56 protein-coding genes (2 of these 56 cut by a window edge) are annotated in these 57,671 nt (G+C 33.6%); 4 read left to right on the plus strand and 52 right to left on the minus strand.

Features of this window, described 5'->3' with window-relative positions:
- The 6 genes from arsA to RBU59_RS01555 all read right to left on the minus strand — a co-directional run.
- On the minus strand, positions 1 to 1,038 hold the 5' portion of the coding sequence (gene arsA / locus RBU59_RS01530) for an arsenical pump-driving ATPase (RefSeq protein ID WP_308146125.1). 699 nt of this gene lie to the left of the window's left edge; the window shows 1,038 of its 1,737 coding nt (coding positions 1–1,038); the start codon lies at positions 1,036 to 1,038; its stop codon lies off the left edge, out of view.
- Between the two features lie 78 nt (positions 1,039 to 1,116).
- On the minus strand, positions 1,117 to 1,506 hold the full coding sequence (arsD, locus tag RBU59_RS01535) for an arsenite efflux transporter metallochaperone ArsD (protein ID WP_308146126.1): 390 nt from the start codon (positions 1,504 to 1,506) through the stop codon (positions 1,117 to 1,119).
- Between the two features lie 468 nt (positions 1,507 to 1,974).
- Positions 1,975 to 2,472 carry a GNAT family N-acetyltransferase gene (locus RBU59_RS01540; protein ID WP_308146127.1) on the minus strand — a complete coding sequence of 166 codons (498 nt, stop codon included), beginning with the start codon at positions 2,470 to 2,472 and terminating at the stop codon, positions 1,975 to 1,977.
- 85 nt (positions 2,473 to 2,557) lie between these two features.
- Positions 2,558 to 2,992 carry a MarR family winged helix-turn-helix transcriptional regulator gene (locus tag RBU59_RS01545; protein WP_308146128.1) on the minus strand — a complete coding sequence of 145 codons (435 nt, stop codon included), beginning with the start codon at positions 2,990 to 2,992 and terminating at the stop codon, positions 2,558 to 2,560.
- 124 nt (positions 2,993 to 3,116) lie between these two features.
- Positions 3,117 to 3,947, minus strand: a complete 831-nt coding sequence (locus RBU59_RS01550; RefSeq protein WP_308146129.1) for a hypothetical protein — start codon at positions 3,945 to 3,947, stop codon at positions 3,117 to 3,119.
- 222 nt (positions 3,948 to 4,169) lie between these two features.
- Positions 4,170 to 5,606 (minus strand): MDR family MFS transporter, encoded by a 1,437-nt coding sequence (locus RBU59_RS01555; protein ID WP_308146130.1) that lies wholly within the window; start codon positions 5,604 to 5,606, stop codon positions 4,170 to 4,172.
- Positions 5,607 to 6,610: 1,004 nt separating this feature from the next.
- On the opposite strand from RBU59_RS01555, the gene RBU59_RS01560 reads away from it, so the two are divergent.
- Positions 6,611 to 7,345, plus strand: coding sequence for a sulfite exporter TauE/SafE family protein (locus RBU59_RS01560; RefSeq protein ID WP_308146131.1), 735 nt, complete (start codon positions 6,611 to 6,613; stop codon positions 7,343 to 7,345).
- A 9-nt stretch (positions 7,346 to 7,354) separates the two neighbouring features.
- On the opposite strand, the gene RBU59_RS01565 is transcribed toward RBU59_RS01560, so the two are convergent.
- Together RBU59_RS01565 and RBU59_RS01570 are read right to left on the minus strand one after the other, a co-directional pair.
- A complete protein-coding gene (locus RBU59_RS01565) occupies positions 7,355 to 7,618 on the minus strand; it encodes a hypothetical protein (protein WP_308146132.1) in 264 nt (87 codons plus the stop codon).
- A 34-nt stretch (positions 7,619 to 7,652) separates the two neighbouring features.
- Positions 7,653 to 8,456, minus strand: a complete 804-nt coding sequence (locus RBU59_RS01570; RefSeq protein ID WP_308146133.1) for an AraC family transcriptional regulator — start codon at positions 8,454 to 8,456, stop codon at positions 7,653 to 7,655.
- 141 nt (positions 8,457 to 8,597) lie between these two features.
- Between RBU59_RS01570 and RBU59_RS01575 the strand changes: the two genes are divergently transcribed.
- Complete coding sequence (locus RBU59_RS01575; protein WP_308146134.1) at positions 8,598 to 9,920, plus strand: alpha-glucosidase/alpha-galactosidase; 1,323 nt, start codon at positions 8,598 to 8,600, stop codon at positions 9,918 to 9,920.
- Between the two features lie 227 nt (positions 9,921 to 10,147).
- Here the strand turns inward: RBU59_RS01575 and abc-f are convergent, their stop codons facing one another.
- Together abc-f and RBU59_RS01585 are read right to left on the minus strand one after the other, a co-directional pair.
- Positions 10,148 to 11,713 carry a ribosomal protection-like ABC-F family protein gene (abc-f, locus tag RBU59_RS01580; protein ID WP_308146135.1) on the minus strand — a complete coding sequence of 522 codons (1,566 nt, stop codon included), beginning with the start codon at positions 11,711 to 11,713 and terminating at the stop codon, positions 10,148 to 10,150.
- A gap of 431 nt (positions 11,714 to 12,144) precedes the next feature.
- The gene (locus RBU59_RS01585) at positions 12,145 to 12,291 is read right to left on the minus strand and encodes a hypothetical protein (RefSeq protein WP_308146136.1); all 147 of its coding nucleotides are present in this window, start codon (positions 12,289 to 12,291) and stop codon (positions 12,145 to 12,147) included.
- A gap of 203 nt (positions 12,292 to 12,494) precedes the next feature.
- Here RBU59_RS01585 and RBU59_RS01590 point away from each other — a divergent pair, with 203 nt between their 5' ends.
- Positions 12,495 to 13,880: a metallophosphoesterase gene (locus RBU59_RS01590; protein WP_308146137.1), complete on the plus strand. Its 1,386-nt coding sequence runs from the start codon at positions 12,495 to 12,497 to the stop codon at positions 13,878 to 13,880.
- Between the two features lie 441 nt (positions 13,881 to 14,321).
- Here the strand turns inward: RBU59_RS01590 and RBU59_RS01595 are convergent, their stop codons facing one another.
- The 22 genes from RBU59_RS01595 to RBU59_RS01700 form a co-directional block, all read right to left on the minus strand.
- Complete coding sequence (locus tag RBU59_RS01595) at positions 14,322 to 14,963, minus strand: YczE/YyaS/YitT family protein (protein ID WP_308146138.1); 642 nt, start codon at positions 14,961 to 14,963, stop codon at positions 14,322 to 14,324.
- Positions 14,964 to 15,130: 167 nt separating this feature from the next.
- A complete protein-coding gene (locus tag RBU59_RS01600) occupies positions 15,131 to 16,021 on the minus strand; it encodes a DMT family transporter (protein ID WP_308146139.1) in 891 nt (296 codons plus the stop codon).
- A gap of 311 nt (positions 16,022 to 16,332) precedes the next feature.
- Positions 16,333 to 17,631 carry an MFS transporter gene (locus RBU59_RS01605; RefSeq protein WP_308146140.1) on the minus strand — a complete coding sequence of 433 codons (1,299 nt, stop codon included), beginning with the start codon at positions 17,629 to 17,631 and terminating at the stop codon, positions 16,333 to 16,335.
- A gap of 389 nt (positions 17,632 to 18,020) precedes the next feature.
- On the minus strand, positions 18,021 to 18,389 hold the full coding sequence (locus RBU59_RS01610; RefSeq protein WP_308146141.1) for a DUF1667 domain-containing protein: 369 nt from the start codon (positions 18,387 to 18,389) through the stop codon (positions 18,021 to 18,023).
- Between the two features lie 60 nt (positions 18,390 to 18,449).
- Positions 18,450 to 19,721: an NAD(P)/FAD-dependent oxidoreductase gene (locus RBU59_RS01615; protein WP_308148524.1), complete on the minus strand. Its 1,272-nt coding sequence runs from the start codon at positions 19,719 to 19,721 to the stop codon at positions 18,450 to 18,452.
- Positions 19,722 to 19,812: 91 nt separating this feature from the next.
- A complete protein-coding gene (locus RBU59_RS01620) occupies positions 19,813 to 21,258 on the minus strand; it encodes an NAD(P)/FAD-dependent oxidoreductase (RefSeq protein WP_308146142.1) in 1,446 nt (481 codons plus the stop codon).
- Positions 21,259 to 21,403: 145 nt separating this feature from the next.
- Positions 21,404 to 21,970, minus strand: coding sequence for a glycerol-3-phosphate responsive antiterminator (locus RBU59_RS01625; RefSeq protein WP_308146143.1), 567 nt, complete (start codon positions 21,968 to 21,970; stop codon positions 21,404 to 21,406).
- A 304-nt stretch (positions 21,971 to 22,274) separates the two neighbouring features.
- Positions 22,275 to 24,323 carry a DUF6449 domain-containing protein gene (locus RBU59_RS01630; RefSeq protein ID WP_308146144.1) on the minus strand — a complete coding sequence of 683 codons (2,049 nt, stop codon included), beginning with the start codon at positions 24,321 to 24,323 and terminating at the stop codon, positions 22,275 to 22,277.
- The gene (locus RBU59_RS01635) at positions 24,298 to 25,200 is read right to left on the minus strand and encodes an ABC transporter ATP-binding protein (RefSeq protein ID WP_308146145.1); all 903 of its coding nucleotides are present in this window, start codon (positions 25,198 to 25,200) and stop codon (positions 24,298 to 24,300) included. The genes RBU59_RS01630 and RBU59_RS01635 overlap by 26 nt, the downstream gene beginning before the upstream one ends.
- The gene (locus tag RBU59_RS01640) at positions 25,193 to 25,570 is read right to left on the minus strand and encodes a GntR family transcriptional regulator (RefSeq protein WP_308146146.1); all 378 of its coding nucleotides are present in this window, start codon (positions 25,568 to 25,570) and stop codon (positions 25,193 to 25,195) included. The genes RBU59_RS01635 and RBU59_RS01640 overlap by 8 nt, the downstream gene beginning before the upstream one ends.
- Before the next feature lie 295 nt (positions 25,571 to 25,865).
- Complete coding sequence (locus RBU59_RS01645; protein ID WP_308146147.1) at positions 25,866 to 27,302, minus strand: NADP-dependent glyceraldehyde-3-phosphate dehydrogenase; 1,437 nt, start codon at positions 27,300 to 27,302, stop codon at positions 25,866 to 25,868.
- Between the two features lie 517 nt (positions 27,303 to 27,819).
- Entirely contained in the window at positions 27,820 to 28,185 is a 366-nt protein-coding gene (locus RBU59_RS01650) for a BlaI/MecI/CopY family transcriptional regulator (protein ID WP_308146148.1), read from the minus strand.
- Positions 28,186 to 28,794: 609 nt separating this feature from the next.
- The gene (locus tag RBU59_RS01655) at positions 28,795 to 30,096 is read right to left on the minus strand and encodes an ATP-binding protein (RefSeq protein ID WP_308146149.1); all 1,302 of its coding nucleotides are present in this window, start codon (positions 30,094 to 30,096) and stop codon (positions 28,795 to 28,797) included.
- Positions 30,097 to 30,171: 75 nt separating this feature from the next.
- Positions 30,172 to 31,092: an RluA family pseudouridine synthase gene (locus RBU59_RS01660; RefSeq protein ID WP_308146150.1), complete on the minus strand. Its 921-nt coding sequence runs from the start codon at positions 31,090 to 31,092 to the stop codon at positions 30,172 to 30,174.
- Positions 31,085 to 31,588 (minus strand): signal peptidase II, encoded by a 504-nt coding sequence (gene lspA, locus RBU59_RS01665; protein ID WP_308146151.1) that lies wholly within the window; start codon positions 31,586 to 31,588, stop codon positions 31,085 to 31,087. The genes RBU59_RS01660 and lspA overlap by 8 nt, the downstream gene beginning before the upstream one ends.
- 25 nt (positions 31,589 to 31,613) lie before the next feature.
- Positions 31,614 to 32,702 carry a 3-dehydroquinate synthase gene (gene aroB / locus RBU59_RS01670; RefSeq protein WP_308146152.1) on the minus strand — a complete coding sequence of 363 codons (1,089 nt, stop codon included), beginning with the start codon at positions 32,700 to 32,702 and terminating at the stop codon, positions 31,614 to 31,616.
- A gap of 5 nt (positions 32,703 to 32,707) precedes the next feature.
- Positions 32,708 to 33,325 (minus strand): DivIVA domain-containing protein, encoded by a 618-nt coding sequence (locus RBU59_RS01675; RefSeq protein ID WP_308146153.1) that lies wholly within the window; start codon positions 33,323 to 33,325, stop codon positions 32,708 to 32,710.
- Positions 33,326 to 33,455: 130 nt separating this feature from the next.
- The gene (locus tag RBU59_RS01680; RefSeq protein WP_308146154.1) at positions 33,456 to 34,217 is read right to left on the minus strand and encodes a YlmH family RNA-binding protein; all 762 of its coding nucleotides are present in this window, start codon (positions 34,215 to 34,217) and stop codon (positions 33,456 to 33,458) included.
- A gap of 53 nt (positions 34,218 to 34,270) precedes the next feature.
- Positions 34,271 to 34,531, minus strand: coding sequence for a YggT family protein (locus RBU59_RS01685; protein ID WP_308146155.1), 261 nt, complete (start codon positions 34,529 to 34,531; stop codon positions 34,271 to 34,273).
- Between the two features lie 5 nt (positions 34,532 to 34,536).
- Positions 34,537 to 35,103 (minus strand): cell division protein SepF, encoded by a 567-nt coding sequence (locus RBU59_RS01690; protein ID WP_308146156.1) that lies wholly within the window; start codon positions 35,101 to 35,103, stop codon positions 34,537 to 34,539.
- A 62-nt stretch (positions 35,104 to 35,165) separates the two neighbouring features.
- Positions 35,166 to 35,858, minus strand: coding sequence for a YggS family pyridoxal phosphate-dependent enzyme (locus tag RBU59_RS01695; RefSeq protein WP_308146157.1), 693 nt, complete (start codon positions 35,856 to 35,858; stop codon positions 35,166 to 35,168).
- Positions 35,859 to 35,944: 86 nt separating this feature from the next.
- Positions 35,945 to 37,330: an HlyD family efflux transporter periplasmic adaptor subunit gene (locus RBU59_RS01700; RefSeq protein ID WP_308146158.1), complete on the minus strand. Its 1,386-nt coding sequence runs from the start codon at positions 37,328 to 37,330 to the stop codon at positions 35,945 to 35,947.
- 333 nt (positions 37,331 to 37,663) lie between these two features.
- On the opposite strand from RBU59_RS01700, the gene RBU59_RS01705 reads away from it, so the two are divergent.
- Positions 37,664 to 37,861, plus strand: coding sequence for a DUF378 domain-containing protein (locus RBU59_RS01705; RefSeq protein WP_308146159.1), 198 nt, complete (start codon positions 37,664 to 37,666; stop codon positions 37,859 to 37,861).
- Between the two features lie 330 nt (positions 37,862 to 38,191).
- Here the strand turns inward: RBU59_RS01705 and RBU59_RS01710 are convergent, their stop codons facing one another.
- The 20 genes from RBU59_RS01710 to mutL all read right to left on the minus strand — a co-directional run.
- Entirely contained in the window at positions 38,192 to 38,860 is a 669-nt protein-coding gene (locus RBU59_RS01710) for a P-II family nitrogen regulator (RefSeq protein WP_308146160.1), read from the minus strand.
- Positions 38,850 to 40,340: a DUF1538 domain-containing protein gene (locus tag RBU59_RS01715; protein WP_308146161.1), complete on the minus strand. Its 1,491-nt coding sequence runs from the start codon at positions 40,338 to 40,340 to the stop codon at positions 38,850 to 38,852. Before RBU59_RS01715 ends, RBU59_RS01710 begins: the two co-directional genes overlap by 11 nt.
- Before the next feature lie 69 nt (positions 40,341 to 40,409).
- Positions 40,410 to 40,652 carry a single-stranded DNA-binding protein gene (locus tag RBU59_RS01720; protein ID WP_308146162.1) on the minus strand — a complete coding sequence of 81 codons (243 nt, stop codon included), beginning with the start codon at positions 40,650 to 40,652 and terminating at the stop codon, positions 40,410 to 40,412.
- A gap of 306 nt (positions 40,653 to 40,958) precedes the next feature.
- Positions 40,959 to 41,378: a twitching motility protein PilT gene (locus RBU59_RS01725; protein WP_308146163.1), complete on the minus strand. Its 420-nt coding sequence runs from the start codon at positions 41,376 to 41,378 to the stop codon at positions 40,959 to 40,961.
- Between the two features lie 116 nt (positions 41,379 to 41,494).
- Positions 41,495 to 42,457 (minus strand): D-alanyl-D-alanine carboxypeptidase family protein, encoded by a 963-nt coding sequence (locus tag RBU59_RS01730; RefSeq protein WP_308146164.1) that lies wholly within the window; start codon positions 42,455 to 42,457, stop codon positions 41,495 to 41,497.
- Between the two features lie 35 nt (positions 42,458 to 42,492).
- Positions 42,493 to 42,891, minus strand: a complete 399-nt coding sequence (locus RBU59_RS01735; RefSeq protein ID WP_161839075.1) for a methylglyoxal synthase — start codon at positions 42,889 to 42,891, stop codon at positions 42,493 to 42,495.
- A 6-nt stretch (positions 42,892 to 42,897) separates the two neighbouring features.
- Positions 42,898 to 44,025, minus strand: coding sequence for an FtsW/RodA/SpoVE family cell cycle protein (locus RBU59_RS01740; protein ID WP_308146165.1), 1,128 nt, complete (start codon positions 44,023 to 44,025; stop codon positions 42,898 to 42,900).
- Positions 44,026 to 44,036: 11 nt separating this feature from the next.
- A complete protein-coding gene (minE, locus tag RBU59_RS01745; RefSeq protein WP_161840597.1) occupies positions 44,037 to 44,312 on the minus strand; it encodes a cell division topological specificity factor MinE in 276 nt (91 codons plus the stop codon).
- 18 nt (positions 44,313 to 44,330) lie between these two features.
- Entirely contained in the window at positions 44,331 to 45,122 is a 792-nt protein-coding gene (minD, locus tag RBU59_RS01750) for a septum site-determining protein MinD (protein WP_308146166.1), read from the minus strand.
- Positions 45,123 to 45,175: 53 nt separating this feature from the next.
- Positions 45,176 to 45,841 (minus strand): septum site-determining protein MinC, encoded by a 666-nt coding sequence (gene minC, locus RBU59_RS01755; protein ID WP_308146167.1) that lies wholly within the window; start codon positions 45,839 to 45,841, stop codon positions 45,176 to 45,178.
- 120 nt (positions 45,842 to 45,961) lie between these two features.
- Entirely contained in the window at positions 45,962 to 48,838 is a 2,877-nt protein-coding gene (locus RBU59_RS01760) for a penicillin-binding transpeptidase domain-containing protein (protein ID WP_308146168.1), read from the minus strand.
- Between the two features lie 4 nt (positions 48,839 to 48,842).
- Positions 48,843 to 49,349, minus strand: coding sequence for a rod shape-determining protein MreD (gene mreD, locus RBU59_RS01765; protein WP_308146169.1), 507 nt, complete (start codon positions 49,347 to 49,349; stop codon positions 48,843 to 48,845).
- Positions 49,350 to 49,378: 29 nt separating this feature from the next.
- On the minus strand, positions 49,379 to 50,251 hold the full coding sequence (gene mreC / locus RBU59_RS01770; RefSeq protein ID WP_308146170.1) for a rod shape-determining protein MreC: 873 nt from the start codon (positions 50,249 to 50,251) through the stop codon (positions 49,379 to 49,381).
- A gap of 156 nt (positions 50,252 to 50,407) precedes the next feature.
- Entirely contained in the window at positions 50,408 to 51,433 is a 1,026-nt protein-coding gene (locus RBU59_RS01775; protein WP_308146171.1) for a rod shape-determining protein, read from the minus strand.
- A 170-nt stretch (positions 51,434 to 51,603) separates the two neighbouring features.
- Positions 51,604 to 52,302, minus strand: coding sequence for a RadC family protein (gene radC, locus RBU59_RS01780; RefSeq protein WP_308146172.1), 699 nt, complete (start codon positions 52,300 to 52,302; stop codon positions 51,604 to 51,606).
- 49 nt (positions 52,303 to 52,351) lie between these two features.
- Positions 52,352 to 52,627: a DUF4321 domain-containing protein gene (locus tag RBU59_RS01785; RefSeq protein ID WP_308146173.1), complete on the minus strand. Its 276-nt coding sequence runs from the start codon at positions 52,625 to 52,627 to the stop codon at positions 52,352 to 52,354.
- A gap of 252 nt (positions 52,628 to 52,879) precedes the next feature.
- Positions 52,880 to 54,244 carry a methionine gamma-lyase family protein gene (locus RBU59_RS01790; RefSeq protein WP_308146174.1) on the minus strand — a complete coding sequence of 455 codons (1,365 nt, stop codon included), beginning with the start codon at positions 54,242 to 54,244 and terminating at the stop codon, positions 52,880 to 52,882.
- 90 nt (positions 54,245 to 54,334) lie between these two features.
- Positions 54,335 to 55,279, minus strand: coding sequence for a tRNA (adenosine(37)-N6)-dimethylallyltransferase MiaA (gene miaA / locus RBU59_RS01795; RefSeq protein ID WP_308146175.1), 945 nt, complete (start codon positions 55,277 to 55,279; stop codon positions 54,335 to 54,337).
- 3 nt (positions 55,280 to 55,282) lie between these two features.
- Entirely contained in the window at positions 55,283 to 55,525 is a 243-nt protein-coding gene (locus RBU59_RS01800; RefSeq protein WP_308146176.1) for a hypothetical protein, read from the minus strand.
- A gap of 145 nt (positions 55,526 to 55,670) precedes the next feature.
- Positions 55,671 to 57,671: the 3' portion of a DNA mismatch repair endonuclease MutL gene (mutL, locus tag RBU59_RS01805; protein WP_308146177.1), read on the minus strand. Its footprint extends 51 nt past the window's final position; the window shows 2,001 of its 2,052 coding nt (coding positions 52–2,052); its start codon lies beyond the right edge, outside the window — the gene reads right to left on this strand; the stop codon is at positions 55,671 to 55,673.

A 57,671-nucleotide genomic window follows, 5' to 3' on the forward strand; every position in this document is an offset into this window, starting at 1 on the left:
GGCAATGGATGCAGCTATGGTGGTTTTACCGACACCACCTTTTCCCATAGTAAATATTACTTTTTTATCCGAAGCACACAAATCCTCTATGATATCATTTAAATGAGGAAAAACCTCTGTATTAATGTTTTCTTCACGGAATTCAAAATTATCCTTTGTTAATAAAGCTCTGACATTTTCAACCCCTGTAATGTTATATGCTCTTAATGGAATGGTATAAGTACTTAATTTCTTTAATCCCTCAGGCATATCAGAAAGTGCATTTTGCTGTTTTTGATATAAACTCTCAGATATTTTGTCATCATATGTTGTAAGAACACCATTTATGATTAAAATCTGGTTGTTGATACCTATCTCTGCCAGTTCTTTTGATGCTCTCTCCGCTTCTGCCAAAGGAGTTTTCTCCGGTCTTGAAACCAGTATTAGCGTTGCACTTTTCTTATCTGCTAAGGTTTCTACAGCTTTTTTATATATTTCCTTTTTGCTTTCCAAACCTGATAATTGGCCAAGGCAGGATGCACCATGGGTATTTTGACTAATAAAATTACTCCAGGCAGAGGGAAGTTGAAGCATTCTTAACGTATGTCCCGTGGGTGCAGTATCAAAAATGATATAATCATAATCCCTTTCAACCTTTTCATCTGTAATAAATTTAGAAAATTCAGTAAATGCGGCAATTTCAACAGTACAGGAACCGGATAGTTGTTCTTCCATATTATTTATTACCACATCCGGGAGCTGACCGCGATATGGGGCTATAACACTTTCCCGATATTCCGCAGCTGCTTCGATAGGATCCAGATTAGCCACAACAAGGTTTGGAACATCTTTTATCATAATCCCTTTATTGTTCAGCTTTGTTTGGAAGACATCCTGTAAATTAGATGCAGGATCCGTACTGATCAGTATAACTTTTTTCCCGCTATCAGCTAAAGATATGGCAGTTGCACATGCTGTGGATGTTTTTCCTACTCCGCCCTTACCGGTAAAAAAAAGATACTTTGTCAGTTCTATTTTATTAAGATCGAATTGTTCCATATTTTATAAACTTCCTTTCCGTATTCACAATTCTGTTCCTCAGCTATGAAAACCATACAAACAAACCAAGTGAAACTATCAACAATCTCCTCCGGAACAGCCGCACCCCCGGGGTTTTTTAATTTTTGCATTTACTAAATTAGGTTTTACACCTAGATAAATTCTAGGAATGTTAAGCAATTTTACAAATTCGTCGTTGGTAGGGTATCTTCCTGTGATAACAATTTCATCATCTAATACGATAATCGGCAAACTATCTACACCTTTTTCCTTTAAACAATTATTCACTGACTTGTTATTTACAAATTCCTGTGGTGCATTCGTCAGGTTATACCTGTTAATAGTAATTCCATTCTTTTTCAGTGTATTCAGTACTGTTGAAATTCTCATAAGTTCCGGATCTACTCCAACGCCGCAAAGACCAGTGGGACAACACATTGCCGGTTCAAATATTTGCATTTTTTTCATACGATAACCTCCTGGGATTATTTTTCATAACTTTATTTTTACAGTTAACTTTTTAATTAATAAGTTCAAAACCTTTCAATATATATATAATGGATACTTTTAAATATAAGTATATTATATAAATTCACATCTTATAGACATTTTTCAATGATATAGACAATTATCTATACTATTATTATACGAAACATATAGATAGTTGTCAATATGTTGCTTTATTTATTTATATATGTTACTCTATTTTATAATAAAAAAACCCTTTAAACTTTCAAGTGTTTTAAAGGGTTATAATATAACTAAGCAAATTTATTAAATTATGATGCTTTGCAGTAAAGCTTACTTCTTCTGCTTCAGCATTCTAAATTGCAAAATACATCATACCTTAATAATCCATTGCTTTCTATTAAGGCGTATCCAATTGTAAGTACGCTAATTAATAAAAATAATATCGCCATGCAGATTCCTCCTTCTTTAGTTACCGATATGTTTACTTCTACGTTCCATAAGTATAACATCATGCCATTTACCGTTATTCATTTTTCCAAGGTTTTCTCTATAACCGATTTCTCTAAATCCGCATTTTTTATGTAAGTTCCTGCTAGAAATATTCTCTTTAATGATTCCTGATTGTAAAGTCCAATATCCCTCTTTTTCCGATTGTTCAATCAAGTAATTAAGAAGTGCAGTACCAACTCCCATACCTTTATATTCTTCTCCTATATAAACACTTACTTCGGCTACCCCTGCATAAACACAGCGGCTTGATACAGGAGATATAGCCACCCATCCTAATACATTATCCCCTGCGCGGGCAACAAAACGACATTTCGTACTATGCCCATGATTCCAATCTTCCCAAGTCGGAACATCATTTTGAAATGTAGCAATTTCCGTTTTTATTCCGGCCAGGTAGATCTCAGCAACCTGCTGCCAGTCTGTTTCTTTCATATTGTCTATTATAAAGTCCATAGGTTCTCCTCTCCTTTGTGCACATTTACTAGTACACCTGTAAAATATTTTACATATAACACCAAATTTCCACCGATCTTTAACTCTAATTATTATCTCTGACTGACTGAACTAATATCTGCAGACTATCCAAAACTTGATTCCTTTTATCTTCCGGAATGGTATTAAAAATGCCTGCGTAATAAGTAAACATATTATCTTCAATGTTTTTAAAAACTGCCGCTCCTTTATCCGTTAACTGAATTGATATATAACGCCTGTTTTCTGAATTGGTTTCCCTTTTTACTATTTCTGCATCTACTAAATTATTAATTGTCCTGCTCATGGTGCTTTTGTCCAACTCAAGTAACTCAGCCAGATCAATTAACGAGATTTTCTCTGCTCTTCCGATTTCTACAATAGCATGACATTGAGAAATCGTTACACCGCAGCACAAGGCATCACTTTTTTCCAAAATGCCTAAATTCCTTACCAGTATTCGCAAAAGTTCTCTCAAGGTTTCGCTTCCCTGGTTTGACATCTGTTCACCTCTTTTCTCTATATGAATGCATTATACCATACAACAGTTGTGTTGTGCAACTGTTGTTTTGGCATGTCTTAATCATTTTCAGTCATCTCCGGCACTTTTCAAATTCATCCAATTTCTATTCCAATAATTTTTTAATAACTTGAATATTATATTCAACCAATAAGAAAAAGAGGTCTTTTTTTGTATTAAAATCCAATCGATTAAAATCTTTTTTGATCTTTCTGGTAAAGTTTTTAGATAAATCTTCCCTCATACTTATTGTAATAAAAGCTTTTAATAAATCATTTGAAAAAGATCTGGAATCCTGATTCCTATTTAATACTTTCATAATACGCTGTACAGCTTCCCTATATTCAGGAGCTATATAGGTATTAATGATAGCATTCCTGTTAAAGGTATAGGTTATATTTAGTTTATTTTTAAAACAATATAAATCACTTATATTAATTAAATCAATAAATTTAAAATTGTCATTAATATAGTACAGATTATTCTGAAAGAATTTACTTGTTTTTAAAATAATTAATGGAAGGTTTATTCTCCCTAAATGAATTTTAATTACTTTCAAAACCAACTTGTCATTTATTTTTACCGTTTGTAACGTTAAATTCAATCCAAAACAAATAACATAACCTTTCATCGAAGTTTTAACAATAATATTATTATCAGTCAAATCAATAGACAAACCCTTAAGCAGAAAACCCTGAGGCAGCTTATTCTGTAGTTTTAAACTTACATCTTTGGCTATTAAACGATTTAATTCATTTTCTGTTATTGTCAAATTATTTACACCAAATAAATCAGGTTCTGATTCTATTAAAATCTTTTTAACTAAATTATATTCTTTATCGGCAGTACTGACATTTGATGGTTTTATTAGATATAGAACCAGGCTGATCAATATAACTATTATTACTAATACAATGAATTTTCTTCCTACCCTCATAATTAAGGTCACCTCAAGTAATTATTTATTAATTAATATCATTATCCTGCTTGTAACAGATATACAAAAATATTCTATTGGCCACAATATAATCTTATAAATTCCGGTATATCTCTTCTATTGTATGTCCGATTCGGGCTAAATAACTGCATGAATTTAAAAAAGCTTTTCTTGCAAACCATTAAGCCTGTAAATGGATTGGAAGAAAAGCTTTTTTTTAGTTTAAACTTCTGCTGATTTTTCTGGCAAAATAACTGATAATATTAAGGAGATACCGGTTAATACTATAAAGGTTATAAATAAAACAAACATTGAATTATTTAAAGAAAGCTTTATCCGGTCACTGCTGATTAATAAATTTTGCGCAGAGGATCCGTATAGATCGTTGGGGTTTATATCTTTTAAGCCTATTCTATTAAAATATCGAACTATATTAATATTAAATATATTTCCAAATACGCTAACACCGATTGTTTGGCCCAATGTCTTAAGCAGAGCATTCGCTCCTATTGCGGCTCCTCTCTTAGTATAATCCACTGACTCTTGAATTATAATCGTTAACACGGTAAAGGCACCACCAAATCCGAATCCTATTATAAAAACATATACTAATACCAGTGCTAGAGGTGAATTAATTCCTAAGGTAGAAAGCAGTATTATACCGACCAATAAAATAATCACGGATATTAAATTCACCTGTTTCCCGCCGTTTTTTACTATTCTGTTACCTAAGACAAAGGAAGCCAAAAGCCAGGAAAATGACATGGAAACTAAGGCCAATCCGGATACGGTAGCACTTAAACCCAGTATGTTCTGCAAGTAAATCGGGATATATACGTTAATACCTATTAAAACTGCTGCTATAAACAGGCTTATCATATTAACTATAACACTGTTCCAGTTAAAAATGTCAAAAGGAATTATGGGTTCATTTACTCTTCTTTCTATCAGATAAAAAAGCACCAACAATAGGATCGTTAATACAACAGAAATTCCGATTAATAATTTATTTATATCAGTTGCTAAAAAAATACTTAAAAATAAGATTAATGCTGCAGATAAAGTAAATACCCCTGCATAATCCAGATTGTGTTTCCTTTTTTCGAAATCTTCTTTCAGACTTCTATGCAATAATATAATGGATAAAATACCAAATGGAATATTGATGAAGAAAATCCAATGCCAGGAGAGCACATCAATTAAAGTGCCGCCTAAAAACGGACCAACCAGACTGGCTATCCCCCAAACTGTACCTAAAATTCCCTGAATCTTCGGTCTTTCCTCTATATTATATACATCTCCTACAATCGTATAAGATACGGTGAATACTGAACCTGCTCCAATGCCTTGAATTGCACGAAAACCAATCAACATAAACATTGACTGCGACAACCCGCATAAAAAACTTCCGATTAAAAATATAATGATACCAATAGAAAGTACGTTTTTCCTGCCATATAAATCAGATAGTTTACCGCATATAGGAGTTGATATTGCGGATGTTAATAAATAGGAGGAAAATACCAAACTAATAATCTCAAATCCGTGCAGTTCTTTGGCAATTGTAGGAATCGCAGTTGTCACCACTGTTCCCTCCACTGCTCCTAAGAACATTGCTAACATTAACGCTATCGCTATTTTTTTCTTTCTTAAATCCATACTTTGCTACTTCCTATCAGTTATTTTTTCCTAAGTTTCTTTAAACGTAGATTCTTATTCGTTTTTGCTCTAACAGAGAATCTTAGTAATTATAATGGAATATGTATTTTTTGTCCAGCTATAATATTTTGTTTCATATTTATTTTATAGGAAATAAATACAACCCTAAGCAATTCAAGAGCTTCCTTAACTTTCTGAGTATTATTCAAGTCTTATGTGTTAAATATTGGTAGATATTATTATATGTTAATAGTATAATCAAAACAAAACTAATATACGATATCGTAATGGAATGTTAATTATTTATATTTTAGGCAAAAACCTTGCATGAATGAAACGAAACGTGCAAGGATTTTTATATAATTATCTACTATACTGTTTTTGAGAGGAGGGATACGTTTGAACTGGTACGATCAAATAAACAAGGCATTAGACTATATTGAAAATCATTTAGACAGCAGCATTGATTTAGATAAAGCTGCTTCATAAAACATACAGAGTATTTCTATAGTGACTTCAATCCGAATAACCCTCGGAGGGAGAAATTTTATTATGTTAATGCGAGTCTAAAGTAAGAAATAAGCATTATCTGCAGAAATTTAATACATATTTTCTCAAATCAAGAATTAAGTTAAAAAGTATTCTATCATTATTTAATTAAGAACGGCTTCGGCTGTTCTTTTTTATTCTCATTTAAAGTCAGTTTTATTTTCGTCGATTCCAAACTTATAATCGTTAATATGATAAGAGTATAATATAATTTCATTAATTATAATTTTTTTAGCTTATTCAGATTGATGAAATTAATGGTAGTATTTATAACTTAATTGCTCTATAATAAAAATGTATACGCTTTAGTTTATACTGTATGAATTGTCTCGCAAAAGACATGCAAGCCATTAGAAAAATGATAACTGAAAGGAAAGCCGCATGTTGATTCTCTCACCTTTCATTATGTGGCAGCAACATATCTGTAAACAGATGTGTTATGCAAGGATATTAAGATGCAAAATATTTTACTTTTTATTTTTACTCTATTCGCATATTTTGTTAAAGCAATTACCGGCTTTGGTAACACCCTTGTGATGGGTTCTTTATTTTCCTTTGTAACATCCAATAGATTCACTACACCGATAGACCTAATATTTAGTATTCCAACTAATATTTATATTGTATGGAAAGAGAGAAAAAATCTTTCTGTTAAAATTGTTCTTCCGCTGTCCCTTATGCTGTTAGCCGGTATAATACCGGGCACCTTTTTATTAAAGGTTGGTACTGACTGGATACTGAAATCTATATTAGGTATTATTATTGTTGGACTGGGAGTAGAAATGCTCACCAGAAAATCAAATGAAAATAAAGTATCAAAAACAAATCCCGCTGCTCTTATAGTTATCGGCGTCCTTTCCGGAGTTTTAGCCGGTCTTTATGGCATCGGAGCTCTTCTGGTATCCTACATTATTCGAACTACAGATAATAAGGGGCAATTTCGAGCTAATATCTGTTGTGTTTTTTTAGTAGATAATGTATTCCGATTTTTCTTATATTTATTTACCGGTATATTAAATAAGGAGATTCTACATACTGCAATTATTCTGGCACCGGCTGTACTAATAGGTATGATGATCGGTGTTAAAGTTGATGCAAAAATGAAGGAAGACAATGTGAAGAAATCTGTCATTACTTTGCTTATCATAAGCGGTACCGTTTTGTTTATCAAGAGTTTTTTTAACCATTGATTAGAATTTCTAGACTATTTTATTACCGTTTGAGGTATAGCCATGCTCTTCCATTACTTTTGAGAAAATGGTTTTCTCTATTACACCTTTCAGCCATTTTACTTCGTCAATATGATGATTTTTAAACACCTCATTCTGCAGCTCGGAATATATTTCACATAGAAGCTGATACTCCGTTTTTTCTGATAAACATGTTATTACTTTTTTCTCTCCAAAAACCTTTACCGCCCTTTTTCTGTCTCTTTCAAGACATTTAATCACCGCATCTTTCATCGCTTTATTCTCCTTTCTCTCTTAATATCCGGTTTTATTGCTCTGATCTATTCGTTCTATTTCTGTATTCCGTTGGTGTCATACCTCTTTGCTGTTTAAATAACCTGCAAAAAGAAGGCAAGTCATAAAATCCGCAGGATAAAGCGATTTCTGTCATATTATATTTCGTATTACCAATCATATCTTTCGCCGCAAGGAGACGGTATTCAATTAGATATTTTTTAACAGAAGTGTTCTTGTATTTTTTAAATATTTTAAAAAGATAAGTCCTGTCTATACCCACATATCTGGCAATATCAGAAACATTAATATCATAACTGTAATTTTGCCGGATATAAGATACCGCTTTATCCAGGTATCCTTGCTCCGGGACTTTTTTTATTCTCGTTTCCGTTCTTGCTATCGTTGAAAAAACAAGATAAAACAAACCAATTAATTCATACTCATGATATCCGGGATTTTGGAATCTTTCAATCATTTTCTCTAAATAATTACTGCATTCATCCAGCTTAAATATATTACAGACAAGATTTGATTTTGATAATCCGGCGGTTTCCAGCATCTCATCAGCTTCTTCTCCGTCAAAAGCAACCCATGCATACTCCCACGGTTCTACCTTATCCGCTTGATAATATGTAATTTCATTAGGAAGAATTAAAAAAGCACCTCCCTTTTTCACTTCATATACTTTATCTCCAATCTGATAGATACCTTTTCCATTTAATATAAAGTGCATTAAATAATGTGGTCTGACCGCCGGTCCGAAATAATGCCCCGGCACACACTTTTCCTTACCGCAATAATAGACGTTAATGGGTCTTTTTATTGTATTTTTCATGATATTCTCCTATAATCCATTCAAAAGCAATTCCAACTTTTCAACAAAATAACAAAGATAAAGAAACAAAATTCAAAGACATTTTCTACTACTAATTATATAATGACTTTAAATTCTTAACAAGATGAAAGGAAGATTTTTATGATTAAAATTACTTTTATGGGTGCCGGAAGCACTGTTTTTGCCAGAAATGTACTGGGTGACTGTATGTGTACCCCGGCACTCTGCGAAAGTGAAATAGCACTTTATGACATTGATGAAAAGAGACTTAACGATTCCAAAATTATTTTGGAGGCAATCAACAAAAACGAAAATCAAAGCCGCGCGGTAATAAAGACTTATTTAGGTGTAGAAAACCGTAAAGATGCATTAAGAGATGCTAACTTTGTTGTTAATGCTATTCAGGTTGGCGGTTACGATCCCTGTACGATTACTGACTTTGAAATACCTAAGAAATACGGCTTAAGACAAACCATAGCAGATACTTTAGGGATCGGCGGTATTATGCGTGCTTTACGTACTCTTCCGGTTCTTGAGGAATTTGCAAGAGATATGGAGGAAGTTTGCCCTAATACTCTATTCTTAAATTATACAAATCCAATGGCCATGTTGACCGGATATATGCAACGTTACACTAAGATACAGACTGTCGGACTTTGTCACAGCGTTCAGGTATGTTCCGAAGGGCTTTTAAAAGCACTTGACATGGAAGATAAACTAGAAGGCCGCAATGAATTAATAGCCGGTATTAACCATATGGGCTGGCTCCTTGATATTAAAGATAAAGACGGAAATGATTTATATCCCGAAATTAAAAAGCGTGCTTTAAAAATGAATGCAGAAAAGAAACACAATGATATGGTGCGTTATGAATACATTAATAATCTAGGATATTACTGTACTGAATCCAGTGAACATAATTCAGAATACAATCCTCTTTTTATTAAGTCCAGATATCCCGAAATGATTGATAAATTTAATATCCCCCTTGATGAATATCCTCGCAGGTGTATCAAACAGATTGCGGAATGGGAAGAAGAACGTGCCCGTATTCTCGATAACGGTCAAATCACGCATACACGTTCCAGAGAATATGCTTCTTATATCATGGAAGCAGTTGTTACCAATACTCCTTATAAAATCGGAGGTAATGTACTAAATACCGGTCTAATTGATAACCTTCCTGCAGATGCCTGTGTTGAAGTTCCTTGTATGATTGATGCAAGAGGCATTAATCCCTGCCATGTCGGAAGACTTCCGGTTCAATTAGCAGCCATGAATATGACTAATATTAATGTACAGCTCTTGACCATAGAAGCATGGGTAACGAAAGACCGCAATCATATCTATCATGCCGCCATGCTGGATCCTCATACTGCTGCCGAACTTAATATGGAAGACATCAGAAATATGTGTGATGAACTGATCGCAACTCACGGAGATTATATGAAGGATTTCCAATAAACTAAATATTTACCTGTTTGTATCTTATGATATTGTAATAGAAGGTATGGGATTTATAAGTTCTATCCTATACCTTCTATTTTTAACGGTAACAATATTCTTCCTTTCAGTTTAAATTGAAAGATAGGTGATTGCGAAACAATATAGTTATCTAAATATTCCATACAATTCATACGAATTTTATTGCTTCAATTGCCTTTAAGGGCAAGAGATTGAACATCTTATATTTACAAATCAATTATCTTGTTAGCAACATTATAACCAAACCTCTCATCGTGTTCAACAAAAACAATGGTAGGTTGATACGTTATTATTGCTTTTTCCAGCTGCTCTCTAAAATATATATCCATATAATTCAGGGGTTCATCCATAAGTATCAATTGATTATCCAAAGCTAAAGCTCTGGCTGTTTCAATTTTTTTAACTTCACCGCTGCTGAAAGTTTCGATTGGCCGTTTTAAAGTTTCTTCATCTATATCCAGGTACTCACATAAGGTTTTAAATTTTTGAAGTCTAAAACAATCCATAAAGTAATCGTTAATGTAACCTGTAGTCCAGCCAGGTTCCTGCAAAATCTGAGTAATAATTAAATGTTCCTGAAATGTAATATTCTCTGCATCAATACATTGCCCCAGGATTTTCAGTAAAGTACTCTTTCCACTTCCATTTTTTCCTCGCACCCATATTCTGTCACCTTTATTAATCTTTAATGATATATTTTTTAAAACGTATTCTTTTGTATACTTGAAGCTCAAATTCTTAATTGATATAAGTGTAATTATTTCAGAGCTTTGCTGTTCAAGATTTAAATCCTGTGTAATTTCATAGTTTTTTAATAATTCTTTTTTATATTCAATGTTTTTTCTTATAGCCAATTCAGATGCCTTTGCCTGCCTCATAAATTTAGCGGCACGGGAACCATTCCCGCGGTTATTGGACGCATATGGATTTTTCTCTTTTTCAGCTATAGCTGCCCAATTCCTATTTTGGACAGAACGGTTTTCTAAGCTGGTTATCTCTCTTTCCAGCCTGGTTTTTGTTCGTAATTCAAATACCTCTGTTTTATCCTTATTGCTTTTCCAGGAAGAATAATTGCCTTTTTCCAAAGTAATATCAGCCTTATTAATGGCCATTATATGGTCTGTTACCATGTCAAGAAATTGACGGTCATGGGAAACAATCAAAAATCCGGTTTTATGCTTTAAATAATCAGACAAAGTCCGCTTACCCTCTACATCCAGATGATTGGTCGGTTCATCCAGTAAAATATATCCATTTTTTCTTAAAAACAGAGAAATAATAAGCATTTTAGTTTTCTCACCGCCGGATAAGGAATCAAAGTCCCTCTCCAGAAGTTTTTCCGATAGATGCATCAGATTCAGCTCTCTTTTTATTCTGCTCTCCATCTCAAATCCGCCACTCTGTAAATAATTTTCAAATACAGTTTGATATTCCTCCAATCTGCTTTCCATATCCTCAGCCAAAATTGATTCCATCTTATCTTCCATGCTTTTTAGAAAACCAATGTTTTCTTTGATAACATCTATTGTCTTACAATAGCTTACCTTGTTAATAAAGGGGAAATATAACATATCCACTTTCTTAATTATATTACCTTTGTCCGGCTTTAACTCACCCAACAGGAGTTTTAAAAATGTTGTTTTTCCTCTTCCGTTTCGACCTATCAGTCCTAATCGCCAGTTCGTATCCAGAATTATATTTACATTATGAAAGATAGGATTATAATAGTTCGTATAGTGATAACTCATTTCATTTATTATTATTTTCGACATAGATAACCTCCTAAAACTACCTGGCTATCAATCGATTCATATAATCTAATCAGCCAGGCGCTTATTCTTTAAAACACTTCTCCTTAACCGAATCATCCACATCATAGATACCTCCTTGCTTTTCTTTATCATAATTAAAAAAAGAGCCCAAGAATAAAATTGGACATAAAAATAGATTCCTTATACAATAAATGAACCATAGACAAAAAACCTTTTCAGCCGGATAAAGGTTCATTATCACCGTATTCATTGTGTAGGAATCATTATTTATGAATCAACATTATATTCTTAACCTCTTATCTTAATTTACTAATACTATTACTATACTGTTTTTTTTAGCGGGTGTCAATTATATTTTTTAAATCGACAGTTACAAATTTTGATTTCTTAACATTTTTCTTAACTAGTTACTTCACACATTTACATTATTTTTAGGTGTCTCTTTTTACATTTTCAAGTTTATGATTCGCAGATGACGGAGCTGGTTCACCGCTGACATAATTTCTGGCAGTTCTTATATTATAATCTTCCATGCCTCTCTTTTCGTTCTTATCTTTAGAACTGTTTTGTTTTTTCATATCTAACCCTCCGCTTTAATTGATCTTTTGTATTTTCAATTTAATCCTTATTATACACACTCTGAATAAGGTTATACGATAAATTAATAAAATATCTGTTCCCTTAAATTTCATTGCTATTTATCGTTCTCCTGTATATAATAACTATATTAATTTAAGCATAAACTTTCATCAAAGATACAATATAAGGAGTAAAGACCATTATGAATTATACTATAAATAAAAGGAAAACAAGAAATTTAGTAAGATTTTTAACAGTTTTTCTGATGGTCCTGCTATTAATTTTACTCGCCCGGTATTTTTATTTTCTTTATTTTCCAAAAGATAATACACAATATTCCCGTAATAATTCAGATAAAGATCAGACTTTCTATATTGCTTCCGATGTACATTACCTGTCAGAGAAACTGACAGATCATGGTATTGCCTTCGAAAAATATATATCCTCAGGTGACGGGAAACAATTAAATTATATTGATAGCATTTTAAAAGCGTTTATAACTGATATAAAAAAGACAAAACCGGATTTTCTTATTATAAGCGGAGATCTAACTAATAATGGTGAAAAAGAAAGTCATCTGGATCTGTCCAGAAATTTAAAAACAATTGAAAAAAACGGGACGTCTGTCTTTGTAATACCAGGTAACCATGACATTAACAACCCATGGGCAAGACAGTTTAAAGGTGAAAAACAGTACCTGGCTGATTGTATCTTTGATAAGGATTTTAGTAAAATATATGCTGATTTTGGTTATGATGAAGCTATCTCTAGAGATGAAGAATCTCTAAGTTATCTTGCTGCTCCAACTGATAAACTATGGCTATTAATGCTGGATACAAATAAATATAAGGACAATCTATCCGTTGGTATACCGTCTGCCGATGGTCTCATAAAACAAGGAACCTATGACTGGATTTTAAAATGCCTGGAATCAGCGAAAAAACATGGCTCGGAAGTAATCGCAGTCATGCACCACAATATTTTGGATCACAGCGAAGTGATACGGGATGGTTATACCTTAAATAATCATGGTCAAATATCAATTTTATTTAAGGAATACCAGGTCCAACTGGTCCTTAGCGGTCATATCCACGTTCAGGATATCAGTTCAGATCATAAAGCAATAAATCCTTTGTATGATATTGCATCCGGTGCATTATCAGTATATCCTTTTCATTATGGTATTCTAAAATATTACGTTAAAAGTAATAGCTTAAAATATTTTACCAAAACCGTAGATGTGGAAAATTGGGCCAAAAATAATCACATAAAAGATAAAAACCTTTTAAATTTTAATCGTTTTTCGAAGGAATACTTTGGTAATGCATCTTCTGCTAAAATCAGCAAATCATTACAGGAATCCGGTTATACAAATAATCAGATTAAACGAATGCTTGATATCCTAAAAACATTGAATATCAGATACTTTTCGGGAACCGAAAATTTAAATGAAAAAGACTTGCTCCATTCGGAGGGTTATAGACTATTAACTGAGCTCCCTGACAGTTTTCTAAAGAGTTATGTTACAAGCATAATAAGTGACAAAGATATTTATGATAATGAATTAACAGTAGATTTCAATGATTAGTATACGTTTTTTGAATTTCGTTTACCTTATCTTTACCTATATTTAACATTAATTGGATAGTTCTATGTTATACAAAATGCTATTCTTGATCTGTAGGATACTTTATATCCGGTTAATTTATTTTAGGTAAAGGGGTGAGGAATATGACCATTCTCTATTTTATATTTCTATTACTATTAATCGTTTTTATTGGCTGTTCCTTTTATATTCATTCAAAAAGGACGGATTCTAAGCATTTGGATTCCTATCGTTGGTTTGTAAAAATTCTTAAATAAAACCTGTGAAAAAATTATACATTAAACTAAAAAATCCATAAAACACATTCAGGACAGGAAGTTAAGCCTCTATGTGTTATATGGATTTTTTACCCTTTAGGGTTAGATTTTATATCGATATTTTATACCTAGGATATGGTGTTCGTGTTTCCTGATAACATTTCAATCAAACTTGTTTTACATAATCATCCGTTACTGGTTCTTTACCATTTAACATCGGTATTGCTACATGTTCGATAAACCATTGAATTACCGGTCCCATAAAAAATGCAGTAAGCAGTGTTCCAATACCAATGGTAGCTTTAAATATAAAGCCGATAATAACACAAATTACATCTGTACTGATTCTGCATATACGAAATGTTATCGGTGTTTTCCTGGACAGAATCAGCGCCATAGCATCATAAGCAGAAACTCCTAAGTCGGCAGTAAAATACAGTGATGATCCAAAACATAATAAAACTAAACCAAACAGCAATAATAATATTCTCGCCCACAGAGGTTCATTATGAAAAATAAGTGCTAATGAATCCATTGTTATCTGCCCTACTAATCCAACTCCGAACAAATTAAAGATAGTTGCGATACCTATATAATGCTTATCTATAAAAAATACAAATACCAGACATATCCCTGTAACAATCGGGTAAACACTTCCGTATTCAAATCCAAAAATATTACCGATGCCGGTTACAAATACAGTAAAAGGATCCGCTCCCAACACTGCCGTATTAAATATTCCTACACAAATTCCACTGATTGTGACACCTATTAAAGCCATTAAAATTCGTTTTACTTTCTTTTGCATGCATAACTCCTAACTTTTGCCTTAATCCATCGGGTCATATTTTGTCATTCACCTGATATTTCTTAACGCTAATCTTCTATTTGGACTTCGTCATTATTTTAACGATAAAACCTTTCCTATTATACAACGAATATTTGTAAAACTCTATGGCCATTTTATACATTTTTTTAGGATTTTAAGTTTGATTTAGAGTCAGAAGAAACAAAATTTGTGCCTGCCAACATAAACAAAAAAGCAATGGCAAAAGTTATTGATGGTTTTTCTCTAAGAACGATATTGGAAAAAATAACACCGATAAAAGGTGCAAAAGCATAATAGGTACTTGTTTTAACTGCTCCAAGCTCCCTTTGGGCATAAATGTAGAAAAAAATACTTAATCCATATGATAGAAAGCCTATTATTAAGGCAAGAATCATATATTTAATATTTACTAATTGCTCACCTATAAATAAAGCAATTACAAGTGAGCAGAATCCGGATCCAAAGCCTTTAATAACTACAATTTGCATAGGGTCTTTTGCTGAAAGCATCCTGGTGCAATTATTTTCTAAGCCCCAGCATACACAGGCGAGAATTACTAAGATAGATCCGGCTGAAAAAGAGAGGCTGCTGCTATCCTCAAAAGATAATATCAAACTGGAAAAGGTTATTAATCCAATTGCAATCCAAAGCTTTTTATGAATCGTTTCATGGAAAAATAATAATGCAATCAAAGAAGTTGATACAATCTCAAAGTTATTTAGAAGTGACGCATTTGCTGAAGTAGTTTGGTCTAAACCGAACATTAAAAAAATTGGTGCTGCTATGTCTAAAACAACCATTCCAACCGTATAAGGAATTTCTTTTTTTGTTAATATTTGTTCTTTGGATATTGATCTGAATTTTATACGGAATAATCTTATCACATACATTCCTATTCCGGCACCCAGGTACAAAAAAGAAGCCATAATTGTTGGTGGTATATGTTGCAGAAGTAATTTTGACAGTGGAGTACTAACAGCATAAAGTGTAGCAGCTAAAATTGCCCATATAAAGGAAGTTTTTTGTTTACCGTTCATACTGTTATCTCCTGTTTCACAGCATCCCCCCTGGGGGGGTTATGTGATTATACTATCATAAATTATTACATTTGTAAACTGAATAAGAACTATTCTATATATTTCAAGGAATAAACAATCTTTGGTAAACAATCTGCAATAGATTGTTATGTTCCGCTAACTATGATATTCAAGTAAATATTAGAAATTTACATAAATAAAACCCTAAGCTTAGACTCTCTTTTTTAAGCTTAGGGTTTTATACTGTTAATTAAATAACTGTAATATAATATTTTATTTGATAGTTTCGTTAAATGTATAACTCATAAATATTAGGATATTTCATCCAATTTCCGCAAATTTTTATTCATTCGAAAAATACAACATCCTGCAAATCCAATTATCCCCAAGCAAATATAGAGCAAAGCAATTCCATTACCGGATCCTTTACCAACGATTGCTTCAAAAAATGTTAAAAAAGCAGAATTTTTTTTCATATATGGCTCGAAAACATGATCTGCCAAAAAACCACCGGTTATATTACCAATAGGGATGGAGGTATATTGTAAAGTATTTCGCGCCGAGAACACTCTTCCCTGCATATCTACCGGAATTTTGATTCTCATAATATAATCAACATTTGCCAGCAGCAGTGGTATTAATGCATTTCCTAAAAATACGGCACTAGTCCAAATATAATAATTTCGACCAACTCCCAACATACTATTACATATTAAAAAGGAAAATGACATTATGTTTATTATTAATGGTATTCTTCTGGATGTCTGCTGAACTTTCGATACGATAACGCTGCCAAACAGTCCGGCAATTCCAACGGCACTTGTAACAATGCCCAATTGAAAATCGTTATTTCCATTTCTTAATAATATCATAGGTGTCAGAACAGCATTATAAATTGCAGCTATAAGATTAATAAATGCCATAAACTGGATTAAACTAAAGATATCTTTTCGAACAAGGATATACTTTATCCCAATCTTACACTTTCCCCACAAGGACTCTTTCTCGACATTTGTAACCGATATTCTTGGAATCTTAACAAGTGTTAATAAAGTAATAATTGCAAAGAGAAAGGTTGAAAGATCAATTAATATTACATTTCTTAAACCGCTGAACGCATAGATGGAAGTTGCTGCCACTGGCGCAAAAATTCCTGAAAAGGAATTAAAAAAAGATTGCAAACCACTTGTTTTTATATAATTTTCTTTGGATACGATTACAGATACGGTAACCGCCGATGCCGGAGATTGAAAGGAATCTGTTATACCTAAGATAAAATTAATCAGGTAAAGATATTCCAATCTTAATGATTTTGTCCCTAATAAAATAAATACTCCAAAAGAAAATATAGCTGCAATGGAATCAGTTACAAGCATGATTTTTTTCTTATTCCAGCTGTCACTTATCGTCCCTGCTATAAAACTGAAAAGAACTTCCGGAAATAAATAACATACGGTCAGTAAAGATGTTGATAAAACGGACCCGCTCTCCTTATAAGACCACAGAATTAAACCAAAACTTGTCATTTTACTGCCAAATTGAGAAGCAAATTGTCCTATTGCAAACCAATAAAAGTTAAATAATTCTTTATCCTGTTTTTTTATTTTCACTCTAACTTTACTCCTATTCTTTTATCTAATAGAAAGTACAAAGTCAAAATGAGATAGATATTATCTTATATCCTCCATGCAATCTCTACCTTACCTGACTTTGCATGGAGCGAGAACAATACACATTTTCATTTTATTACCTCCGTAATTTTGGGATAATAGCTCCTTTGCAACAAACTCACGCTAGGATGGCGTACGTAGTTTGTTACACTGGAGTATACTAATATATGAAAGTAATTATATTATATAATGTTTCATCGCACAATAATTCATTGAAATATTTTTGTAAAAAAAAAGGTGGATTTAGGTTACCGTTCACAGGCTTTATGCAGGGGAGTGAACAGCAACAGGATTTAATCGATTTATAATATCCTTTTTTTATTTCATGTTCATGCTGCCTTATCAATATTTTTAGTAATTATGATATCGGCATCCGTACCTGCAACATTTTTAATCACTTTATCTCCTACATGTACCGGAGCATTTATTGTACAGGATTTTATTGCTTCCATACACTCTTTGATTTTGTCTTTTGGTATGTCCTTACTGGTTTTAACTGAAACCATTGGCGCAGTACCATTGAGTACCCTGATTGATGAGGTGACAATCCTGGTTGGATTTGTTACTTCTTTTCTGACATAATCCTCACCTATTTTACATGAATTACCTGTTATGTTACTGATTAATCCATTTTGCATCTCTACCTGAATCATACAGCCTAATGGGCATCCAATACAGATTAAATCTCTCTTTTCCATCATAACTCTCCAATCTTGCTTTAAACTTGTTATACAATTGATCCAGCTGTTATAACTTTTTTAATCTTCAATTCTAACTATGATTTTATTTAAGGATGGGTAACGGAGCAAATCCTGCTTTTTCAGTTTTATTTCTTCCATTTCACCGGGCGCCATTATTTTCTTTTTTCTTTTTGAAAGAAGGCAGTCATCAAAATAAACACTTATATTTTTATTTTGATAGACATTGCCGACTCGAAAACGAACTGTTAAAATTTCTTCCATATTCTCAGAGTTTATCCATTGAGGTACGGTGTATCGTACTCCATTTTCCGGAATAAGTGGAATAACTTTATCCGACATATTATCTGGCTTGGCATTAAAACTTTTCACATATTCAGAAGCATTTCTTCCTGCCACACTCGCTTCTTTGGAAACAAAATCAACCAGGTCATGCACATGTAATACATTACCGCAGGCGAATACTCCCTTTTTGTTCGTCTCTAATTTATCATTTACAATTGGACCTGAGGTAACCGGATCTAATTTTACACCCATACCTTGTGAAAGTTCATTTTCCGGTAGCAGTCCAACCGATAATAAAAGGGTATCACAAGAAATATACTCTTCCGTACCTGGTATCGGCTTTCGGTTTTCATCTACTTTCGCTAACGTAACACCTTGAATACGCTCTTTACCATCAATATCTACAATCGTATGATTCAATTTAAGAGGTATCTGGTAATCATCCAGGCATTGGACTATATTTCTCTTTAAGCCGCCGGAGTAAGGCATTAATTCAGCTACAACCTTAACCGTTGCCCCCTCTAAAGTCATTCTTCTGGCCATTATTAATCCAATATCTCCGGAACCTAAAATAACAACTTCTTTTCCCGGCATAAGTCCCTCAATATTCAGTAAATGTTGAGCTGTACCTGCTGAGAAAATACCTGCCGGACGGTATCCCGGTATATTAAGAGCTCCCCTTGCCCGTTCACGGCATCCCATAGCCAATATAACAGCCTTTGCTTTTAGGGTAAATAAACCCTCTTCTTTGCTCATGGCAGTAATCTGTTTCTCTTCATTTATGTCAATTACCATTGTATTCAGCTTATATTCTATCTTTAAATCATTCACCATGGTAATAAATCTGTCCGCATATTCCGGACCGGTTAGTTCTTCTTTAAAAGTATGCAATCCAAATCCATTATGAATACATTGATTTAATATCCCACCCAATTCTTTATCCCGTTCCAGGATTAATATACTGCAACATCCGCTTTTTGAGACTTCGACGGCTGCTGCAAGACCTGCCGGTCCGCCGCCAATAATGATGATATCATAATTTTTCATAATAAGTGTTTCCTCTTTCCTATTATTTTTCATTTAATTCAACCTCCATACTGACCTTTTCCAAACATTTGTTCTTCTTGGCCTGCTTTTCTCAATCCATATCCGGTTTTAGCAGAATATTAGATTTTCCACCACATTTCGTAATATCTTTTCTATCAACATGAAGTTCTCTCGCAAGAATCGACATAGTTTTTGGCAGGCAAAAGCCGGCTTGACACCTACCTGAACCGGCTCTGGTTCTTCTTTTAATACCATCAAGAGTATCGGCACCTAAAGGACGATTTATGGCATCCATAATTTCTCCTTCTGTTACAGTTTCACATCGGCAAATCACATTGGCATATGCCGGGTACTTTTTAATGAATTCTTCTCGTTCCTCATAAGTTAAAGCTAACGGATTCATTACACCTTTTCTATGGCTGATAAAATTAACCTTCTTTTCAGATGGCAGTATCTGTAACACTATTTTTTCTACAAATCTGCCAATTGCAGGTGCAGAAGACAACCCGGGTGATTCTATTCCTGCCACGTCAATAAATCCCGGAGCGTCTTTCACTTCTTCAATGATAAAATCCTCCTGCTCAGTATGGGCACGAAGTCCTGCAAAGGATGTTATGATTTTATTAGCCGGCAGCTTATTAACACTTTTCTCTGCCTTTTTTATTACTTCATTCAGGGCATCGGCAGTTGTATTAATTAATTCCTTATCCTGAATATCCAGAGCTGTTGGACCAATTAGAAGGTTTCCATGAATAGTTGGAGTTACTAAAACTCCTTTACCATATTTATTCGGTAATTGAAAAACGGTTTTATTAACAAAATTCCCAACCGTTTTATCCAGAAGACAATATTCTCCTTTTCTTGCTGTGATAAGCATCTTATCCTCACTGACCATGTTATGGAACTTATCCGCATACACTCCGGCTGCATTAATAATAATTTTAGTATCAAACTCTCCTTGCTTCGTTTTTACTTTGTAACAATTATCATAGGTAGTCCCTTTTATTTTTTTAATATCCATAACTTCCGTATTCAGTTTAAATTCCACTCCATTAACAAATGCATTTTCCGCAAGTGCTATTGTTAAATTAAACGGGCAGACGATACCTCCTGTAGGTGCATATAATGCAGCGCAGACCTCATCAGTGATATTTGGTTCCATCTTAATAATTTCCTCTTTTTCAAGGATTTTAAGACCGGTTACTCCATTTTTAAGACCATTATCCAGTAACTTTTCCAGCTGCTCCCGTTCCTCTTTCTGAAAACATAGGACCAGGGAGCCATTTCTTCGAAATGCAAAATCCAGTTCATGTGACAAGTCCTCCATTAACTTATTTCCTTCAACATTAAGTTTTGCTTTCAGACTGCCTGCCTTAGCGTCATATCCCGCATGTACGATTGCACTGTTTGCTTTTGATGTGCCTTCGCACACATCGCTCTCTTTATCCAGCACAAGAATTTTTAACTGATACCTTGATAATTCTCTTGCAATTGCACATCCGACTACCCCTGCTCCTATAATAATTACATCCAACATATGTTTTCCTCCTAAAAAGACATAAAAAAAAGCAAGCAAACAACATCTTGTAAAGATATTGTATTTGCTTGACTCCAATTCTCACGCAATAATTATTTAATTAACTAAATCATATCATATCGATTGGTAAATTACAACAACTTTTTTACATAAACCAGACCTCCGGATTTGTGGAGGAAATAGAAACCGCACCGGCAGATAGGGCAGCAATTACATCTTCTTTATCTGATATAAGTCCTCCGGCGATAACCGGTACATTGGCCATAGTGCTGATGCGCTTTATCACTTTGGGCATTACACCGGGAAGTATTTCTATATAATCCGGTTTTACCATCTCACTTTGTTTTTTTATATGTTCAAAAGCCAGGGAATCAATAACAAAAAACCGAAACACGGTAAATAGACCAAGTTCCTTAGCATGTTTAATCAATACCTGCTTCGTCGAGATAATTCCGTCTGCTTTGGTGTTATTTTTTATAAAATCTATTGCAATTTCCTTAGAGCTAAGTCCGCCTATCAAATCAATATGAATGATAGCAATACGTCCACTTTCTTTTACCGTTCTAACGATATCGGTTATTGTCAGTATGTCTCCGAATAATATAAATATGATTTTACTTTCTGATTCCAGACATTTATTTAATCCATCATAATCTTTAACAGCCGCAATGATCGGACATTCCTCCATCATATCCATAAAGCTTTTATTCATAGTAGCATTCCCCTTTCAGCAATTTCCCGCTTATGTCCTATTATACTTTTAAAATTAAGTTAAACTAAGTATACTAATGTCCAAACCTTTATGGGCATAAATCCCGAAAATAGCTTCTTTTGCTATTTTTCGTTGTCTCGTATCCGAGGCTTTTGGCTCATTTGTTCCTAGCAAGACTATTCTCATTAATTATATCATAAATCAGAAAAAATGATAATATTATTATTTAAGTGTTTCATATAAACACAAAAAAGCTTCTTCTGCCTTTTTAAGTAGTAAAGAAGCTTTTATATGCCGGATAATATTATTCTTCCTTTATTGACAAAGCCGTTTTAACAAACTCCGGAATCTGGTCTTTTTTAAATAGAAACGATTCCTGTCCTTTATTACCATATTCATCTTGAATAAAGGTGACAATCACGTTAACCGATTCATATGCCTCTATAAAACCAGTATTATTCCAATAATAATCCTCTGGTATTAAAGCTGCATAGATTTCTTTCATTTGTTCTTTATCCTTAAACGACTTGGTAATACCGGATACTGTTTGAGATTTACGTTCCATATCCATCTGCTTTTTGTCCATTACCTGATTATTTGATACTACTATTTCATCGATATTAGTTACATCCATTACTGCATCAGCATTAAACCCATGTTTCTTTAAGAAATCTATGGTTTTAATGCAGCTTGGATAGACATTATATTGAGCTCTGTCGTCTTTAAATTCAAATATAATTCTTGCAAGCGGAATAGTATCTCTTAAATCATCTAAAGAAAGAGTAAATAATTCTTCTTTATAAATATCAAGTAATTGTTGCTTATCTTCGTTACTGAAATTGAATTTTTTATATTCGAGTACATTATCGCAGGATATAGTTTGAATATCCTGGACTTTCCATTGATTAATTGGATAATGTCCTTCTTTATACTCTTTCCTTGCAAAAATATTTTTTAGACTATCATAATTACCTTTTAAAACATACGTTCTATAAACTGTTCTTTTGCTTTTTAAATTATATTTTACATAATAAGTATATGACTGCCGTTTCTCGGTTTCTTTTAATGGTTTTTCTAACCCTTGTTTTACTAGTTGGTATGTCACATCAAAATCGGTTAATTTCATATTTTTCAGTTGGTAACTAACATTGCTATAGTTCCTGATATCAGCGCTGTAATAATCCATATCATCATCCACGCCGGTAATTGCAACACTCATACTCTCTATTTTGGCTTTATCCGGAATATAACTATCATATCTTAAAACATCGAATCTAAAAAATCCTGCTATTAATACTACCGCTATGGCACTAAATAAAATATGTTTCTTATTATGAAATGCGCAGCGGATATCAAAATTATAGATTATCTCTATTAATGCATAGGATAATAAGAAAGAAAATATCATTCCGAACAACCACCAGCCATCCGCTCTGTTATAGGATATTTCCCTGAAAATAATTCCTCCTCCCATTGTTATAGGGATGACAAGTAAAAATTTGATGATTGGTTTGGATATGGAGAAGGCCATAGCTTTGCCCGCTGCTTCCGACGGCCGTTCCTTATATAAAAACAAAGCAAACCCTATCATTAGAACTATAACTATAACAGCACTGGTTATATTAAAAAATACATCTTTATTTAGTACCTTGTTTATTTTTTGTACGGCCTCAACATAACTTCCGAGAGGGGATAAGAATAAATATTTCGATTCAAAATCATTCCTTGCGTAATATGTTTTAAAAAAATCACTAAAATACATTTCCTTAATCAGTTTGACCATTGGTCCATACAATATAAAGACAGCAGCTCCAAAACAGTTGATAATAAAATTACCCGTTAACATAGCCGCAATTACTAAAAGCGTATAAATTAAACAGTAATATAGTAAATTCACAACTAAAGCTGATAAAGCAATAGCGAGAATGGAACTGCTCATAAAACCGTTTATCTGTAATACGATAAAACACAATAAAAGATTAAAGATATAAGGTACAATATAGATCAAAATTCCGTTCAAATAACAAGCAGCAAACATAGTTTCCCGCTTTATTGGAATACTGTGATATAAATCTACTTTCTTTTTTGAATGCAGATAGAAAAAACTGCTTAAACCACAGATTACGGCTCCGGCAATTGTAATCATTATAAGCAATACTGACTGGGATTCCAGTAAGTTTGTTAAGGAATTAATGATATACGTGCGGGATATAACATCTCTGTAATTTCCAATCATAATAGCACAGGCAACAGGTAGAAACAAAAAAAGTACTAAAAAAGCCAGTGCTATAGCCCATATTCTTCTCTTTAAATCTTCTTTTAAAAATTTAGAAAATAAGTTTCTTGATGTCATAACCAACTACCTCCGTTTCACTGATAAAGATTTCTTCCAAGGTCAAGGGAAGAACTTCCGCAAAAACCGGATTAACGTCTTCAATCCGCTTAGTTATTTCTTGACCGGCTCCCCTGGCTGTTATGGTATAAAGAGAACCTCTTTTGTCTATTTTCAGAACTTCTATCCCCTGAAATACAATATTAACGTCCTCTTCTTTTTGAAATACACATTGTATCTTGTGAATACTTAATTTCATATCAAATAAATCTTTTGAAAATAAAATACCGCCTTTGTGAAGCAATCCTACATGATCACAGATATCCTCCAGTTCACGTAAATTATGGGAAGCAATTACCGGTGTCATATTCCGATCAGACATTTCTTTTGCAAATATACTTTTAACAGCCTGCCTCATAACCGGATCTAAACCGTCAAAAGTTTCGTCACAAAATATATACTTCGTATTGGCACATACCCCGCAAATAACAGATATTTGTTTTTTCATACCCTTGGAAAAGGTATTTATTTTCCGTTTGGGATCTAAATCAAATTGTTTCATCATCGTATCAAACCGTTTATCATCAAAGTTCTTGTAACTGATCTTATAAAACTTTCTCATATCTTCCGGAGTGGCATTACTAAAGAAGTACTGGTCATCCGATATATAGAAAAACAATTCTTTAGCCTGGGTAGCCTCGTATACCTCCAAACCGTCCACTTTAACAGATCCGGTATCCGGTTTTAGAATACCGCATAATATCCGCAGAAAAGTACTTTTTCCTGCTCCGTTGGTTCCAATTAAACCAAATACATTACCCTCCCGTATGGAAGCTGTAATCTGATCTACGGCTATGATCTCATCAAACCGCTTTGTAACATTTGAAACTTCAATCATCTTTGATAACCTCCTTGTATCCCTCGTCTAATTTACTCATAAATTGTTCTCTTTTTATCCCTAATTCTTTACCTTTTTTTACTAATGTCAGTAATTCCTCTAAAAGTTCTTCTTTTTTACATTCAATCAGATTACCGTTGGCTGCTATAAAACTACCTCTTCCTTTGACAGAATAGGTAAAACCTCTTCTCTCTAATTCTGTATATGCTTTCTGAATTGTATTCGGATTGATGGATAATTCCATAGATAAGTTCCTTACGGAGGGCAGTTGGGAATCCGGTTGTAATACTCCCCGCAAAATTAAATCCTGAAATCGTTCCACTATCTGTTCGTATATAGGTCTGCGGTCTTTGTAGTCAATAATGATCATAAAGGCTCCTTTCTTTTAATTATTAAATCGCATAATTGTAATTAATTAATCAATTCGCTATAAATCATTTATAAAGTATCGTTTATTATTTAATCTGTTCTTTATTGTTTTTAATTACAATCTAACTATAGTATATTCCATATCGCGTGTACTATTCTTATTAGTACACTTAGTATATAGATTTCTATAAAAAAAGTCAAGTAAAAAATAGGCTGTAACATAATAGTTTTCTATACTTGCCTAAAAAAATAAAAAACATGTATATTCTGCTATTTGTTACAGCTTATGATATTTTTTAGTGACTTAGATTTATAACCGTTGCTTTAACCCTAGTCATTGCTTCGATGGAATAACGGATTCCCTGTGTTCCTATTCCGGATTTTTTAACTCCTAAAAACGGAAAATGGTCCGGTCCACGCTCTGTTTTATTATTTACCTGAACTGTACCTACTTCCAGTCTGCTTGCTACATGAAATGCATCATGTAAATTCTCTGTAAATACGGAGCTCTGCAATCCATATTCGGATTGATTTGCCAGATTCACTGCTTCATCTATACTATTAACACGAAGAATCGGTAAAACCGGTCCAAATGGTTCTTCCCAGGCAACTCGCATATCAGTAGTTACACAATCAAATAAGGTTGGATAAATAAGATTCTCTTCTCTCTTTCCTCCATATATTAACCGGGCACCTTTTGCTTTCGCATCTTCAATTAAATCCCACACATAATCAGCTGCTTTCGTATTAATTAAAGGTACGATATCTACTTGTTTCTCTAGAGGGTTACCAACCTGTAATTTTTCAATTTCATCTTTTAGATGGGAGATTAATAAATCTGCCACTTCATCTAACACCAGGATTCGTTTTACAGCGGTACAACGCTGCCCTGAATAAGAAAAAGCTCCTGCAATTATATTTTTTGCGGCAAATGCTAAATCAGCATCCTTTAATACGATTGCAGCATCTTTACCGCCTAATTCCATTAGTAAAGGAACCATATGGGCTTTTTCTGAAATACCGATACCAACTTCTGTACTTCCGGTAAAATTTACAAAGTTTATGTCCGGATGAGTTACAACGTAATCACCGATTACACTTCCTTTGCCGGTTATTATATTTAAAACTCCCTCCGGCAGTCCGGCAGCTTTAAATATGTTTACTAATTCAACTCCACATAAGCTTCCGGTTGTAGCCGGTTTAAATACAACCGTATTACCTGCTATCAGTGCCGGTGCTATCTTTGAGGTTGCAAGATTAATGGGATAATTAAAAGGCGAAATGGCAAGAACAACTCCAACAGGTTCTCTGGTAACCACAGCAAATTTTTCTTTATTAAACCCAGAAAAGGTATCTCCCTGAATACTTTCTCCATGTATACTTTTAGCTGTATCTGCAGTAAACCGGATAAAATCTGCAGTTCTTGTTATTTCAGCACCCGCGCTTTTTCTATCTTTACCTACTTCTCTCACTAATAATTCTGTGAGTCTGTCTATATGTTCCACCAGGATATCCGCAGCCTTATATAAAATTTCTGCTCTTTCATTTAGGGGTACATTTCTCCAGGAGGAAAATGCTGCTTTTGCCGATTGAATTGCCAAATCAGCTTCCTCTTGTGTTAAAGCCGGCACTTTTCCTATTATAGAATTATCTAATGGTGAAGTAATCTGTATATATTGACGATTCTCATTTTTATCCGTTAAGTCATTAACGTTGTAACTGTGATTGCTCATATTGTGTCTCCTTTCTTTATGCAATACTTATATAGCCATTAATATTATATATTAAAATATACTTGCTATGAATAGTATTCAGATTTTCAAATAATTTATAAGTAATATGGTTTGTAAGAAGAAATATAATTTTTTGTGTTTAATATATCACAATGATAAAAATAATTGAAAAAAGTTTAATACTAAATTATTAATCGAAATAAATCTCTCTTACCGGTACTCTGTACTTATTATTAATTCTTATGATTCTTAACTGTTTTCTAAATCACAGATTTTGTTTGCTGTTAGGATTATCTTAATAAAAAAAAAGTGGTTTGTATGTGATTTTATCACTTTCAATCCACTCTTTTTCTTTTATGCAAGCTATTATAAACTACTATAATCTGTTGCCGAAAGTATTTTTACCTTATATTTTTTATTTTCTCTAATTTTTATCCTTTTAAAATATAACCCCTTATATATTTTTACCTTATTAAAATTATTATCTTAAATCTTTCTTTTCTAACTTTTTGTCTCCTTATAATTTCTGCTCGCTTACAATTCTCTCCATCTCAAGCAGTTCTCCAGGTGATAATTTTTGATATTTCAAATACTCGGATAGAAAAGTATTTAGAGAGCCATTATAAAATTTATTTAGTAATGCCTTGGTTTCAATGTTTTGAACGGTTCTCTTAGAAATCAATGCCTTGCATAAGAATCCGGGATCTTCCCGTTTAATAGCCCCTTTATCAATTAAACGTTTTATTACCGTGTATGTTGTATTTTTTTCCCACCCAATATATTCTTTTATTATTTTGGAGATATCTTTTGCTGCTAAAACTTTATTTGACCATAATAACTCCATAATATTTAATTCCCCCTCGTGTAGACGTATTTCATTCATCCTTTCTCCTATCTGCACGTTTATGTACAAACCACTTGCGTGCTTTGATGATAAAAAATATCTATATAAAATTCATTTAAGAATATTAAGAAAAAAATATGTACACTACAATTGTAGAACATTGGTCTGATTATAAAAACTCTATCCTGAAGTCTATAACATATCTATTAAGAAAGTTCTTATTATTATATTAAACGTAATAAGCATAATATTTTTATGTAAATTATAATTATTGTGAAAATAAAATATTAACATAATTCTATATAATAACTATAATTTCTGCAAAGTCTTTGTTATCATCAGTCTACTATTGTCGAATGATGTTTATTAAACTCAATGGTTGTAAACTACGCAAGTAGATTACAACCATTGATTCAATTCTACCCAAATAGAATTCAATTGTCAATAACTTTTCATCTCATAATTTAAAAATTGGTATATTTTACATGTTTAATATTCTATATAATGGACACATAAGATAAAAATAAAACCTAATCCAACTAATGAAGTGCCCCCCATTAGTTAGTCCTTATTAGCTAACATATGGGGGGCACTTCAAATATTGGAATAGGATTTTCTTTTACGCTTTTATAACTTTCTTGCTATAGATTAAATACAAAAAACTGCATAAATTGGAACATATTTTACATGATTGCAGTATTCAAAATTTCTAGTGGATATTTTAATGGAATCTGATACCGATGTAAATTTACTGCGAAATATACTTACATTTCTGGAACGTGTCTGATCATTCGATCTGACTTCTATCGGTATGATTTTATTATCCTTTTTAATTATAAAATCAATTTTAGCCTGAGAATCAGATTCCCAGAAATATAGAGGATACCCTTGCGCAGTCAGACATTGAGCCACATAATTTTCTAAAATCCCCGCCAAATACTGGTCTGAAATTTCAATGTATTGTTTCTTTAAAGCAGAGTATAAAATCCCTACGTCCAGCATATATAATTTAAAATTAAGATGCAGATTCTTCTTATGAAATTGGATTGCTTCATCAAATGGATTAATAGTATCCTTGGTATTTAAACCCATAAGACTATCATCTCCCAGCTTATAACAGCCAATACCATATCCGGTATCCTTTATGTATTGAAGTGCATCTGCATAGAAAGCCTGAGTTGCACCTTTACGAATTAATTTGTATTGGAACTTACGGTTATTTTTGATAAGTTGCTTGTCAATGGTGTTAAATGTCTGACTTATCTTTAAGAATTCTCCTTCTGTATTGAACCGGTAACTATCCGATAAATAGGAGTTAACTATAATTCTATGCTGCTCAGGTACATTAAAAGCAGAACCGGTATTGATATATTCATTTACAGCCATGGGCATTCCTCCTATTTGATAGTATAACTCAAATAAGGTAAGCAGTTCCTGATGAACAATATCAGGTATCTTTGTATCAGACGCAAAATGTACTGAAATTACTTCGATATACCATTCATTTCCGGTTGCAATCAGAAATTCTTCAAAATCCATAGGAAAAAGTTCAAGTTGATAAAACCCAGAATCAGTGAAAATTTGCTGTGATATATTACTGGTTATGGCAATAATATGATTCATATATTCTGTTTTTAGGAATTTATAAATCATTATATTACTATCCGGGCATCTGGTTATTTCATCCAATATTACTAAAATAGGTGACGAAACCTCTGACAAATGAAAATAATCCCTCAAAACAGTCTCAATGGAGGGATTATTAAGAATTAATTCATAAAAGTGGGGGTCACTTTCAAAATTAATATAGATATATTCTGTATAAAAAGTTTTAGCAAAATCGTACACGAAATAAGTCTTACCAACACCACGGCCGCCGGTAAGCAAAATCGGCTTTTTATGAGTTTCTTCTTTCCATTCTAATAATTTACTAAGCAGTTTTCTTTTCAAAGCTATACCCCTAAATATTCCCATCTTATAATAATACTTAAATAAAATATATAATTCGATTCAATGATAGTGTTATTATTTTCTTAATTTTTCTAATAAGCTCATATAATAGTCCGGTAACGGAGCCTCAAATTCAATATAAGCTTTTGTAGTTGGATGTATAAAACCTAATACTCTCGCATGCAGCGCCTGACCTACCAAATGAAAACTATCCTTTGCAGGGCCATAAACAGTATCTCCCAATAAAGGATGTCCAATACTTGACATATGAACTCTGATTTGATGTGTCCTCCCTGTTTGTAAAGAACACTCAATGTGGGCATATCGATTAGAGAAGTTTTCCAATACTGTATAATTTGTTATAGCATTTTTTCCTTTTTTATTTATAGACATTTTTTTACGGTCAACCGGATGTCTGCCGATTGGTGCATCAATTGTACCTTTATCTGTTTTAAAAGAATTATATACAAGGGCATTATACTTTCTTGTGATAGAATGAACCTTAAGCTGTTCTGCAATAAATTGGTGAGCTTTATCATTTTTACAGACTACAAGAACACCTGTAGTATCTCTGTCAATACGATGAACGATACCTGGCCTGTATACACCGTTAATTCCTGATAATTCTTCTTTACAATGATAAAGCAGACTGTTAACCAATGTACCGGAGTAATGACCTGCTGCCGGATGTACCACCATACCTTTTTCTTTATTAACTACGATAATATCCTTATCCTCATATAAAATATCGATAGGTATATTCTCCGCATTAATCTGCAAATCAATCGGGGGCGGCACCTGAATAAGGATAGAATCTTCCGCAGTTACTTTATAATTTGCCTTGACCGTTTTATTATTAACCAATATCATTCCATCCTGAATCAATTTCTGAATGTATGATCTGGTCAGATCTTCTATGTTATCCGCAATATACTTATCGATTCTTATACCGCTCTCTTTGACATCTACAATTAAATCGACAACCTCATTATTCATGTTTTTGTTCTTCTTTCCTGTTTAAGAAAGCAAAGTCCTCATCTTTATAATAAAATAAACATAAAATGATTAAGAAAGCCGCTGCGCCGGTCACATAACAGTCCGCTAGATTAAAAATAGGGAAGTCTATTAATTCAAAATATAGAAAATCCACAACATATTTATTAACGCTGCGGTCAATCAGGTTACCTATTGCTCCGGCTGAAAGAAATACTAAAACAATACGCATATAATTATAACGTTTTCCGGCAGGAATCTTTAAGTAAAAGAGTACCATTCCAGTCATAATTATGATTGTAATAATTATTAAAAAGCTTATTTTGCCGCTCATAATACCCCAGACTGCTCCGTTATTTTCATGATAATATAAGCTAAATACTTTAGGTATGACCGGGAATGGTCCGTCAACTTTAAGTATTGTTGCTGCCAAATATTTTGTAAATTGATCTAATGCAATTAGAAGTACCACATAGATCAAATGTATGATTTTTTTCATATTTCCTCCAGTTATTATCTTTAGATTATTTTATTATAAATTCAATTGCTTCTAACATATCAGCTTCAGTAACCGTTGTGTCGATACATGCATCGCCAATTTTAGACAACAATATAAACTTAATTTTACCTGATTCCATTTTCTTATCATGTAAAGTTACCTTTAAAACATCCTCTGTGGCAATACCGGTTGCGGATACCGGAAGTTGATAGCTTTGAATAACATTAATAATATCCTGTAATTGTTCTTTCGTAATATGCTCTCTTTTATAGGATAAATAACTGGCAGCGGCCATACCTATTGCAACACATTCTCCATGTAATAATTTAAATTCCATAAGTTTCTCAACAGCATGTCCAATTGTATGACCGTAATTTAATAAAGCTCTCTCTCCTAATTCTTTCGGGTCTTTTTCAACTACTTCCCGTTTTATCAGACAGCTTTTGTAAATCATTTCCTTTAAAATATTCAAATCCCGTCTTTTAATTGCCTCGCTGTTATCTTTTAACCATATATAGTAGTCTGCATCCCTAATCAGACCATGTTTTATTATTTCACCTAATCCTGAAAAATATTGTTGGTCATTGAGAGATAATAATGTTTTCAGATTCAAATATACAGATTTTGGCTGATGGAAAGCACCCACCATGTTTTTAAAGCTAAGAAAATCTACACCGGTTTTTCCTCCGATACTGCTGTCAACCATAGCAAGCAAGGAAGTAGGCATCTGTATAAAGTTAATTCCTCTTAGATAAGTTGCAGCCGCATAACCAGTCAAATCTCCAACAACTCCACCACCCAAAGCGATTAACAGATCTTTACGGTCGAAACCGGATCGAATTAATCTCTCATAAAGCTGATATACGGTATTCAGATTCTTACTTTCTTCTCCTGCAGGAAAAGTGAAAGTTTCTACCTCTCTGGCATAGTTTTTTACTATTTCCATAACTTCATTCAAATATAATTTGCTTATATTTGAATCCGTTACGATACATATCTTTTTATTTTTAGTATCCAATTTATTAAGTTCACGATAAATTGCACTATAATCCTGTTCCAGAACAATATCATAGACAGGCATCTCATTATATTTTACCGTAATATTTGTATTCATTTAGGTTACTCCTGTTCATCCTCATTTAGATTATAAAATTCAAAATCTTCGTCCTCAGTTTCAGGTTTAATCTGTTTTATTTTAACTTCTTTATTAAGGTCTAGTGATTTAGATTCGGGTACTTCTTTCGCTTTATTGGGTTCTTCTCTCTCAATAAATAAATTTAAATCAGCGATATGTATCTGGAAACTTTCACTTTCCAAAAGTTCACATTGGGAAGCGGCAAGGTGTTTAAACTGTGTTTTATATGCTTCGTATTGTCTGATCAGTTGTATCGTTTGCTGTTGTATTTTATTAAATTCATTCGAAGCATCAGAAAGGATTAATTGTGCTTTGCCTTTAGCTTCCTCTACGATAGCTTTTGCCTGTTTTCTTGCAGATTCTTTTGTATCTTCAGCAGTTTGTTCTGCAAGTACAAGAGCTTTTTGTAATGTTTTTTCAATTGTTTTATAATAATTTAATCCCTCATTTAAGGTATTAATTTTATCGCTTAATTCCATCTTTTCTTTATAAATAGTTTCATAACCTGACTGTAACTCATTTAGAAAATTATCTACATCTTTTTTATCGTATCCAATACCGTTTTTAAACGTTTTACTTTGAAGTTCAATTGGTGTAATCATTTCTTCTCCTCCTAAAATGCTTTTAGATAAAATCTTTTGTAATCAACTACCATATACTGACTGAAAATAGATAAAGTATCTTTTAACCTTATGCATTTCTATTTTAAGTCATCTGGCTCTAACTTACCGACTAGATATATTTTAATAATGCCACAAAATATCTTCCTTTTTTGGACTGATTCTGTTTACCTTTATAAATAAATTTCCCCATCCCCCGTACAGATACCGTTTCCTCTTCTTTTAACATATAGCTGTTGGATTCTATTAACTTACCATCAACGAAAACTTTTCCTCCCGATATTAATCCCAATATACTGTTTCTGGAGGAATTAAACGCTAACGCAATAACTGCATCTAATCTGGCTGATGATACAGAACCTCGTATTTCCTGAAAGTTTGGTTGTATATCCGGTGATTCATTCTCCATAACACTGCACTTTATATTAGTATGCTTTACTTTATCCAAATTATCTAGGATAAACCGGCTGATCGATGACTCGCAAAACACATAACCCTCTTTTTCCTTAACCAAAATATCTCCAATTTTACTACGGTCAATTCCAAGGTTCATAAGTGAACCTAAAAAATCCCGATGATTTAAATCATCGCTAAATTTTTTATTTAAAGGAAGAATTCGAATACAAGTGATATAATCTGAAAAAGCTTTTACAGAATTATCTCCGTAAAAGCACAATACTTTCCTTTCAGCACCATTATAGCCGCCGAACAGGTCATAATTCACATTCGGTATATCCTTTTTCATACTAAAGAATATACTGGCTTCATTCAGGTTCAGAAAGTCAGTATATGTACATATATCTTTATTATCAGCTGCTCGTGCTAAATCAAGAATCCTCTTTCGAAGAATCTGTTCCTCTTTATCACTATTCATACCTATCTCCTGTTTTTCATCGATTAAACCTTTCCTATTCTTAAATTGCTTATTTATTTAAGAACATAGAAAAATTCCTGCAAAAATAAAATTACAACAAAACCGATTACCGGTGATAAATCTGCAGTAGGTGTATTAAAAATTGAGTGTTTTAATAAATATCGAACCGGTACTAAGATAGGATCAATTAGAAAACTTATAATACTTTTAAAACGATTATTAACCGGAAACCACGATGTTATTACATATAAAAATAAAACTATCTCAAGTACAATAAAAAAAATATACAATGCATCATACATCCTATTAATCATATCTGTTAAAATTCCTTATTAAGAGTTGGCACTTCAAATCCATCACTGCGGATTAAGTCAAGATAATCTCCCGATATATCAACGGTTTCCGGTGAAATAATAAATATATAACTTGATATCTGATGAAGTTTTCCGTTCATGGCATATACTGCGCCAGAAATAAAATCCATAATCCTCTGAGCTAAGTCAACATCAAAACCCTCCAGATTAATAACAGCAGCTCTGCCGGATAAAAGCATATCGCAAATATCCTGAGAATCTTCAAAAGTACCAGGTTTCATGATACATACTTCAAAACCTTTTGGTGTTGTACGAATAGGCACTACTTTATTAGTTGTAGTTCTCTCCATTTTTGTCACTTTATCTTTGCGTAGATCATTTGCCATGGAATTTAAAACAGACGTCGGTTCTTCTCTTTCGTAAATAGGACGGACCTGTTGTTTGGAAGCTTTACGTTCTATTCTTTCAATACGTTTTGCCTCTTTTTCTTCCTCTTCACTGACGTAATCATCATAATCATCATCTTCTGTCAATTTTAGTGAATCTAATATGTTTTTAAATATATTTGCCATATGTCAAATCTCCTATCCAATATAATTCTACCTAACGAATTACTTTCTATTTTATATATTAGTTATATCGAATAATCACGCTCTCCGAAAATGCCTGTCCCAACTCGTATCATTGTTGCACCCTCTTCAATGGCAACTTCATAATCTCCTGTCATACCCATTGAAAGTACATCTATATTAACATTATCAATGTTTTTCATTTTGATGTCAATCATTAATTGTCGCAAATTTCTAAAATGCTCCCTATTTTTCTCGGAATTATCTACAAAAGGTGCAATTGTCATAAGCCCTCTGACACAAATGTTTTTTAACTTTGCTATCTCTTTAATTACTGGATAAGTTTCCTCAGCAAATACACCGTATTTAGTTTCTTCTCTGGCAATATTTACTTCTATTAAAATATTGCTGATGATTCCCTTTTTGGCAGCTTCTTTATTGATCTGTTCCGCGAGTTTATAGGAATCAACAGAATGAATGAAAGCTGCTTTATCTACAACATATTTTACCTTATTTGTCTGCAAATGTCCAATTAAATGCCATCTTAAATTATTTGGCAGCACGTCAAATTTGGAAGTTAATTCCTGTACTTTATTTTCTCCAAAATCCAGTATTCCCTCCTCCAGAACTTCTTGAATCATAGAGACCGGTTTAGTTTTACTTACTGCTATTAAAGTGACCTCTTCTCTTTTTCGTCCAGCCCTTTTGCATGCTGCCTGTATCTTCTGCTCTACACTAAAAAGATTCTCTTTTATCAAAGTGATATCCCCCCTTCAATTAAACTTAATCTATAAGTTAAGTTAAAAACTATTCTATTATTATATCTACAACTATTATGTATCCATCAATAAATAATTTTTTGTTCGACAGCTGTTCTTCCATCCAGTGCTATATGGTCATAAACTGACAAACCATATTCGGTGCCTTTTTTTATTATACAATATTCCTCATTTTCATATAAAACCTCAATACGCCTGAAAACCGCATACCCTTTATTTACATTAAATACGCCCTCTAAAGTTTGTTTCTGACTTATGTTAAATTGCTTGTCTGTTTTCTCATTATGGATTCTATCACCGGATTCGAATAGTCTTGCATCAATGTAACCATACTTTTCATCACGGTAATATATATCAGCCGGAACAAATACATAATCTACATCACCATTATCTTTGTAAGTTTCTTTTATTAAACCGTTACTTCCACTGTCTCCGCCAATGGTGAAGTATTCCAAAGGAATTTGATAAAACTCTTTTTCTACAATAGAAGAAACCGGAATTTTAAGACCTTCTGCAGCATTTACTTCTATTTCAACATTGATAAATCTCTGATTAATATAACGAATCATAAATTTATCCAGATCCAGTTTTGCAAAATAATCAGTGCCTTTTTGGTAAACACTTATAGGTACCGTAGTTGACAAACCATCATCCGAAAAAATAATACGAACGGATTTCTTATCATTTAGTTTCTTGTATTGTTCTTTATCAAGCAATAATACAATACTCCAATTGTCATTTTTAACAATTTTGTAAACCGGCCTGCCCTTTTCAATCAGGTCCATAGTACGAAGCTGTGTCTTTTTATAAGAATCCGACTTAAAATTTTCTGCGGTTACGGAGTCAACGGCAAGGCCCTCCATACCATCTACACTATATGTAATTACGCCGCTTGTTTTTGATTTTACTACTTTAAATGTACTGCTTGTCCCATTATCTTTTAATACACTTTGCAACTTAGCCAGTTTACTGTTGTTTACGATTTCTAATACAGAATTTTCCATATTGTATTTAAAGTCATAAACGGACTTATAATTACTGTCCTCATAATTTTTTTGGAAACCGGTTATCTCATTCTTTAATTTAATGGTATCTTCCGGAGATAAACTTACTGAATTTTCACTATTACCGATTAAGTCGTAGGAATCTTTATTTTCATCCACTGAATATATAGTTGAATTTTTTGATACTCTGTCACCATCTCCATGGTAATAGTTAATATATCCTGCTATACTTGTGTTAATAATTTCTTCATCACGAAAAATTATACCTGTATATAAACTATCATCAGATGTTGATCCTTCTTTTACTTCGTAAATAGTTAAGTGGTCTTTTGTTAAGTATATAGATACACTTATTAAAACATAGACAAATATAATTAGGAATACCAAAAAACCAATGTTAATACTTTTGCGTTTCCGATATCTGGCGATTTTTTTACCCGAACTCAAATAAATATCCTCCTTGCCATTTCCTAATATTATAGAAAAACATATTCCCATAATAAGAATGTACGGCGCAAATACAGCGCCTTTTATCAGAAATTAAAAGGCAATTTCTGATAAGTTATACTATAGGAATAAAAATACATTCCTATAGTCGGATGTACGGCGCAAATACAGCGCCTTTTATCAGAAATTAAAAGGCAATTTCTGATAAGTTATATTATACTTTTATTTATCAAATAATTAAAGCCCTAAATGTACTTTTTTACAAATTCTCATTAGGAATATTAAGCATAAAAATGGTAACAATAATTAATGCAACAAAAAGGAGGTAATCAATTGAAAACAGTAGATTATATAGCATTGTGTTTAGTTATTATCGGAGCCATCAACTGGGGCTTAATCGGATTCTTAGGATTCGACCTGGTAAGAGTAATATTTGGTGATATGACATGGATATCAAGAGTTATCTATGCCATTGTAGGTATTGCCGGATTATATGCATTAAGTTATTTTGGAAGACTTCGTAACGAATAATTAAGCAAACCGAAAGTATTAATTTAAAAACCTAATGATTTGTTTGTAAAAAGTTTCAAAACTAATACTTTTTCAAACAATTTGACTTTGGAAAAACGCATATTAAATTAAGTTGAGTTTTTTTATTTATACTTTACGTTTTTCTAATGTCAAAATTTAAGACATCTGCTATTAGCGGATGTCTTTTATCATGTCAAAAAAAGTCATATAAGAACACCTGCATATGAGCCCGAACAAAAACCACATCTGTTGGTTTTTGCCTAACAGACGTGGTTTTTGACTCTTACTAATACTTCTAATTTATAATATCACCTAATCTGTAACTTCATATTATTTATAAATACCATAAGCTTTATTTACATCCTGAACATAAATAATTCCTTTCCCAGGTTCATCTATCTTTAAATCTTCCCGAATACCGGTTACTATAGCTTCAGTCGCAGCTACTTCTGCAAGAATAATCACAATTTCTTTCTCAGGTTCAATATCCATAGAAAACAATTTACTGGTTTCATGAATTCCAGACCCTCTTCCGTTAACTATGGTTCCTCCCTTCGAACCTGACTTTACTGCTGCTTCTATAACATCCTCAGCTTTGCCTTTCTCAACAATTATAGTTATTACCTGATACATCGTATTTTCTTCACCTCTTTCCAGTTTCACATTATCGCATTTACACATCCTGATTCCCATTGTGGCACTAATGGATGTTGTAAAGGCAATACCATGATTCGGTTTGTTTAACTTATATTCCGTATTTATTTTATCTAACACTTGGTCTGCTGCGTCCTTATTAGCAACCATATATAAGATTTCTTTTCTTTCATCTGAAAGGCCCAAATAATCCCATACTCGGTTGTTTGCGGTACCTCTTGCCAACGTTATGGTTCCGCCGCAAATTCCATATTTTTTGGCAGACCTTAATATTTTGCTTCCCATACCGAAATTAGCGATAACACTAATAAGTTCAAAATCCCAAGCTTCCGTTTTAATTTCCATTATTATCAAGCCCTCCTTTCCTGGATTTAATCTTAAAAATCAATCCTAATATTTGCAACGCTATTAGTGGTGTCATAGCAACCATAGCAATTACTCCAAAACCATCCACCAGCACATTTGCTCCCTCTACTGCTTCTGCAGCACCTTGCGTATATGCCAATATAAACGTAGCCGTCATAGGACCTGATGCAACCCCACCGGAATCAAATGCAATACCTACGAAAAGTTTAGGTGCTAAATAACTTAATGCTATGGATATTATATAGCCTGGCAGAAGATATTGCCATAACTGCAACTCCGGAATAAGGATACGTATAACAGATAATGCAATAGCTATGCCGACACCAATTGCCAATGCAAACATAACAACACCTCTTTTTACATATCCACTGGTAACATCCTCTATTTGATGAGTTAATACATATACAGCCGGTTCTGCAAGTATTATGACAACTCCTAATATAAAACCAACAAGAATAACATACATCCTATTATCTAAAGACGCTATGCTATATCCGATAGCACTCCCGACCTGCATAAACCCTGCATTTACGCCGACCAAGAATATTACCAGTCCTGTAAATGTAAACAGTACTCCAAATAGAATCTTTCTCACCTCTCTCTTAGAAAGTTTAAAAGAAATTTTTTGGGCTGCAAGAAATAATGCCAAAATAGGAAGCAATGCTACGATTACTTCTGGTACTGCTTTAAAAAATTCATGAACAAAGGGTAAAATAATGGAATTCGATAGACTTTCCGTTTCAAGCACGCCCGTAATTTTATCCGTTTTTGATATTATACTCATAATCATAACCGATAAAATAGCGCCTGTTGATGCAATGGCTACTAATCCAAAACTGTCCTTCTCTGATGCTTTGCTATCCTTTTTCAATTTCGATACACCGATTGCCAGTGCCAGAATAAAAGGTACTGTCAGCGCTCCGGTTGTTGCACCCGAGGCATCAAATGATATTGCCAGAAATTCACGTGAAGTAATGCAGGCAAATATAAAAACAATTCCATAAATTAATGATAATAGTTTATACAACGGAAAATTGTAAACAATTCTGCCAAGACCTATTGAAAGCATAATTGCTATACCAATAGATACTATCACTACAATACTTTCTTTTGATATTAACCCTGACGAAACAGTATCAACCTGTCCGGCTAAAATATGAAGATCCGGCTCCGCGACCGATATAAAAAAGCCAAGTATCAGGCCCGCAATTATAACAAACCACAGCTTATTGGTCTTAGCAAGCGCTCCCCCCATATTATTTCCAATTGGAGTAATTCCGATATCTACTCCGATCAGAAATATCGTTAGTCCGATTATTAGTAATACCGCCCCTATTAAAAATCTTATTAAAATAGGTGTCTCAAGAGGTGTTAGTGTGAAATTAAGTATTAATACAATTATTGTGATGGGAATAACGGATAACAAGACTTCTTTAAACTTAGTAATTATTACATTCAAATATTTTCCATCCTTTCTTGCAATTTTTAGCCTGCGTATAAATCACCTATAGATTAAGAAGAGGATTCCTTATGTCTGACTTATTTTCTGATATAGCTGCTGATGAGATGATGTTTTTTCAATTGCGTACATATAACATTTACCTTGTTGAACATAATTTAAAAACAAGGTTCCTAATAAGAGTCTGTCTTTTACTGCAATCCTGTTCCAAACATACCCCTTAAACAAATCTTTCAATAAAAATATTTCTCCATCCATTAAATTATCAGTTTCACTTATAGCTTCTTCTAATAAATCATTTACATTAGACATGCGAGTACTCCTTTTAACATCATTGTTATGCACATTGTTAATACCATTGTAAATATTTTTATTTAAAATGTCAACTTTTACCCATAATTTATTCCTAAATATTAAATATCTTATGAACTGATAAATAAAAATTGAAATCCAATGCTGGTTAAAGCAGATTCACACACAGCATAGAAAAACAATAAAAAAATGAAAAATGGAATAAGAAAAAAGCGGCACTAATGTGCCGCAGCTGTTTAAAACTAAACTTAAGGTAATTAAGATTTAAATTCTTAATTTTTCATTAAGGTTCATATTAATATTTATTTATAAGGATACAACAATATTATTTTTGACGTTTTCGGGAAAATCAGATTCATTCAAAGAGATACTAATTACAAAATCTATATTAAATTCTTTAGATATACGTTCTAATTTCTCAAGGATTAAGGAGATATTAGGGCCTTCTGAATATGCAATCTTCAAAAAACTATCCAGATAAATTGTTTCCAAGTCATGATCCTGTGAAATAAGTCCACATATAAAGCCAATAAATTCACTGTAATTTTCAATACAATAGTCTTTTACATTAATTAATCTTATCTTATTACTTAATTCGTACATATGCTTGTTGCTTTTGTCAAGATAAACAATACTACCTTTTGCTTCTTTTACTGCGGAATTTGCTTTTTCAATTAAGACTTTGGTCTTGCCTTTACCTTTTTCGCCTGCAATAATCTGTATCATTGTAATCTCCTCCTTAAGATGTGTACAAAATTTGGGTGATATGTATAAATAAATAATTAATATAAAATAATTATAGTATATTATCACTCAAAAAACAACCAAAAAATAGAAATTGATTAATTAATCTTATCTAACAAATGAGTCATTTGTGAAAATAAACTATTACCACCATCTGCTTGTAATATTAAAGAGATATAGGATTTTTTCTTGTTATCTTTACTATAAAGAATAAGGCAATTGCCTGCTTTACTGGTTGTACCAGTCTTACCTCCGACGACCGTAACACCATCCGGAGCTTTCTCCGTTCCTTTTAAATAACGGTTTGTAGTAGCAAATTCTTTCGTTATATCCTGGCCTTCTGCGTCTTTATAAGTAGTAGTATAACTTTCCTGATTAATAATGGATACAAATTTATCATATTTTATCAGTTCATTAAAAATCAGATACAAATCGTAAGCTGTAGTATAATGATTATCATCATGTAATCCGTGGGGATTAACGAAATTTGAATGTACCGCACCCACACTTTTTGCTGTTTCATTCATCTTTTTTGCAAAGCCTTCCAGGCTTCCACCTACATGCTCGGCAATAGCAACACCGGCATCATTACCGGAATAAACTAATAGGCAATTTAATAAATCGTCTAAATTTATTTTATCCCCTTCCTTAAAACCGCATAATTTCGCACCACTTTCCGTTATATGGGAAGCATTATAACTTACCGCTACCGTATCTTTTAAATTAGCTTCTTTTAATACTACTAAAGCAGTCATTAATTTGGTTAGGCTGGCTGGATACATACGTTCATAAACATTATTGGCATATAGTACTACATCATCACTGGTATTAACAATTAGTGCTGATGTAGCAGTTATACTGGAATCATCCATATGATTAAGTTCATCAGGAATAATTGTCAGATCACTAGCAAAGAAATCTGATACTTCTTCCGTGCCAATATTATTTTCATGACTAATTAAATTATCTGTTTCAGAATAAGGTAATAAAACTTCGGTAGATCGTGAACACCCTGTTAAAATTGTGAGGGCTATAACAATACAGATTAACTTTTTCTTCATGATTTACACCTATTCCACATTGCAGGCTGTACCTGTTATGCTTTAAATATTTCGCGCCAGTCCAGATCTCCACGGTCTAATGCTTTAATCAGTAATTCAGCAGTCGCTAGATTGGTGGCCAAAGGTATATTATGAGTATCACACAATTTAACTACATTATTCACATCCGGTTCATGAGATTTCGGTGAAAGCGGATCTCTTAAAAAAATGACAAGATCTATTTGATTATGTTCAATTTGTGCTCCCATCTGCTGTTCACCGCCAAGATGTCCTGCAAGATATTTATGAACATTCAGATTTGTTACTTCTTCAATTAATCTTCCAGTAGTCCCTGTCGCATACAGCTCATGTTTATTCAGTATTCCACGATATGCTATACAAAAATTCTGCATTAATTTCTTTTTTGCATCATGTGCAATCATACCAATATTCATATGGTTTTACCCCCTTTTATTTTTTCTTTGTAAACTAATATTCATAACTAATCCAATTGCAATCATACTGCTGACTATGGAACTTAGTCCATAACTTACAAAAGGTAATGGAATTCCGGTATTAGGTATAAGTGCCGTAGCTACACCTACATTGACAAATACTTGAAACATAAACATAGATGCAATACCTGTTGCTATTAACATACCTTTAGCGTCTGGTGCATGACGAGCAATACTGATACATTTGAATATAATTATAGATAATAATGCTATTATAACACAACTTCCAATAAATCCAAGTGATTCTCCAATTACTGAAAAAATAAAATCACTTTCAGAAACTGGGATAGAATCACTTTGAAGAGTATCTTTTCCCTCTTCTAATAATTTTCCTGTTAATTTACCGGATCCAATCACTGAGATTGAATTGTGTTGCTGATACAAAATGTCTGTAGAGCTATCCGATTCCGGATTTAAAAAAGACATAATTCTGTTTTCCTGATAAGTGGTTAAGAAAAATACATCATAACCCTGCTCAACGCACCATAGAGTCCCAAATATCAGTGGAATTCCAATTAACAAGACCGGCAAAATAATTTTGTAGCTTAAGCCGCCTGCAAATATCATCATTGCAAATACAAACATAATTACTAAACTGGTAGATAAATTAGTCTGAATTAATATTAAAAAAGTCGGAACTGCAATTAGGATACCCATGATCAACAATACATAAAATTTATTCATCTTATCTTTAAACATAACCAGTAGCTGAGCCAAAAAGATAATTAAAATGATTTTAGTCAACTCTGACGGCTGAAACATAAAGATTTTCAAATTTAACCAGCGTGTGGAATTATTAATTGTTGTACCTGCAACTCTTACAGCAATCAATAATATTAAATTAATAATATAAAGAACTATATAAAATTGGCTGATAAAATGATAATCTATCAAAGAAACTATAATAATAATAATTAGTCCCAAAATAACTCCTGCTATCTGTTTCGTTGATAAACCTTCTCCCTCTTTCTCAACAAGACGAATAAGAAAAACACCAATTCCACTTAATAGCATTACTATTAGAATCATCCATATGTCATAGTTTCTTATATTGTACTTCTTAAATTGAAACATGCAAATCATCCTTATTTTTTGTTGGTTTTAAGATCTTTTATCGGAATATTTGCAAACAGCGCCGGAACAACTCCGTTATTTCCTTCTGATTCAGTCTGGGTTATCTTAATATCTAATCCCTCTAAATCGATCTCAATATATCTTGATATTACTGTAATAATATCATTTTTTATCTGTTCCATAATCTCAGGAGAACAGCCGGCACGATCAGAAACAAGTACTAATTTCAATCGATCTTTAGCCACGTTACTGGACGTTTTTTTCTTGAAGAAATCCGCCAAACTCATCATACTATCTCCTCTCAATTAGTTTTTCTTTAGTAGATTAGCAAGCTTACCAAAAAATCCCTGTTTTTCGTTTAAATCCAAATACGGAATATCCTCTCCAAGTATTCTGCGGCATATATTTAAATATGCTTGTCCGGCTAAAGTATCGGAACCAACTAAAGGTTCACCTTGGTTCGTTGAAATAACAATATTCTCATCATCCGGAACAACTCCTATTAAATCTACAGCCAGAATTTCAACAACATCAGAACTTGACATCATATCTCCTCTTTTTACCATATCCATTCTAAGTCTGTTTACGATTAAATGAGTCTGCTTCATTTCATTTGCTTCCAGTAAGCCTATAATACGATCCGCATCACGTACTGCGGATACTTCAGGAGTAGTAACTACTAATGCTCTGTCTGCACCGGCAATTGCATTTTTAAAGCCTTGTTCAATACCTGCTGGACAGTCCATTAATATGTAATCAAATTCATCTCTTAATTCATCTGCTAATTTTTTCATCTGCTCCGGCGTTACGGCTGTTTTATCCCTAGTCTGTGCAGATGGCAATAAGTAAAGGTTTGGATACCGTTTATCTTTTATTAATGCCTGTTTGATTCTGCAATTTCCCTCGATAACATCTACAAGATTATAGACGATTCGATTTTCAAGTCCCATAACTACGTCAAGATTTCTTAATCCTATATCTGTATCAATTAATACTACCTTTTTATCTAGTTTCGCTAAACCGGTTCCAACATTTGCTGTTGTCGTTGTTTTGCCTACTCCACCCTTACCGGATGTTATTACGATTACTTCACCCATTACTGTTTTTCCTCCAAAAGATTTTTTAACCTAATTATATAATAAATGAAATACTATATATTGATATCATTTAAAACCTCTTTGCTTAAAGGCTCTATATAGATATTGCCATTCTCCAGAAACGCAATTTTAGTTTCTTTTAAGCCGTCTTTCGCAGGTTTATCCGGAGCTCTTGCAATCGTATCCGCGATTCTGATTTGAACCGGATTCATTGCAAGGGCCAGAACAAAAGAATTCGTATTACCGGTAGCACCGGCAAATACCGTTCCTTTTAATGATCCTAATACAATAATATTACCTTTTGACACAATACGGGCACCCGGGTTCACATCACCAATAACAATTATGCTGGTTTCTGATTCCAAAACCTGGCCCGATCTGAGATTTCCTTTATAAAATTGACCTGTCGTATTCGAAAGTTCCATCAATTTTTCATCAAGGGCTTTTTTAAATACTTCTTCTTTTTGCGGGTCATTCTCTATGACACATACAACATGAAGCTCTGTTTCATCGGCAATAATATTTAAAATATCCCGCTGTTCTTCATTGGTTAAGTTTCTTCCCTCAAAACTGATTGCCATCTGTGCTTTTTCAAAAAATTTTGAAGAATCACGAAACTTTTCCGCAATTTTTTCTTTTAGTTCTTCAAATTCCATTTCAGCATCCAGTACTACAACGATGCCATATTTATTACCCTTTATAATGACTGGATTATTCATGAATACCTCCCGGATGGATTACTTTATTGTAACTATTCAGGCCGCCCGATACATTCTTATGTTCTTGTCTGTTAGAACAGCAGTGTCTGAATAGTTAACGATTTTATATAATGATTCACATTAATCCGTAAAAGTCGGTGAATCAGATTCCGGTAATATTGCACCACCGTTAACTAATTTTTCTTTATCTTTTACATCAAAATAATAGCTATAAATATCACGTGCCAGTTCAACTGCATTGCTGGAAGCATAACCATTTGGAATTACTACAGCAACTGATATTTCAGGATTTTCATAAGGTCCATAAGACAAAAACAAAGCATGGTTTGCTCGTAAGGTGCTTTCCTGTGCAGTACCGGTTTTGCCGGCTACTTTATAAGGCAGATCCTTAAACACATAAGAAGAAGAACTCCGGCTGCCGTTGGCAACCTTATACATCCCCTCATGTAGTAAGTTCCATGTAGTATCACTTACTTGTTTTAATTTTTCTGATTTTGCTTTATTATCCAATATTACCGAACCATCTTTATCAACAACTTTGTCGATTAAAGTCAACTCATACAGTGTTCCGCTTGTTGCGACTGCTGTCAAATAACGTGCCAGCTGTACAGGAGTATAGTTATTTGTACCCTGTCCGATAGCTGAACGAATGGAATCCTTATCGGATATGTGCGGTTCCGCTTCTTCCAATTCAATTCCCGATTTTCTGTTTAACCCATATAGAGCGGCGTATCGTGAAAGTTCTTTCAATCCATTCTGATCCCTGTTAGGTCCTGCACTGCCACCTCCCAGCCGCCAGCCCAACTCATAAAAGAAATAATTGCAGGAAACTTCAAGCGCTGTAGTGACATCTATTTTACCATGACTGGTGGTGGACCAGCAATGTGGTCCATTGGAGATTTTATCAAATTCATACTGATCTAAGATTGTTTCCGTAGGTCCAAGTACACCCTCCTCCAACCCAGCCGTAGCGGTTACCATTTTAAATGTAGAACCTGGAGCTGTCCGTTGTTTCGTAGCTCGATTATAAGAAGGAACTGTTAAATCATTCATCACTTTGGTATAATAAGCAGGATCAATTTTATTAGCAAATTTATTATTGTCATAACTTGGATAAGATACCATTGCTAATACATCACCTGTTTTTACATCTGTTACAACAATTGATGCACTGCAGGGATCTAATGCCAATTGGGCAGGTGTGATTTCAAGCTTTTTTATCTTACCAGTTATAAATGAATATGCGGAAGTAGTCCCATTCTCTAGTTTTGAAATTTCTTCCTCATTATATTTTAACACACCTTGGTCAAATAATAAAAGACAAATTTCTCTTCCTGATAATTTGTACGAATATACCAAATCCTTGTATATTTTTTTATGAAAAATGTTGTCTTCTAATAAAAGATTTTTAATATAATCTAAGAGTTTTTCATAAAGTTCATCTGTACTAAAATATGCATCTCCAATATTTAATTTTGTTAGATCAATCCAGTTTTTAGATATTGCGTATTGCAGGAATTTACTGAGACTGATTTTATTCGCTTGATAATCTTTATACGTATTGTCATTCTGGTCTATGGCAGACACCAAAGTAGTATCATTATTTATTTGTTTCTTAGAAGTTATTAGTACATCTGCATCTCCTAACTTGGTATAGATATAAGATAAATAATCCTGCATTTCCTCAGAAGCCGAACTGTTAACCGTTGTACTGTTTATATCCAGCAGATTGCCCAGCTCACCAAGGACTTCTTCCTGTTTCGTTAAAAATTTTTGATGTACCTGTTTCTCCAAGCTGGTTGCATCATCTTCCGTAAAGGCATTCACATCAATTACATTATTGTTTATTAATGCATAGTACACATCATAAATTGGTATTCTGATATCTTTTGAAGAGGTGCCTCTGGTTCCGGCATCCGTACTGTTATTAATTTTTGATAGAAGTATTCCTGCCAAATGTCTTTCTATAATCTTATAAAAAGCTTTTTGATACATGTCATCAATTGTCAGATAGACATCTCCGCCTGCAATCGGATTCTTGCGCTCTAAAATGTTTAGAAACTTACCGGCTGAATTAACTGATATGGTTTCAAGACCTTTTTTTCCGGCTAAATAAGATTCATATACTTTTTCAATACCGGTCTTACCGATAATATCTGAATTATTATATTCAGAACCTTTCGGCTGAGCTTCCAATTCATCCGAGTTAATCAATCCTGTATATCCCAGGATCTGCGAATTATAAATGCTGTCATTATAGACACGGTTTGTCTGCTGGGCAATTCCGACACCCGGAAGAGTGGAACTGTTTTCATATATTGCAGCTACTGTTTCATTACTTACATTGGAAGATATAATGATCTGATTATATTTCGGATAATTTGCAAAGATGGCATATCTTAAAGTCATAATTTTTAGCGCGTCTTCCAAAGAATATTTGTCAGAAATATTAAACCATGTATTATATTTCTTATCCCCGTAACGCAAATAATCGAACACATCTTCAGCTGTCGCAGCTTTTTGTTCTTCTGATAGTTCATCTATAGATTTCTTTCCATAGACATCCCTCTTAAACCTTAGTTCTGCTTTTTCATCAACAGTAAAATATAACTTGCCATCTTTATCAATGGCTATGCCAAATTCATTTTCTATAGTATTGCCATACTTTTCTAATAATAATATTAAATGAGAAAGCATGTCATTTTTTTCTTCGTTAGTTGTAAGCTTAGTGCTTTCTTCCAATACCACGGAATAGCTCAATTTGTTATAAGCCAGTAAAATTCCGTTTCTGTCATAAATATTACCTCTGGTGCTTTTAATTTCTCTGGTTTTTGTGTATTTTAAAGAAAGTTCCGTAGAATGTTCTTCTCCCTCAACTATCTGAAGGGTAAAGATCCGGTTTACCAATAAACTGAATAAAAATATAAAAATCAGTGAAATAGGAAGCAGTCTGGAAGAAAGTACCTGCTTCACTTTTTCCCAAATAATGTCAATCAATTCGCTACACCTCCTCTTCCTCTTTACGGTCCAGCCGCGTATTGATTATGTTCAGTAACTTGTATAATACAATAGAAACAACTACCGTATAAATAATTCCCGGCAATCCAATACTAACAAGATAAAATAATATGTTCAATTTACCTTTTAATAAGAATTCAAAAATATAGAACAAAAAAAAGTATACAAACTGACTTACTCCTACCAAAAAAATCGGAATCGTTAAATCATCTTTCACAAATATCCTATGACTATAGCCGTTTAAATAACCAATTATCATGTAAATTAAGGCATATAAGCCGAGTATATCACCATAACAAAAATCAATCAATAACCCGCATACAAATCCTACAATGAGGCCCTCGGTTCTTCCCCGCATCAAACCAACCGCTACCGTTAATATAAGCAGGAGGTTTGGAGTTACATGGGCAAGAGCTAACCATTGAAATACCGTTGTCTGCAATAAAAAGCATATTAAAATTTCAATTATTACTACTATAAACCGTTTCACTAATAATTACACTCCTGCCTTTTATGGTGTTATTTCTTTTTTGTATCATCTATATCTACCAATGGTTCCTTTAATTCAGTGATGATAAGCACTTCTTCTAATCGGTCAAAATCAACAGCAGGAGTCAAATGTGCTGTTTTGGTAAGATTATTCGGATCAACGGTTAAGTCACTGATATAACCGATAAGTATTCCCTGCAGATATTTATCACTGATTGGCGAGGTTACTACTTCATAACCGTCGGATACTTTTGCATCCTTACTGATTAATTCTACGCCGATTACTCCTGAATTATATAATTCCAAATCACCATTTACAATACATTGATCTGATGTTTTTAAAAACATTCCGCTTACATTACTGGAATCATCAATTATAGATTTAACTCTTGCCCAGTTTTTACCTACTTCTTCAACAATTCCTACCAGCCCGTTTCCGGCAATTACATTCATATTAACAGCGATACCATCATCCGCGCCTTTATCAATTCGAAAACTATTATACCAGCTATTCGGATCTGCATCAATTACCCTTGCACCGACTTTTGGATAATCTGCATATTTCTTATCCAATTTATATAAATCGCGGAACCGGTCTAATTCATATTTATCCTGTAATAATATTTTATTTTCGTAGGATAAGTTACCAACCTGATTCTTAAGAGTTGCATTCTCTTTTAATAATTTATTTAAACTGGATAATTTCTCAACCTGATCTGAAATTGCATGGCCTATGGAATTAATACCATTCTGCATCGGTGATATAACGTTTCCTGCCGCTGTTTTTACTGGTGATAATTGTTCTTTATATTGAAAGGAAACAAATATTAATACAAAGCATAATAAAGCGCCTGATATAAATAAATGCTTTGGATTTATATTGAACTTTGTCCTTCTTCTCATAGATACCTCTTTTCCTATAATCCGAGTAACATTTTTATCAGATAAACTGTTGATGTCAGTAAATCAGATTATTAAATATTTAAAAATGTCCGACCTTGGTATATGTTTTAAAACAGCATACCCTTAGGCCGGATTATTAATATACTAAATTAAGGATTAACCGCTAAAATTTGTTTGTTTTAAGGAACAGGCCAGTGAAAAGAGTTTCTTATCTTCAATGATTTTGCCAAGTCCATTTACTACCGTGTCAGTGGCATCTTTACAGATATTCACATTTAGTCCCGTTTCTTTGGCGATTAATTTATCCAGACCCGATATTGATGCAGACCCGCCTGTTACAAAAATACCGGAATCTATAATATCCGATGAAATTTCAGGGGGAGTTCTTTCTAATATTATTCGGATAGCATCAACGATTGTAGACAGATATTCCGTTATGGATTCATATACACTGGCTGAATTTATCTCAACTTCTGCGGGAAGACCGGTAACAACATTACGTCCGTAAACTTTAATACTGTTATCTTCCATTGGTAAAGCAGATGCCAACTCCTTTTTAATACCCTCTGAAGTTTTATCTCCGATAACCAGGTTATAATTTTTCTTTACGTAAGATTTAATGGATTCATCCAGACGGTTACCTCCAATAGGGATCAACTTACTAATAACTATCCCGCCCAGGGACATAATGGAAACTTCTGTTGTATCAGCACCGATATCCACCACCATAACCCCTTTCGCATTAGTTACGTCAAGTCCGATTCCAATAGCATCTGCAATAGGTTTTTCAACTATTTTTATATTCTTAGCCTTGAAATTAGAACTTGCAACCAGATCAAAAAATGCTCTTTTCTCCACTTCTGTTATATCTGAGGGGGTTGCTACGATAACAGCCACTGCCGATAATTTTTTGCTTTTTTTATTAATTTTACGTATCATATAATTTAATAATTCTAACATATTAGCTATATCAGCAATTACACCATTTTTTACCGGATAACTTACGTATATGTTAGAGGGTGCCTTTTCATACATTTCAAAAGCTTCATTACCAGCCGCTATCACCTGTTTACGATTTGCAACCGCTATCATATTTTTTTCATCTAAGATGATCCCATCATTTTTATGATATATTTTAATGGTACTAGTTCCAAAATCAATACCATATACCTTTCCTGCCATACCTGTTGTCTCCTTCCAAACTTGTTAACCGACGTAAAATACTACTTTTACACACAATTGCATGTATTGTTCATCAGAACCGAGTGGCTGACAGCCACAAAATTTATTATTTTACTCTACCACCCTAAAATATTATCAGATTCAAGATAACTGTACTATATATAACCAGGTTAAATATAACCTTGCTCACTTAAGCTTATATATTTATTATCTCCAATAATAATATGATCCATAAGTTTAATTCCAATTAAATTTCCAGCTTCTTTCATTCTTTTTGTAATTTGAATGTCTTCCATACTGGGAGTAGGATCACCGCTTGGATGATTATGCAGTAAAATAACAAATACCGCTTCATATTTTAAAGCATTCAAAAAAATTTCCCGGGGTGATAATAAGGAACTGTTTATCGTGCCGGTAGAAATTATCATATCTTTTAAAATCTTACTTTTGGAGTCTAACATGATAAGCAGAACTCTTTCCCTTGATAAATGCCGCATGTCCTGCATATAATAATGAGCAACCGCTTCAGGAGTGTTCATTTTCAATCTTCCCTCATTGGTTGCTTTCGCCATACGTTTTGTCAATTCGGCAATACATAACAACTGAATTGCTTTCACTCTTCCGATACCTTTTATTGACTGCAATTCATTCATATTCATATGATTTAACCCAATTAACCCGGGATAACTTCCAGAATAACCCAAAACTCTGGTAGCTAAATCTACTGATCTTTCATTCCTTGAACCGGAACGAATGATAATAGCCAACAGCTCTGCATCTGACAAAGCAGACGGGCCTGATTTTTCATACTTTTCATAAGGTCTTTCAGAAACAGGCAACTCTTTCACAGTATAATACTTTTCTATCATATAACCTCCCGTTTATTCTCTCTCCAAGAAAATAAATAGGAAATCTATTCTAAAGCTTGCGATATATTATTATGGCTAAGACTACACCTATAATGCTGGCAATTGTAATCTTGATCGATAACCCGAAGCTAATAACCATAACTCCTAAATTTAACCGTATAATTCCGGCACCATTCGTATCTCCGAGACTAAAGTTTTGTCCGTAGTTTAACCAGGATAATCCTGATACATCTTTAGCCAGATATCCGATAAATCCACCTAATACTATACCAGCTAAAATCAACAGTAATAATGCCCATGAGTTCTTACCGCTTACTCTTGCCATAACAATATTACCTCCAAATACCAGATTTCTATTGTCCATTCTAACATAATTCATCACGTTTGTATACAAAAATAGCATAAAATACCTAAGGTAACTTTGATTATATTAGCACATTACCTAATATTCTTGTATTAAAAAGTACTTCTACATTTCATTTATATGAAGATGTATAAAATCGTTTTAACTGTTATTCTACACCTTAATAGTATCAGCATATAGTTATCCTATTAGCATATAAAACATATTATAGAATCATCTATCTAAATGAATTAAATTCTCTTCATATAATTTCTGTACCGACATAAGAATACCGAATTTCGCATGATACCAGGTCAGCCCTCCCTGGAAATAAACCGCATAAGGAGGTTCAATTGGTGCATCCGCACTCAGTTCTATGGATGCGCCCTGAATAAATGCCCCGGCGGCCATAATAACATCGGAATGGTATCCCGGCATAGCCCATGGTTCCGGAGTTACAAAACTATCTACCGGCGCAGCAGCCTGAATTCCTTTGCAGAAAGCAACTACTCCCTCCGGAGTTCCTAAGGTTACTGCCTGTATAATATCATGTCGGGATTCCGTACCATTTGGTATAACGGGAAAACCTAGCTTTTCATAAATATTAGCCGCATAAATAGCGCCTTTTAACGCGCCGGAAACTACAACGGGTGCCAAAAATAATCCCTGGTATAATGAGCCGTTAATACCCAGTGTTGCTCCGACTTCTTTGCCAAGGCCGGGAGCTGTTAAACGATACGCCGCATTATCCACAAATTCCTCTTTCCCTACGATATAACCGCCGATTGGCGCTAAACCGCCTCCCGGGTTTTTAATCAGGGAACCTACGCAGAGATCGGCACCTACATCCGTTGGTTCCGTAATTTCTACAAATTCACCATAGCAATTATCTACCATACAGATAACATTAGGATTTATTTCTTTTATAAAATGAATTAATTCTCCAATTCGCTGTACTGACAGTGTCGGCCTGGTTTGATATCCTTTGGAACGCTGTATGGTAATTAACTTCGTGCGTTCATTCATTGCTCCCCGGATTCCGTCATAATCAAAACTTCCATCAGGCAGTAAATCAACCTGAGAATAGGTGATACCATATTCTGCGAGAGATCCGGTTAAACGCCCTGCTCTCTTGCCCTGCTCGGCTGTTACGGATTCATTCTTTCCATTGGCAGGCTCTTCTTCCGTATCCGTACTTATTCCAATTACTTTCTCTAACGTATCATAAGGTTTCCCGACTGGTGATAAAATCTCATCTCCGGGTCTTAAATTACCGGATAAAGCTATAGTCAAAGCGTGTGTCCCACTGATCAACTGTGGTCTTACCAGCGCGGATTCGGTGTGAAAAACATCTGCGTAAACTTTTTCCAAAGTATCACGTCCAAGATCATTGTAACCGTAACCGGTTGTTGCGGCAAAATGTATATCGCTAACACGATTATCCTGCATTGCTTTTAAAACCTTCAGCTGATTGTACTCTGCTACTTTATCAATATCCTCAAACCGTTTTATTAATCCGTTTTCAACAAAACTGCAGTAATTTAAAATAACTTCATCAATATGCAAATCTTTATACATTTGTTTATATAAATTATCCATGTTTAACCTTTCTCTTATGAGATCATATCAGTTTTTAAAGACGCAAGGAAAGCGTATTATATTAATAATTAGAAGTCTGCTTCTGATTAGTTATATGATGTTTTTTTTCTTGATTTCCTGTAGAAGTACTTCCAATATTTTATTTTCATCATTGATATATTCCTGTTTATTTATCCAAATAACTTCCTTTTCCCGTTTGAACCAGGTAAGCTGTCGTTTTGCAAAGTGTCTGGTATCTCTTTTTAAGGTATATACCGCATCTTCCAGAGAAAATTTCCCTTCTAAATATGAGATAATTTCCTTATAACCTAAACCCTGCATAGAAACCATATCTTTCGTACATCCCTTATCCAGTAAAGATTCTACCTCTTTTACCAGACCGTTTTCTATCATTAAATCAACCCGTTTGTTTATTCTTTCATACACAATTTCACGTTCATTGTTTAATACGATATAACAGAAATTGTAAGGTGATTCATTCTGCCGCTGTTCTTCATTATGTTCTGATATCCTGCTGCCGGTCTGATAATAATATTCCAATGCCCTGATAACTCGTTTCACATTATTCGGGTGAATCGCTTTTGCCGATCCAGGATCAACTTCATCCAGTTTTTGATGGAGAGAAGCTGCACCCTCCTTTACGTATAGTTCTTTCAATTGCTTTCGGTAAATCGTATCTTCACCGTTATCTTTAAAATCGATACCATAAAGGACTGCCTGGATATAAAAACCGGTGCCTCCCACTATAATAGGAATCTTACCTTTAGAATAAATTTCATTCATATACTTTACTGTAAGTTCTTTAAATTTAACTACATTAAATTCTTCTTCCGGCTCCAGTTCATCTATCAGATAATGTTTAATTCCCTGCATTTCATTGATAGTGATTTTCGCAGTACCAATATCCATATCTTTATATACCTGCATGGAGTCTGCAGAAATGATTTCTCCATCAATAGCTTTTGCGAGTTGAATGGATAATTCTGTTTTACCTACAGCTGTAGGTCCTGTTAGTATAATCAAAGGTTTCTTCATGTTTTACACCCATTGCATATCGCAGGCCTGCCTGCGATACTGCCACAAATAAAAAGGAGTGAAAGAATCACACAGTGGTAACCTTTCCTTTTCAAAATTTTCTTTCACTCTTACCTCGCATTCCGTCGTTAACGGCAGCACAAAATCTGATGAAAAAAGTTCAAAATGAGTTTCAATGTGATTATTTTGAATATCTTCAGAGTGATATGTTTTTCTTTCACTCTTTCCGTACACCGTTGTTTTCATCACACTACCAAACATGTTCTGCAAAGCATCATCTCAAATAATGGAGGAAGAAGTACAAAATGAAATTCCTAAAATTTCATTTTGGAGTTCTTCGAAAGAATTTTGGCCTTTTCAAAATTCTTATTCACACTTAAGTATCCGTTATTTATACAATTCTTTTAAATTTTTTCTCCAATTCATATTTGCTCATGGAAATAATCGTCGGTCTCCCATGGGGACAGTGATAGGGATTATCTAAGGTTAATAATTCCTCAATTAATGCCCCAGCCTCCTCACCTGACAGCCGGTGATTCCCTTTTACTGCCGCTTTACAGGACATGGACGCAATTTTTTCCAGAATCAGTTCCGGCGTATCATTATATACCTCCTGGGCGAATCCGTCAATAAGTTCTATTAATATTTCATACTGTGCCAAACCAAATAAGTCACTGGGTACAGCCCGGACAGCGTATTCTTTTCCGCCGAACGCTTCAATCTCAAAACCGATATTATTTAGAGAAATAATATGTTTTTTAAGTGCTTCCTCTTCCCGCATGGTCAGCGACAAAATAATCGGAGGTTCTAAAAATTGGGATGTATAAGTCTTTTCCTTTAAAGATTTCATAATCTTTTCATAAAGTACTTTCTCATGAGCTGCATGCTGATCTATATAAAACAACTTGTCACCGAATTCAACAATCCAATAAGTTGAGAAAACCTGGCCGATGATACGGTGGCTTTTTATCGCTTCTTCCGATAGAAACGATAATTGCTCTGCACTGTCTATAACTTGCGGCTCCTTATTATATTCCGGACTGTCCGTTAAAACTTCCGTTACCTCCTCTTTCTGAATCTTATTTTGTGAGGAAAGAATTTCTTCTTTTACATAAGCCGGCGCATCGCTTACCACTTCATTCAATTTGCCTATCTCTGTTTCTCTTATTAAAACCTTATCTTCTGCAGAATATTTATTTTGAAATCCTGATTCTATTGTTGTAGAATAGTTTCCTTTTACATGATTTTCATTACTCTTAAAGTTTGCATTTCCATCGCTCCGGTTAGAATTGATAGAATCTTTATTCTGATTTTTATAACTTTCCTGTCTGGACGGAGGATTATTTAATTCACCGTTATACTCCTGCCTGCGTTTTTCTTCAAAAGGTTCGGGAATTTTTTGATCAATTTTGATTTCCTGTTTTTCTTCCGTTAAATGTACGGCAGGAATCATTTCTTTTCCTTCCAGCGTACTTTTTATCGTATGGTAGAGAAGCTGATACAACTCCTCTCCGTTTTTAAAGCGTATTTCTAATTTGGCAGGATGTACGTTGACATCGATTAGTTCACTTTTGATTCGAATATGAAGAGAAGTAAAAGGATATCTGTGAAGCATGATAAAGGGTCTGTAAGCTTCTTCTATCGCCTTGCTGATTAAAGTGCTTTTTACGTATCTTCCGTTTATATAATAATTTTCATAGTTCCGATTACCCCTGGATACTAACGGCTTTGCAATATACCCTTCAACAGAGATCTGTTCATTACTGCTTTCTGCTAATAACAGGTTTGCCGTAATATCACGGCCGTAAACATTATATATAATATCTTTTAGATTGTTATTTCCTGAAGTATGCAGCCTGATCTGTCCGTTGTTTATGAATTTAAAGGAGACATCCGGATGAGATACCGCCAAGCGCTCCATTAAATCATTTATGTACCCCGCTTCGGTTACAGGGGATTTAAGGAATTTTTTTCTGGCCGGTGTATTATAAAAAAGATTGCGTATTATAAATGTCGTACCGTTAGGACAACCGATATGTTCCAGACTTTTTTCTTCTCCGCCGGCAATTAAATAACGCAGTCCGGTAAAACTCTCACTGGTTTTTGTGACTAATTCTACCTGGGATATAGCTGCTATACTTGATAAGGCCTCTCCTCTGAATCCCAAACTGGTTACCTTAAGTAAATCTTCTGCTGTCCGTATCTTACTGGTTGAATGACGCAGGAAAACCAGCGGCATATCCTCTTTTTCAATACCGGAACCGTTGTCTGTAATACGTATAAAACTAATACCGCCCTCTTTTATTTCCACCGTAACTGCATTAGCACCTGCATCAATTGCATTTTCCACTAATTCTTTCACTACAGCAGCAGGACGTTCGATTACCTCTCC

Source organism: Anaerocolumna sp. MB42-C2, from assembly GCF_030913705.1.
GTDB lineage: Bacteria > Bacillota > Clostridia > Lachnospirales > Lachnospiraceae > Anaerocolumna.

Coding starts and splice junctions, on each gene's coding strand:
- arsD (WP_308146126.1), bottom strand. CDS start 1,506: ATGAAAAAAATGCAAATATTTGAACCGGCAATGTGTTGTCCCACTGGT.
- RBU59_RS01540 (WP_308146127.1), bottom strand. CDS start 2,472: ATGGACTTTATAATAGACAATATGAAAGAAACAGACTGGCAGCAGGTT.
- RBU59_RS01545 (WP_308146128.1), bottom strand. CDS start 2,992: ATGTCAAACCAGGGAAGCGAAACCTTGAGAGAACTTTTGCGAATACTG.
- RBU59_RS01550 (WP_308146129.1), bottom strand. CDS start 3,947: ATGAGGGTAGGAAGAAAATTCATTGTATTAGTAATAATAGTTATATTG.
- RBU59_RS01555 (WP_308146130.1), bottom strand. CDS start 5,606: ATGGATTTAAGAAAGAAAAAAATAGCGATAGCGTTAATGTTAGCAATG.
- RBU59_RS01560 (WP_308146131.1), top strand. CDS start 6,611: ATGCAAAATATTTTACTTTTTATTTTTACTCTATTCGCATATTTTGTT.
- RBU59_RS01565 (WP_308146132.1), bottom strand. CDS start 7,618: ATGAAAGATGCGGTGATTAAATGTCTTGAAAGAGACAGAAAAAGGGCG.
- RBU59_RS01570 (WP_308146133.1), bottom strand. CDS start 8,456: ATGAAAAATACAATAAAAAGACCCATTAACGTCTATTATTGCGGTAAG.
- RBU59_RS01575 (WP_308146134.1), top strand. CDS start 8,598: ATGATTAAAATTACTTTTATGGGTGCCGGAAGCACTGTTTTTGCCAGA.
- abc-f (WP_308146135.1), bottom strand. CDS start 11,713: ATGTCGAAAATAATAATAAATGAAATGAGTTATCACTATACGAACTAT.
- RBU59_RS01585 (WP_308146136.1), bottom strand. CDS start 12,291: ATGAAAAAACAAAACAGTTCTAAAGATAAGAACGAAAAGAGAGGCATG.
- RBU59_RS01590 (WP_308146137.1), top strand. CDS start 12,495: ATGAATTATACTATAAATAAAAGGAAAACAAGAAATTTAGTAAGATTT.
- RBU59_RS01595 (WP_308146138.1), bottom strand. CDS start 14,963: ATGCAAAAGAAAGTAAAACGAATTTTAATGGCTTTAATAGGTGTCACA.
- RBU59_RS01600 (WP_308146139.1), bottom strand. CDS start 16,021: ATGAACGGTAAACAAAAAACTTCCTTTATATGGGCAATTTTAGCTGCT.
- RBU59_RS01610 (WP_308146141.1), bottom strand. CDS start 18,389: ATGGAAAAGAGAGATTTAATCTGTATTGGATGCCCATTAGGCTGTATG.
- RBU59_RS01615 (WP_308148524.1), bottom strand. CDS start 19,721: ATGAAAAATTATGATATCATCATTATTGGCGGCGGACCGGCAGGTCTT.
- RBU59_RS01620 (WP_308146142.1), bottom strand. CDS start 21,258: ATGTTGGATGTAATTATTATAGGAGCAGGGGTAGTCGGATGTGCAATT.
- RBU59_RS01625 (WP_308146143.1), bottom strand. CDS start 21,970: ATGAATAAAAGCTTTATGGATATGATGGAGGAATGTCCGATCATTGCG.
- RBU59_RS01630 (WP_308146144.1), bottom strand. CDS start 24,323: ATGACATCAAGAAACTTATTTTCTAAATTTTTAAAAGAAGATTTAAAG.
- RBU59_RS01635 (WP_308146145.1), bottom strand. CDS start 25,200: ATGATTGAAGTTTCAAATGTTACAAAGCGGTTTGATGAGATCATAGCC.
- RBU59_RS01640 (WP_308146146.1), bottom strand. CDS start 25,570: ATGATCATTATTGACTACAAAGACCGCAGACCTATATACGAACAGATA.
- RBU59_RS01645 (WP_308146147.1), bottom strand. CDS start 27,302: ATGAGCAATCACAGTTACAACGTTAATGACTTAACGGATAAAAATGAG.
- RBU59_RS01650 (WP_308146148.1), bottom strand. CDS start 28,185: ATGAATGAAATACGTCTACACGAGGGGGAATTAAATATTATGGAGTTA.
- RBU59_RS01660 (WP_308146150.1), bottom strand. CDS start 31,092: ATGAATAATGAGGTTGTCGATTTAATTGTAGATGTCAAAGAGAGCGGT.
- lspA (WP_308146151.1), bottom strand. CDS start 31,588: ATGAAAAAAATCATACATTTGATCTATGTGGTACTTCTAATTGCATTA.
- aroB (WP_308146152.1), bottom strand. CDS start 32,702: ATGAATACAAATATTACGGTAAAATATAATGAGATGCCTGTCTATGAT.
- RBU59_RS01675 (WP_308146153.1), bottom strand. CDS start 33,325: ATGATTACACCAATTGAACTTCAAAGTAAAACGTTTAAAAACGGTATT.
- RBU59_RS01680 (WP_308146154.1), bottom strand. CDS start 34,217: ATGAATAGTGATAAAGAGGAACAGATTCTTCGAAAGAGGATTCTTGAT.
- RBU59_RS01685 (WP_308146155.1), bottom strand. CDS start 34,531: ATGATTAATAGGATGTATGATGCATTGTATATTTTTTTTATTGTACTT.
- RBU59_RS01690 (WP_308146156.1), bottom strand. CDS start 35,103: ATGGCAAATATATTTAAAAACATATTAGATTCACTAAAATTGACAGAA.
- RBU59_RS01710 (WP_308146160.1), bottom strand. CDS start 38,860: ATGGAAATTAAAACGGAAGCTTGGGATTTTGAACTTATTAGTGTTATC.
- RBU59_RS01720 (WP_308146162.1), bottom strand. CDS start 40,652: ATGTCTAATGTAAATGATTTATTAGAAGAAGCTATAAGTGAAACTGAT.
- RBU59_RS01725 (WP_308146163.1), bottom strand. CDS start 41,378: ATGATACAGATTATTGCAGGCGAAAAAGGTAAAGGCAAGACCAAAGTC.
- RBU59_RS01730 (WP_308146164.1), bottom strand. CDS start 42,457: ATGAAGAAAAAGTTAATCTGTATTGTTATAGCCCTCACAATTTTAACA.
- RBU59_RS01735 (WP_161839075.1), bottom strand. CDS start 42,891: ATGAATATTGGTATGATTGCACATGATGCAAAAAAGAAATTAATGCAG.
- RBU59_RS01740 (WP_308146165.1), bottom strand. CDS start 44,025: ATGTTTCAATTTAAGAAGTACAATATAAGAAACTATGACATATGGATG.
- minE (WP_161840597.1), bottom strand. CDS start 44,312: ATGAGTTTGGCGGATTTCTTCAAGAAAAAAACGTCCAGTAACGTGGCT.
- minD (WP_308146166.1), bottom strand. CDS start 45,122: ATGGGTGAAGTAATCGTAATAACATCCGGTAAGGGTGGAGTAGGCAAA.
- minC (WP_308146167.1), bottom strand. CDS start 45,841: ATGAATAATCCAGTCATTATAAAGGGTAATAAATATGGCATCGTTGTA.
- mreC (WP_308146170.1), bottom strand. CDS start 50,251: ATGAGAAGAAGGACAAAGTTCAATATAAATCCAAAGCATTTATTTATA.
- RBU59_RS01775 (WP_308146171.1), bottom strand. CDS start 51,433: ATGGCAGGAAAGGTATATGGTATTGATTTTGGAACTAGTACCATTAAA.
- radC (WP_308146172.1), bottom strand. CDS start 52,302: ATGATAGAAAAGTATTATACTGTGAAAGAGTTGCCTGTTTCTGAAAGA.
- RBU59_RS01785 (WP_308146173.1), bottom strand. CDS start 52,627: ATGGCAAGAGTAAGCGGTAAGAACTCATGGGCATTATTACTGTTGATT.
- RBU59_RS01790 (WP_308146174.1), bottom strand. CDS start 54,244: ATGGATAATTTATATAAACAAATGTATAAAGATTTGCATATTGATGAA.
- miaA (WP_308146175.1), bottom strand. CDS start 55,279: ATGAAGAAACCTTTGATTATACTAACAGGACCTACAGCTGTAGGTAAA.
- RBU59_RS01800 (WP_308146176.1), bottom strand. CDS start 55,525: ATGAAAACAACGGTGTACGGAAAGAGTGAAAGAAAAACATATCACTCT.